43 protein-coding genes (1 of these 43 only partly in view) are annotated in these 50,338 nt (G+C 48.5%); 2 read left to right on the top strand and 41 right to left on the bottom strand.

Going from position 1 to position 50,338, the window contains the following annotated elements; genetic code table 11:
- The first annotated feature begins 167 nt into the window (after positions 1–167).
- Positions 168–608, top strand: coding sequence for a helix-turn-helix domain-containing protein (locus tag LI015_RS13150; RefSeq protein ID WP_007868107.1), 441 nt, complete (start codon positions 168–170; stop codon positions 606–608).
- Between the two features lie 442 nt (positions 609–1,050).
- Here LI015_RS13150 and LI015_RS13145 read toward each other — a convergent pair whose 3' ends face one another.
- Both LI015_RS13145 and LI015_RS13140 read right to left on the bottom strand, forming a co-directional pair.
- On the bottom strand, positions 1,051–1,677 hold the full coding sequence (locus tag LI015_RS13145) for an ABC transporter permease (protein ID WP_227125330.1): 627 nt from the start codon (positions 1,675–1,677) through the stop codon (positions 1,051–1,053).
- Between the two features lie 149 nt (positions 1,678–1,826).
- Positions 1,827–2,879: a sugar ABC transporter substrate-binding protein gene (locus tag LI015_RS13140; RefSeq protein ID WP_227125328.1), complete on the bottom strand. Its 1,053-nt coding sequence runs from the start codon at positions 2,877–2,879 to the stop codon at positions 1,827–1,829.
- 423 nt (positions 2,880–3,302) lie between these two features.
- Here LI015_RS13140 and LI015_RS13135 point away from each other — a divergent pair, with 423 nt between their 5' ends.
- Positions 3,303–3,977 (top strand): GntR family transcriptional regulator, encoded by a 675-nt coding sequence (locus LI015_RS13135; RefSeq protein WP_227125326.1) that lies wholly within the window; start codon positions 3,303–3,305, stop codon positions 3,975–3,977.
- A 286-nt stretch (positions 3,978–4,263) separates the two neighbouring features.
- Here the strand turns inward: LI015_RS13135 and LI015_RS13130 are convergent, their stop codons facing one another.
- The 39 genes from LI015_RS13130 to LI015_RS12940 form a co-directional block, all read right to left on the bottom strand.
- Positions 4,264–5,526 carry a DUF1015 domain-containing protein gene (locus tag LI015_RS13130; protein WP_195632234.1) on the bottom strand — a complete coding sequence of 421 codons (1,263 nt, stop codon included), beginning with the start codon at positions 5,524–5,526 and terminating at the stop codon, positions 4,264–4,266.
- Positions 5,527–5,577: 51 nt separating this feature from the next.
- Entirely contained in the window at positions 5,578–6,741 is a 1,164-nt protein-coding gene (locus LI015_RS13125) for a phosphoglycerate dehydrogenase (protein WP_002568085.1), read from the bottom strand.
- A gap of 36 nt (positions 6,742–6,777) precedes the next feature.
- Positions 6,778–7,863 (bottom strand): 3-phosphoserine/phosphohydroxythreonine transaminase, encoded by a 1,086-nt coding sequence (gene serC / locus LI015_RS13120; protein ID WP_002568086.1) that lies wholly within the window; start codon positions 7,861–7,863, stop codon positions 6,778–6,780.
- 239 nt (positions 7,864–8,102) lie between these two features.
- Entirely contained in the window at positions 8,103–9,785 is a 1,683-nt protein-coding gene (gene ilvB, locus LI015_RS13115; protein ID WP_002568087.1) for a biosynthetic-type acetolactate synthase large subunit, read from the bottom strand.
- Between the two features lie 45 nt (positions 9,786–9,830).
- Positions 9,831–11,495 (bottom strand): dihydroxy-acid dehydratase, encoded by a 1,665-nt coding sequence (gene ilvD, locus LI015_RS13110; RefSeq protein ID WP_227125324.1) that lies wholly within the window; start codon positions 11,493–11,495, stop codon positions 9,831–9,833.
- 56 nt (positions 11,496–11,551) lie between these two features.
- The gene (gene leuB / locus LI015_RS13105; RefSeq protein ID WP_002571663.1) at positions 11,552–12,637 is read right to left on the bottom strand and encodes a 3-isopropylmalate dehydrogenase; all 1,086 of its coding nucleotides are present in this window, start codon (positions 12,635–12,637) and stop codon (positions 11,552–11,554) included.
- 249 nt (positions 12,638–12,886) lie between these two features.
- Entirely contained in the window at positions 12,887–13,519 is a 633-nt protein-coding gene (locus tag LI015_RS13100) for a GNAT family N-acetyltransferase (RefSeq protein WP_002568090.1), read from the bottom strand.
- Positions 13,520–13,526: 7 nt separating this feature from the next.
- Positions 13,527–15,626 (bottom strand): M28 family peptidase, encoded by a 2,100-nt coding sequence (locus LI015_RS13095; RefSeq protein ID WP_227125322.1) that lies wholly within the window; start codon positions 15,624–15,626, stop codon positions 13,527–13,529.
- Between the two features lie 78 nt (positions 15,627–15,704).
- Positions 15,705–16,676: an N-acetylmuramoyl-L-alanine amidase family protein gene (locus LI015_RS13090; protein ID WP_002568092.1), complete on the bottom strand. Its 972-nt coding sequence runs from the start codon at positions 16,674–16,676 to the stop codon at positions 15,705–15,707.
- A 108-nt stretch (positions 16,677–16,784) separates the two neighbouring features.
- Positions 16,785–18,116, bottom strand: coding sequence for an HD domain-containing phosphohydrolase (locus tag LI015_RS13085; RefSeq protein ID WP_118017449.1), 1,332 nt, complete (start codon positions 18,114–18,116; stop codon positions 16,785–16,787).
- A 122-nt stretch (positions 18,117–18,238) separates the two neighbouring features.
- Positions 18,239–18,982 (bottom strand): ABC transporter permease, encoded by a 744-nt coding sequence (locus LI015_RS13080; RefSeq protein WP_227125320.1) that lies wholly within the window; start codon positions 18,980–18,982, stop codon positions 18,239–18,241.
- Complete coding sequence (locus LI015_RS13075) at positions 18,979–19,764, bottom strand: ABC transporter ATP-binding protein (RefSeq protein ID WP_227125319.1); 786 nt, start codon at positions 19,762–19,764, stop codon at positions 18,979–18,981. The genes LI015_RS13080 and LI015_RS13075 overlap by 4 nt, the downstream gene beginning before the upstream one ends.
- A 49-nt stretch (positions 19,765–19,813) precedes the next feature.
- Positions 19,814–20,587 (bottom strand): MerR family transcriptional regulator, encoded by a 774-nt coding sequence (locus LI015_RS13070; protein ID WP_227125317.1) that lies wholly within the window; start codon positions 20,585–20,587, stop codon positions 19,814–19,816.
- Positions 20,588–20,748: 161 nt separating this feature from the next.
- Complete coding sequence (locus LI015_RS13065) at positions 20,749–20,988, bottom strand: hypothetical protein (RefSeq protein ID WP_002568097.1); 240 nt, start codon at positions 20,986–20,988, stop codon at positions 20,749–20,751.
- Between the two features lie 115 nt (positions 20,989–21,103).
- Positions 21,104–22,018, bottom strand: a complete 915-nt coding sequence (locus tag LI015_RS13060) for an AraC family transcriptional regulator (RefSeq protein ID WP_002568098.1) — start codon at positions 22,016–22,018, stop codon at positions 21,104–21,106.
- A 22-nt stretch (positions 22,019–22,040) separates the two neighbouring features.
- Positions 22,041–23,444, bottom strand: coding sequence for a GntR family transcriptional regulator (locus tag LI015_RS13055; protein WP_002568099.1), 1,404 nt, complete (start codon positions 23,442–23,444; stop codon positions 22,041–22,043).
- 4 nt (positions 23,445–23,448) lie between these two features.
- Positions 23,449–26,787 (bottom strand): response regulator, encoded by a 3,339-nt coding sequence (locus tag LI015_RS13050; protein ID WP_227125315.1) that lies wholly within the window; start codon positions 26,785–26,787, stop codon positions 23,449–23,451.
- Positions 26,787–28,061, bottom strand: a complete 1,275-nt coding sequence (locus tag LI015_RS13045; protein WP_227125313.1) for an ABC transporter substrate-binding protein — start codon at positions 28,059–28,061, stop codon at positions 26,787–26,789. Before LI015_RS13045 ends, LI015_RS13050 begins: the two co-directional genes overlap by 1 nt.
- Positions 28,062–28,279: 218 nt before the next feature.
- Entirely contained in the window at positions 28,280–29,002 is a 723-nt protein-coding gene (locus LI015_RS13040) for a DUF5131 family protein (protein WP_227125311.1), read from the bottom strand.
- A gap of 80 nt (positions 29,003–29,082) precedes the next feature.
- Positions 29,083–29,547 carry a VOC family protein gene (locus tag LI015_RS13035; protein ID WP_002568103.1) on the bottom strand — a complete coding sequence of 155 codons (465 nt, stop codon included), beginning with the start codon at positions 29,545–29,547 and terminating at the stop codon, positions 29,083–29,085.
- A gap of 283 nt (positions 29,548–29,830) precedes the next feature.
- A complete protein-coding gene (rny, locus tag LI015_RS13030; RefSeq protein WP_002568104.1) occupies positions 29,831–31,381 on the bottom strand; it encodes a ribonuclease Y in 1,551 nt (516 codons plus the stop codon).
- 134 nt (positions 31,382–31,515) lie between these two features.
- Complete coding sequence (locus tag LI015_RS13025; RefSeq protein WP_227125309.1) at positions 31,516–32,133, bottom strand: regulatory protein RecX; 618 nt, start codon at positions 32,131–32,133, stop codon at positions 31,516–31,518.
- A complete protein-coding gene (recA, locus tag LI015_RS13020) occupies positions 32,130–33,266 on the bottom strand; it encodes a recombinase RecA (protein WP_002568106.1) in 1,137 nt (378 codons plus the stop codon). The genes LI015_RS13025 and recA overlap by 4 nt, the downstream gene beginning before the upstream one ends.
- Before the next feature lie 116 nt (positions 33,267–33,382).
- Positions 33,383–33,520, bottom strand: a complete 138-nt coding sequence (locus LI015_RS13015; RefSeq protein WP_227125307.1) for a hypothetical protein — start codon at positions 33,518–33,520, stop codon at positions 33,383–33,385.
- Between the two features lie 219 nt (positions 33,521–33,739).
- Complete coding sequence (locus tag LI015_RS13010) at positions 33,740–34,789, bottom strand: acyltransferase family protein (RefSeq protein ID WP_227125305.1); 1,050 nt, start codon at positions 34,787–34,789, stop codon at positions 33,740–33,742.
- Between the two features lie 136 nt (positions 34,790–34,925).
- Positions 34,926–36,095 carry a ribose-phosphate pyrophosphokinase gene (locus LI015_RS13005; protein WP_002568108.1) on the bottom strand — a complete coding sequence of 390 codons (1,170 nt, stop codon included), beginning with the start codon at positions 36,093–36,095 and terminating at the stop codon, positions 34,926–34,928.
- A 120-nt stretch (positions 36,096–36,215) separates the two neighbouring features.
- A complete protein-coding gene (locus LI015_RS13000) occupies positions 36,216–37,196 on the bottom strand; it encodes an ATP-binding protein (RefSeq protein ID WP_002570170.1) in 981 nt (326 codons plus the stop codon).
- Positions 37,197–37,217: 21 nt separating this feature from the next.
- The gene (locus tag LI015_RS12995) at positions 37,218–38,444 is read right to left on the bottom strand and encodes a DnaD domain protein (protein WP_227125303.1); all 1,227 of its coding nucleotides are present in this window, start codon (positions 38,442–38,444) and stop codon (positions 37,218–37,220) included.
- Positions 38,445–38,706: 262 nt separating this feature from the next.
- The gene (gene murC, locus LI015_RS12990) at positions 38,707–40,092 is read right to left on the bottom strand and encodes a UDP-N-acetylmuramate--L-alanine ligase (protein ID WP_002568111.1); all 1,386 of its coding nucleotides are present in this window, start codon (positions 40,090–40,092) and stop codon (positions 38,707–38,709) included.
- Between the two features lie 282 nt (positions 40,093–40,374).
- Positions 40,375–40,872, bottom strand: a complete 498-nt coding sequence (locus LI015_RS12985; protein WP_002568112.1) for a QueT transporter family protein — start codon at positions 40,870–40,872, stop codon at positions 40,375–40,377.
- Positions 40,873–41,101: 229 nt separating this feature from the next.
- Positions 41,102–41,983, bottom strand: a complete 882-nt coding sequence (locus tag LI015_RS12980; protein WP_054354100.1) for an ROK family protein — start codon at positions 41,981–41,983, stop codon at positions 41,102–41,104.
- Positions 41,984–42,026: 43 nt separating this feature from the next.
- Positions 42,027–42,704 carry a fructose-6-phosphate aldolase gene (locus LI015_RS12975; protein WP_227125301.1) on the bottom strand — a complete coding sequence of 226 codons (678 nt, stop codon included), beginning with the start codon at positions 42,702–42,704 and terminating at the stop codon, positions 42,027–42,029.
- Between the two features lie 28 nt (positions 42,705–42,732).
- A complete protein-coding gene (locus LI015_RS12970; protein WP_227125299.1) occupies positions 42,733–43,644 on the bottom strand; it encodes a glycyl-radical enzyme activating protein in 912 nt (303 codons plus the stop codon).
- Between the two features lie 55 nt (positions 43,645–43,699).
- Complete coding sequence (locus tag LI015_RS12965) at positions 43,700–46,069, bottom strand: glycyl radical protein (protein WP_227125297.1); 2,370 nt, start codon at positions 46,067–46,069, stop codon at positions 43,700–43,702.
- A 206-nt stretch (positions 46,070–46,275) separates the two neighbouring features.
- Complete coding sequence (locus LI015_RS12960; RefSeq protein ID WP_227125295.1) at positions 46,276–47,037, bottom strand: DeoR/GlpR family DNA-binding transcription regulator; 762 nt, start codon at positions 47,035–47,037, stop codon at positions 46,276–46,278.
- Between the two features lie 152 nt (positions 47,038–47,189).
- Positions 47,190–48,284: a uroporphyrinogen decarboxylase family protein gene (locus LI015_RS12955; RefSeq protein WP_054354098.1), complete on the bottom strand. Its 1,095-nt coding sequence runs from the start codon at positions 48,282–48,284 to the stop codon at positions 47,190–47,192.
- Positions 48,285–48,311: 27 nt separating this feature from the next.
- Complete coding sequence (locus LI015_RS12950) at positions 48,312–49,031, bottom strand: ABC transporter ATP-binding protein (RefSeq protein WP_330628615.1); 720 nt, start codon at positions 49,029–49,031, stop codon at positions 48,312–48,314.
- 5 nt (positions 49,032–49,036) lie between these two features.
- Positions 49,037–49,798: an ABC transporter ATP-binding protein gene (locus tag LI015_RS12945; protein ID WP_002589539.1), complete on the bottom strand. Its 762-nt coding sequence runs from the start codon at positions 49,796–49,798 to the stop codon at positions 49,037–49,039.
- Positions 49,776–50,338, bottom strand: partial view of a branched-chain amino acid ABC transporter permease gene (locus LI015_RS12940; RefSeq protein ID WP_227125293.1) — the 3' portion only. It continues 457 nt past the right edge of the window; 563 of the gene's 1,020 nt are visible here — the last part of the coding sequence; its start codon lies beyond the right edge, outside the window; the stop codon is at positions 49,776–49,778. The genes LI015_RS12945 and LI015_RS12940 overlap by 23 nt, the downstream gene beginning before the upstream one ends.

Below are 50,338 nucleotides of genomic sequence, written 5' to 3'. Positions count from 1 at the left end.
TGATGAATTAAAGTTCTTTTGCTTGAAGTAATCTTCAAAGTATGTTACTTTTGTATTGGCTTATAAATCATCCATACAGATATAATATATCTAATTTTAGATATTGTCAATATTCTTTTTTAGATTTTATCTTAAATTAGATAATCTGTATCAAAATGGGAGGTCAAATGGATAATATTGATAAAATGGTTGGGATAAGAATTAAAACTCGTAGAAAAGAACTTAATCTAACGCAAAAAGATGTTTATGCTGCTACTGGAATATCTAATGGTAACCTTAGCGAAATAGAGCGCGGTAATGTTTTACCATCTTCTAAAGCACTAGTTTCGTTATCTAAATTGCTTCAAACTTCTATAGATTGGATTTTAACTGGGGAAGCATCAATTATAGATAATAGCTCTCCGAAAACATCTAATATTGAATATAGCCTGAAATTAAATGAATCAGAGGAACTCATAATTTTTATGTTGAGGAGCCTTCCCTTAGAAGAACAACTTGATGTAAAAAACTATCTTCGTGCAAAGGTTGCTAAGTGTGAAAAATCGGAGTTGTCATCAACCTCGAATCATGGAAAAAACGTCATGGACGGAAATAGTGAAATAGCCTAATTTTTTTTCTTTGTTTTGGCCAATAAATAAACCAAATAGGGCATTTGCTTTAAGCCCTTTAAATTTCAAAAAAATATCTACAAAGCCTTGAAGATTCAGCAAATGCCCCTATTTTTATTTTTTTTCAATCAGGGCATTTGCTCATCGTTGTCATTCGCTTAATTTTACACGATTAGTTTTATGTCTTTTAACGCGTCAATCCTTGATTCTGCGTACTTTTCACATAATTTTATAACATTGATTAACGTTAATTTTTAACGGCTCAAAAAAAGGACCTCTCCGGCAATTTTCTTGGAAAAGGTCCTTTTTCTATATTATTCTCATTTTATTTGTCAATAGCGATTTTCCTCTAAAAACCGCCGAAACCCTTGATATACCGTCACTTCCCGCCATATCCCACTCACTCCTCCTCTGTCTCGGTTTTGTCAAATATCTTGGTAACCTACACAAAATTAATTCCAGATAATTCAGCTGATTTGCTATTAGCGCCTACCGCATAGGCATATACCCCCAGCTTGGTCCGTTTAAGGATGAGCTGACCCGCTATTGCTATAACAAAGAATGCAATCGTTACGAGATATACTCCGTTAATGCTTCCTCCCAGAAGAAGAAAGGTCCGATTATCAATTACCTTATTTGAAATCATACCTGTAGCGGTTCGGATAGCAAAAATTAAAGCCAGGCCTCTGAACAGGAATTGCGTGGAAAGAGTCGCTATAAAATCAGGTATACGAAACACGGTTACTAACACCCCATTTAAGTAACCTCCCAGAGCCCCAACTGCAAGGGCAATCAGAATAATGACACCAGACGGAAGATTGGTATAATAAAGCAGATTGGCGCAGAGCATTGCCACGAAACCTACCAGCGCACCTGTTGACAAGTCTATGCCGGCAGTTATGATTACCATAGAAACACCGACTGCAATGATTCCTATAGTGGAACACTCACGTAATAAAGTAAAAATATTGTTAGCGGTAAAAAAGTATTCGCTGGTAAGACCAAAAATTAAAATCAATACAAAAAGCAAGCCGACAGATATAAGCCGGCGAATTGACTCTTGTCGCATAGTAGTTCCTCCTTTTATCATAACCGGAATCTGCCTGAAATCCATCGCCTCTCCAAACATGACATAAACCATTTTTTATCTGAGAGGCCTGCCAGGAAGAAACAGGACGCAACAGAACCGCCCTGTTTCCTTGGAAGGATTCCTTTGGATTACCAGCGGATATCAGGACCAATTGATCCCACTGTATCGGAGGTGACTACGACCGGAGCCATCTTTACGATTGGTGTCTCTGTATAGGAGGATGTATCGGCCTCGGAACCAATAAAGTACATAGCAAGCCGTGCTGCGGTTGCTCCCTGGTCATAACAGTTTGTATAAATGGTACCGGCCATCTTTCCTTTTTCGATATATTCCAGGGCTTTAGACTCACCGTCTGCTCCCCAAATCACCATTTCTCCCAAACGACCTGCTGCTTCCGCAGCCTGGGAAGCACCTTCTGCCATTGCATCATTGTGGCAGAACACAGCATCAATTTTGTCATATTTAGTTAAAAAGTCATTCATAACTACATTTGCTTTCTCGGTAAGCCATTCTCCGGTCTGTGCATCTATTATTTCTACATCCGGGTGCTTGGCCATTTCATCCCTAAAACCGGCTTCCAGAATTTCCCCGCGGCTAGCTCCGGGTGTGGCCTGAATAATCACAACTTTTCCAGTCTCTCCAATAGAAGAAGCAATATTCTTAGCTACCAATGCTCCGGCTTCATAATCAACCATAGCAACCAACGCCGCATGTGGAGTAGAAGCATCCATGTTTAATGTTATGACAGGAATACCTGCAGCCTCCGCCTGCTCTACGGAAGCAGCAAGAGCTGCCGCATCTGTTGCCTGTAATATGATTGCATCATAATGCTGGTTAACCAAATCCGACATTATCTGAACCTGTGTTTCAGCAGATGCCTTACCATCAAAGCGTTGGAATGTAACATTCTCAAAAATGGATAATTCTTTTTCCATACCGTCTCCCCAAGCGGCAGCAACTGAATCTCCTATAACGTTAGGTACAAAGGCAATTTTAACATCGTCTGCATATGGATCTTTGACATTCGACTTAACTGCAGCCTCCTGAGTTCCTTCTGAACTGGATGTGCTTGATGTTGTATTCTTTGAATCCGCACCATCAATTTGTACATTGCCACACCCGGACAATGCTAATCCAGTTACCATCAGCGCCGCTAAAAAACCTGCATAAATCTTTTTCATTCTAATAACTCCTCCTGTTTTTAGTTTTTGCGTCTTCATACAACTGCAACAGATTCTAAAATTGATTGAATCCAGAGCCTTTGTTATGAAACATACATTGATGTATACATCAATTGATACAACAAGTATAATAGGTATTATATATAATTGTCAATGGTTTTTTTATCTTTTCTTTCTTGTATTGTATTTTTATCCATATTGCACACTATAATAGACTTTTTTTATGCAAATTATATATTTTTAAAATCTTACATCTTTTTCATTCTTTCTTTTATAAATTTATGGTATAATCAATCATGTTTTAATGTATACATCAATTAATACGTTAGGGTTTGTCAATATTCACATCAATACAATTGATGCATTATCCGAACTATGATAAAATATTCTAATACAAATCAAACGAGGGGGGACAAAGACGCCATGGCTAAAACCAATCTTAAGACCCTGGCCTATAAAACCATAAAACAGAAAATCGTCACTTGTGAATATGCTCCTGGATTGTACCTGAATGAAGAAATATTGACCGAAGAATTGAAGATAAGCCGGACCCCCATACGCGATGCCCTTAGCAGGCTGGAACAGGAAGGCCTCATAGAAATAAAACCCAAAAAAGGGATTACGGTCACAAGTCTTTCCATAAAAGATGTTAATATGATTTTTGAGATTCGTAAGCTGTATGAGCCTTATATTTTAAAAAATTACGGTTCCTTTCTTTCCGAAGACAAACTCCATGAATTTTATTATATCTTTTCCCACAAAGATGCCAGCAGTGAATGTTTTCAGAACAATAATTATTTTTATGATCTAGATTCATCTTTCCACCAAATGATCGTTGACACGTGTTCCAATATATACCTGCGTCAGAACTACGCCCTAATTCAGACCCAAAGCGAACGCTTCCGCTTCATGACAGGCAATATCTCCAATAACCGTCTGGAGGACACCTTCAAAGAACATATCGCTATCATCATCCCCTGCCTTGAAAAAGACTGGGCTACTGCTGCGGAGAAACTGCTGTATCATCTGGATGAATCGAAAAAATCAACCTTTCGGCTGGTGTTTGACAGTATTGACAGTAATAACATTGGGTTCTGATTGGTTTGGAGGTAAAGATTCGGGAAGGCGGCTGCGCCTCCCACACCCCCATTCCGCTCACCCATAACGTATCATCCCGTCCGCATCCTTTATATCCAAATGGGCAAAAAGAAAAATGGTATGCCAAGGATACCGGCATACCAATCAATATACAGGGCCGCATTATCCTGATGTCATCTTGATATGCGGCCCTTTAGCTGAATTTTATCTGTACAGCTGTTAATTTGAGTAAATGCTAAGTGAAGGTTTGCGGCCCCCAAAGCGCGTCCGCGTACCCTTCCCCATCCTACCCCAACCTATGTATAAACAGCCCGCTCCGCAGCTTCGGCTCAAACCAGGTTGACTTAGGAGGCATGAGAAGCCCTGCATCGGCCACTGCTAACAGCTCCTCTATGGAAGTGGGATACATGGAGAACGCAGCTTCCATATCCTCGGATACCCTGCGCTCCAGCTCCTTTAATCCCCTGATGCCGCCGATGAAATCAATGCGTTTATCCGTCCTGGGATCACCTACCCCCAGAACCGGACCCAAAAGCTGGTCCTGAAGAATGGACACATCCAGTCCCTTCACCGGATCGCTGCTCTGAAACTCCGGCTTCACCCTGAGACGGTACCATCTGCCGCCGAGAAACATGCCGAATGTTCCCTTTTCCCTGGGCCAGAAGGCGTCTGCCCCCGGTTCCCCGCAGCCAGGATCCCCCCATGCAGCCACATCAAACCGCTCAGCCACAGCAGCCAGGAAATCCTCCTGTCCCAATCCGTTCAAATCCTTTACCACCCGGTTATAGGGCAGTATCTTAAGCTCCTCGTCCGGGAACAGTACAGCCAGGAAATAATTGAAGGGTTCCTTCCCCGTATAATCCGGGTTCTCTTCCCTTCTCTTAAGCCCCACCTTCACAGCGGAGGCAGCCCTGTGGTGGCCGTCTGCAATATAAGTGCCCGGTATGGCTGCAAAAGCAGCCTCCACGGCTTCCACCATGCTTCTGGCGCCAATCATCCACACCCTGTGGCGGATTGCGTCCTCCGACACAAAATCATACAGAGGCGCCTCCTCCTTTACCCGGGCCACCAGGGCCTTAAGCTCCTGATTCTGTCTGTAGGCCAGGAAAATAGGGCCCGTATGGGCGTTGGTGGCATCCACATGGCGGATACGGTCCAGCTCCTTATCCTCCCTGGTATTCTCATGTTTCTTCACCACGCCGTTCACATAGTCGTCAATGGAACAGCAGGCCACGATACCGGTCTGGCTCCTGCCCTCCATGGTGAGTTCATAGAGGTAATAATTCTCCTCAGGGTCAGTCACATAAACCCCTTCCTCAATCTGACAATCAAGCAGCTCCCTGGCCTTGTCATAGACACGGCTGTCATAGGTATCCACGTCATCCCCAAACTGAGTCTCAGCCCGGTCAATGTTCAGGAAGGATAGGGGATTGCCCTTAACGGCCTGGCAGGCTTCCTTCCTGTTATACACATCATAGGGCAGGGCCGCCACCCGGGCCGCCTTGTCCGCCGCGGGCCTGATACACATAAATGGTTTTACTACTGCCATAGTTTCCCTCCTGTTTATCTAAGGTTACAGTCCGTCCACGGAAACGGGCAGTTACTTAACCACCCGCACCCTCAGCACACCTTTGATGGCCCTGAGCTTCTGAATGGTGGAATCCTCCGCCTTGTGCTCCAAATCCAGCAGCGTGTAGGCATACTTATCCCGGCTCTTATTGGTCATGTCGGAAATGTTCATGCCCTGTTCGGCCAATATAGCTGTAATCTGTCCAATCATGTTGGGAATGTTCATATGAAGCACAGCCACACGGCTCTCTGCCTGGCACATGCCCATGTCGCAGGACGGAAAATTAACGGAGTTTTTAATATTTCCATTCTCCAGGTAATCTGTCAGCTCCTTCACAGCCATCACCGCGCAGTTGTCCTCGGACTCCTTTGTGGAAGCGCCCAAATGGGGAAGCAGGATGACCCTCTCCATGTTTGCAACCTTTGGATTGGGGAAATCACTGACATAGTAGCGCACCTTTCCTGCATCCAGCGCTTCCGCCATATCATCGTCATTGACCAGGGTGTCCCTGGAGAAGTTGAGGATTACCACCCCATCCTTCATGATAGCCAGTTTTTCTTTGTTGATCATTCCCCTGGTGGAATCCATAAGAGGCACATGGATGGTGATATAATCACATTCCTGGAAAATGATGTCCGCGTTGGTGATATGCTTTACATTCCTGGACAGTCTCCAGGCCGCGTTGATGGAAATATACGGGTCGTATCCGTATACCTCCATTCCCAGATGGGTGGCTGCGTTGGCAACCTCCGCCCCGATGGCGCCCAGGCCGATAACTCCCAGCTTCTTGCCCTTAATCTCGCAGCCAGCAAATGCCTTCTTGCTCTTCTCTGTATCCTTGGTGATGTTGTCATCCTCCGCATTGGCCTTGCACCACTCGATACCGCCCACGATATCGCGGGATGCCATGAGCATGCCTGCGATCACCAGCTCCTTTACGCCGTTGGCATTGGCTCCCGGTGTATTGAATACAACGATGCCCTTCTGGGCGCAGGAGTCCAGAGGAATATTGTTGACACCTGCTCCCGCACGGCCCACTGCCAGCAGGTTCTCAGGAAGTTCCATATCATGCATGGAAGCACTGCGCACCAGGACGGCGTCAGCATCAGCTGCCTTGTCTGTCATCTCATATCCGGCCGGAAACAGCTCCGTGCCGCACTTTGCAATGGGGTTCAAGCAATGAATTTTTTTCATAATAATCCAACTCTCCTCTTATATGTCCAAAGACTTTTATTTCCTGTGCTTCTTCTCGAAGTCAGCCATAAATTCCACCAGTTTCCCAACACCCTCCGCAGGCATTGCATTGTAAATGCTGGCGCGCATGCCGCCCACGGTTCTGTGTCCTTTCAGATTCTCAAAGCCCGCTGCCTTTGACTCCTTCACAAACAGGGCGTCCAGTTCCTCGTCCCCTGTCACGAAGGGCACGTTCATCAGTGAGCGGTCCTTCTTAACCACAGTACCCTTAAATAACTGGCTTTCATCCAGGAAATTATAGAGGATCTCAGCCTTCTTTTCGTTGTATTCCTTCATGGCTTCCAGGCCGCCTCTGGCCTTCAGCCACTTAAATACCTTTCCGCACATGTATATGCCGTATGTAGGCGGGGTATTGTACAGTGACTCTGCGTCTGCATGGGTCTTATAACGGAGCATGGTAGGTGTTCCGGGCAGCACATCCTCTGTCACCAGGTCCTCCCTCACAATGACAATGACGGTTCCCGCCGGTCCCACGTTCTTCTGGGCGCCTGCAAAGATCAGGCCGTACTTTGTCACATCCACTGGCTCGGACAGAAAGCATGAGGACTGGTCAGCTACCAGAAGCTTTCCCTTTGTGTTGGGAAGGGTCCAGTACTTGGTGCCGTAAATGGTGTTGTTCTCACAGATATACACATAATCCGCGTCCTCGGAAACAGGCAGGTCGGAGCAATCCGGAATATAGCTGAAGGTCTTGTCAGCGCTGGACGCAATGGCATTGGCCTTTCCGTAAATGGCGCCTTCCTGATATGCCTTCTTAGCCCACTGTCCGGTAAGGATGTAATCTGCCGCCTTGTTCTTCATCAGGTTCATGGGCACCATGGCAAACTGCTGGGATGCGCCCCCCTGAAGAAACAGCACCTTATAATTATCCGGAATATGTAAAAGATCCCGCAGGTCTGATTCAGCTTCCTTGATGATGGTGTCATAAGCCTTAGATCGATGACTCATCTCCATCACTGACATTCCTGTTCCCCTGTAATCCAGCATCTCTGCCGCGGCTTCTTTCAGGACGTCCTCCGGCAAAACGGCCGGTCCGGCTGAAAAATTGTAAACTCTGCTCATCTTGTTCTCCTCCTTTAAATGGTTGTACTTGCTGCACATATCCTCTTTAATATATATACACAGAGGACTCCTCCATATGCGGAACCCGGCACAATACAATGCCATACCGCATACAGAGAAGTCGCCTGACTGTATACTCCATCGTATATCTGTCCCACCTGTCCCGGCTTGCATTCTGTCGCTTTATCGTGCTAATCTGATAACGCAGCCAAGATATTAAAGACTACTATACACTGTTTTTAATTAATTTTCAAGTCTGTATCGTCAAAAGCATCTGCAATAGGCGCTCCCGGTGATACCATGGGGAATACCTTGTCATCGCAGCTGATCTGACAGTCAATGACCACAGGAATGTTTAAGGAAATGGCTTCCCGAAGCACCGGCTCCAGCTCCTCCTTCTGCGTCACACGGTAAGCCCTGGCCCCCATGGCCTCTGCTATCTTCACAAAATCCACGGAATCATTCAGTATGGTCTGGGAATAGCGCTTGCCGTAGAACAGGGTCTGCCACTGGCGTACCATGCCCAGCACATGGTTATTCACGATAACCTCCACCACAGGGATATTATACCGGGTTGCCGTGGCAATCTCGTTCATGTTCATGCGGAAACAGCCGTCGCCTGCAATATTGATAACCGTCTTATCCCTGCATCCCATCTTTGCGCCTATAGCGGCACCCAGGCCGTAACCCATGGTTCCCAGTCCTCCCGAAGTGAGAAGGGTGCGGGGCTGGCGGTACTGGTAGTACTGGGCTGCCCACATCTGGTGCTGTCCCACCTCAGTGACTATGACAGCGTCCCCGCCCGTCACCTCGTTGATGGTCTGGACGATGAAAGGACCTGTCAGCAAGTTCTTGTCATAGCGCAGGGGGTACATATCCTTCATGCGCTCTATGTGGGCTATCCACTCGTCGTGGTTCACCGGGTCCAGCCTGGCATTCAGCTTGCGCAGGATGACCTTCACATCCCCGATGATGCTGGCGTCCACCTTAATATTCTTGTTAATCTCTGCCGGGTCGATGTCCAGCTGGAGAATCTTTGCATTCTTTGCAAACTTGGACGCATTGCCGGTCACGCGGTCGCTGAACCTGGCGCCCACCACAATCAGCAGGTCGGCCTCGGTTATGCCGAAGTTGGAGGTTTTGGTGCCGTGCATGCCCACCATACCCGTGTACAGCTCGTCAGCTCCGTCAAACGCGCCCTTTCCCATAAGACTGTCCGCTACCGGCGCCTGAATCTTATGGGCAAATGCCCTCAGCTCGTCGGACGCATTGGCCAGCACAGCGCCGCCGCCCACAAAGATAAACGGCTTTGACGCTTTGCGGATCATCTCCACGGCCCGGTCCATGTCCTGCTCTGTAATGGTATCGCTCTGGCGCACGATTTCCTCCGGAACCTGCTTCTCATATTCGCAGGGCGCAGCCGTCACGTCCTTGGTGATATCCACCAGCACAGGGCCGGGGCGGCCTGTCTGGGCAATGGTAAATGCCCTTCGGATAACCGTTGCCAGACGGTTTACATCCTTAACAATGAAATTATATTTTGTAATGGGCATGGTCACGCCCGTAATGTCGATTTCCTGGAAACTGTCCTTGCCCAGCAGACTGTTGGTCACGTTGCAGGTAATGGCCACCACCGGCACGGAATCCATATAAGCAGTGGCAATGCCTGTTACCAGATTGGTGGCGCCCGGACCAGATGTGGCCAGGCACACACCCACCCTGCCGGTGGCCCTTGCGTAGCCGTCAGCCGCATGGGAAGCTCCCTGCTCATGGGATGTCAGGATATGGGTAATCTCATCCTGGTGCTGGTACAATGCATCATATATATTCAGGATAGCGCCGCCCGGATAACCAAATACGGTGTCCACGCCCTGTTCCTTCAAACACTCAACTACAATCTCTGCCCCCGTCAATTTGCTCATATACTGCACTCCTTTTCTTCATGTTATTTCATGATGCCCCGATAATCATTTTACCTGCAGCACAGCTCCCCTGTCAGCGGAAGTAACCAGGGACGCGTATCTGGCCAGATATCCTGTGGTGATCTGCGGTGTGCGGGGCTGCCACTTGGCCTTCCTGGCTTCCATCTCCTGGTCGGATACCAGCACGTTCAGCTCATGGTTGTCAATATCAATGGAAATAATATCCCCCTCTTCCACCAGGGCAATGGGGCCTCCCACTGCTGCCTCAGGTGAGGCGTGGCCGATGGAAGCGCCTCTGGAGGCGCCGGAGAAACGTCCGTCTGTAATCAGGGCCACCGTGGAGCCCAGTCCCATACCGGCAATGGCAGAGGTAGGGTTGAGCATCTCCCTCATGCCCGGACCTCCCTTAGGTCCTTCATAGCGGATAACCACCACGTCTCCGGCTACAATCCTGCCGTTCTTGATGGCATCAATGGCATCCTCCTCGCAGTCAAATACCCTGGCCGGTCCCTCATGCTTTAACATCTCAGGCGCAACAGCGGAGCGCTTCACCACTGCGGAATCCGGTGCCAGATTGCCCTTTAATATGGCAATGCCGCCGGTCTGGCTGTAGGGATTCTCCACCGGACGGATAACCTCCGGGTTCCTGTTGACGCAGTCCTTTATATTCTCTCCCACGGTCCTGCCCGTGACAGTCATGCAGTCCAGGTTCAGAAGCCCCTTCTTGCTGATTTCCTTCATAACCGCATAGATTCCCCCTGCCTCGTTCAAATCCTCTATGTAGGTAGGTCCTGCCGGCGCCAGATGGCACAGGTTGGGGGTTCTTGCGCTGATTTCGTTGGCAATATCCACATTCAGCTCCACGCCCGCCTCATGGGCAATGGCAGGAAGGTGAAGCATGCTGTTGGTGGAGCATCCCAGCGCCATATCCATGGTCAGGGCGTTCATAAATGCTTCTTTTGTCATGATATCCCTTGGGCGGATGTTCTTCTCGTACATCTCCATCACCTTCATGCCGGCATGTTTCGCCAGCTTGATGCGCTCGGAATAAACAGCCGGGATGGTGCCGTTTCCCTTAAGTCCCATACCCAGGACCTCGGTCAGGCAGTTCATGCTGTTAGCCGTATACATGCCGGAACAGGAACCGCAGGTAGGACATGCCTTATTCTCAAACTCCTTCACATCCTCCTCAGACATGTTGCCTGCCGCGTAAGCGCCCACCGCCTCAAACATGCTGGAAAGGCTGGTTTTATGCCCCTTCACATGGCCGGCCAGCATAGGACCGCCGCTGACAAACACGGTGGGCACATTGATCCTGGCTGCTGCCATCAGAAGTCCCGGAACATTCTTATCACAGTTAGGCACCATTACCAACGCGTCAAACTGATGGGCCAGCGCCATACACTCCGTGGAATCCGCAATCAAATCCCGGGTCACCAGGGAATACTTCATGCCGATATGCCCCATGGCAATACCATCACAGACAGCAATGGCCGGGAACACCACCGGAGTACCGCCGGCCATGGCAACGCCCAGCTTCACGGCATCCACAATCTTATCCAGGTTCATATGGCCCGGAACTATCTCATTATAGGAACTTACAATACCCACCAGAGGCTTTCTCATCTCTTCCTCTGTCATACCAAGAGCATTAAACAGGGACCTGTGGGGTGCCTGCTGCATACCTGTCTTAACCGCATCACTTTTCATGTTGTATCCCCTTTCATCTAATCCGGATCATCCAGTCATAACCGTCCGTCTGTCAATCATCCAATCCGTTCCGCAATCAAATCACCCATTTTACAGGTGCCCACCCTGGTACATCCCTCGGACATAATATCCCCGGTTCGGTACCCTTCTGTGAGCACAGCCTGTACCGCCTTCTCAACAGCGTCCGCCTCCCGGTCCATATCAAAGGAATAGCGCAGCAGCATGGCTGCCGAGAGGATGGTGGCAATGGGGTTAGCCATATCCTTTCCCGCAATATCAGGCGCAGAGCCGTGGCTGGGCTCATAGAGGCCGAATTTGCTCTCATTCATGCTGGCAGATGACAGCATTCCGATAGAGCCCGTAATCATGCTGGCCTCATCCGAAAGGATGTCCCCAAACATATTCTCTGTGAGAATCACATCAAACTGGCCTGGATTCATGACCAGCTGCATGGCGCAGTTGTCCACCAGCATGTGGGACAGCTCCACCTCCGGGTAATCAGCGGCCACTTCCTCCACCACCTTCCTCCACAATCTGGAGGAATCCAGGACATTGGCCTTGTCCACGCTGGTTACCTTCTTCCTGCGCTTCATGGCAATATCAAAGGCCTTGACGGCAATCCTTCTGATTTCCTTTTCATTATATGTAAGTGTGTCCACGGCTGTCATGACGCCGTCCACTTCCCTTGTGTACCTGTCCCCAAAATAAAGGCCGCCTGTAAGCTCCCTCATGATAACCATGTCAAATCCGTCCCCGATAATCTCCTTTTTCAGAGGGCAGGCCTCAGCCAGTTCCTTATAAAGATAAGCCGGCCTGATATTAGCGAACAGCCCCAGCCCCTTGCGGATAGCCAGAAGCCCTGCCTCGGGCCTGAGGTTAGGAGCCACGTCATACCACCGTGAGTTCCCCACGTCTCCGCCCACAGCCCCCAGAAGCACTGCATCGCTCTTTCTGGCCGTCTCCAGGGCTTCCTCTGTCAGGGGCACACCGTACGCATCAATGGAGCATCCCCCCATCAGAATCTCTGTATAATCAAAGGAATGACCGAACACCTTTCCCACCTGGTCCAGCACCTTCCTGGCTTCCCTCACAATCTCCGGTCCAATCCCATCGCCTGGAATCACAGTCACATTATAATTCATAGTGCATATCTCCCCTGTCTTCTATTCTTTATGGTTATATCTATCCATAATAATATAATTTCTTTCAATCATATATCATTTGAAAAGGTATTTCAACCTTTCCGGCAGAATTTCGCTATAGTGAAATATACAAGTTTGGAATTATTATCATGACTGGAAGTTATGGAAGTTCCCGCAACAGCCTGCCTCTTATTTCCTTTCCCCGCCTCTTATTTCCTTTCCCTGTCTTCTATTTCCTCTCCCCGGCTCCTATGCTTCCCTGACCAGGCAATATTGTCTCAGCGCAAAATGCTTTTCCATCACGCCAAAGACCTTAAATCCAAAATGCTCATAAAGAGGCACATTATCCGGATTATGGGTTTCCAGGGATATCATAAGCTTGTGCTGGTCGGCATAACGGATAACCTCACCTAACAGCAGGGCAGCCAGGCCGTGGTGCTGCATATCCGGTCTTACAGCCAGATAGATAATGTGTATCCGTTCTGTCCGGTGCAGCTGTGCCGTCCATCTGGAGTTGAGGTAATCCTTGCCCAGCATGAACTTCCACAGGGTCTTAAGGCTGGGGTCCTCCTTAATCAAGAACTCATCGGTTCTGAGAGACGCCCATGCCTCCGCCAGATAATAGGTCAGCGGATTATAGGGCTCGGTTTCATCGGAAACAACCAGCAGGGAATTCATCTCAGGGCTGTCTGAATAAATCTCGCAGGTCTCATAGAATTCTGTCAGGTCGCAGGCAAACAGCTCCGGCAGAAGCCGTTTCCTAATCTCCTCATCCGGGATCAGTTTGCAGTATAACGGGTCGTGCTCAAAACATCCGGTCAGAAGTTTCTCCAATCTGGGCAGGTCCTCCTCCTTAACCCGGTATAATTGTCGGCTTTCCATCTCTCATTTACTCCTCCTGTATCTTACTCTCACTTGTATATAAATCCTGTTTTAATTCAGAAGCCCGATGCCCGGCCTGCCGGATTGCCTTCAGGAGCTTACCGGCAGATGTTATCATGTACCGGATGTCATCACCATAGCAGCCAAGCTGGTTCTCCCGGGCCCTGACAAGGATATCATATTCCTCCCGGGTATCCGGATTTTCTTCCCCGGCCCTGGCCTTCAGCCTCTCAACCAGGCGAAACAGGTTCTGATGGTGGACAATTCTCCCCGCCCCCCATTTAAGCCGGCCGGGCGGCTGGTTCAGAACGTATTCCGTAAAGTAGGTATAAACCTCCTCCTCAAACAAAAATGCATAGCGGTTGTTGTCTATTGTATAGACCGCCTCCAGAGCTCCGGGCAGGTTGCGGTTTTCAAGACAGGCAATGGCCCTGTCCATGGCCCTTACATTTTCCTGGACCGCCTGCTGGGGAAAGAGCACATCATCGTGCCAGCTCAGCCGGACAAAATAGTCCTGCTCCTTTTTAAAGATACGCAGGAGTTCCCGGTTCAGGGACCTGCATCCGGCTGCCAGCAGAAAAGCCTTTTCTTCCTCGCCGCGGTCCAGGAGCCGGCCGTATGCCCTGTTTATCTCCCTTATTTTACTGTAAAGGGCTTCTCCCGCCTGGATTCCCTGTTTCAAAACTAAATGCAGCCCGGGCAGATCCGCGTCTGCCCCGCGGCACACACTGCCGTCAATGCTGGCCGCTGCGCCTTCAAACAGCCTCGCAAAATTCATGGGCACTGCCGCTGTCCTGTCAAAAGCCAGCACAAGGCCGGCGTACATCTCATGGTGGAAGTGGTATACCGGTTCCTGGTAAAAATTTTCATTATCATACTGGGAATGGTAATGTGTCTCCATGAATTCCCCTGCGCTGAAATCATTGACCATGGACGGAATCCCTCCCACAGCCAGGGAAAAATCATCCGACCAGGTCTGTATGGGACTCAGCACTTCCACTCCCTCCGGATATGGCTGGTCCGCAAAAAAACCGGCTGGCAGACCGGTTATAAATTCCTCCAGGAAATCCGCATATTCATACACGCACCTCACAGCATCCTTCCTGCCATGGGCGTGGGCAGGCAGCTCGAAGTTCAGATCCGCGATAACCTTTCCCGCCCAGTCAGGCCTGGCCGTAAATACCTGCTCATAGGCGCCTGCAGACCAGTCGTATTTGGAATTCACCACTCCCCACTCCTCCGCAGCCATGGCGCAGAACACAAGGGTCTTTCTGGGCTTATACCCTGACCGCAGCACGGCTCTGGCTATGCCAAGCATCATGGCCACCGCGGCATTGTCATCCTGAAATCCGCTGAAATAGGAATCATAATGAGCTGACAGCAGAATCATTCCTTCCTCTGTCCCTGGTATGCTTCCTATGATATTATAAGTCTCCTGATCCTTAAGCACCGTGGACGAGGCGTCCAGGCGCACCTGCACCTGTTTATCCTCCCCCATGGACGCCTTCAGCACTAAAGCGTCAGCGCGGGACATGGAAAAGGCCGGGGCATAATCCGGGCCCGCTATGTCCTGGGCGTTAAGCGCTTCGTCGTTTATCTCCCCGTACCCCTGCTCCTGGACAGCAATCAGGGCAGCAGCCCCCTTCAGCCAGGCCTGGTATACAGGAAAATTAATCCACCACTCATCCCTCTGGTTGATGTCAATAAGAACCAGCTTTCCGGTCACATCCACCTGTCCGTAATCTGCCGCTGTTCCCTTTCCCAGATATACCAGGCTGAATTCCCGGAATCCGCCAGTATGGAAATCAGTCTGGTAAGCCCCCAATTGAAACCGGTGCTCCCTGCCCCGGCTGTCTGTAAAAACCATGACTGCCTTCTCAAACTCCCAGCTGTCCACGCATATCCTGTCCTTATGCACGTCCGAAAGCCCCAGGGACTCCATTTCCCGGACCAGCATTTCGCCTGTCTCAAACTCTGCCCTTGATCCCGCAGTTCTGTATCCCAGCACCGGATTGGTGCGGTATTTCTCCATCCGTTTAGCCAGACTGTAGGAATATCCGGTGTCTGTTTCCATGCAGATTCTCTTTCTCCACTCTTCCCCATTCATGACACATCACCTCAAAAATAGCTGTAGGAGTAAAATTCCCATACTCCTACAGCATCCTGTATTCCGTGTTCAGTTGTGTTACTGGTTAATCTTTGCCCCGTCATCCCCTACCCAGTAGGAATCCGGCGTCAGACAGTTGGTCAGCATCTCGCCGTTGTCAGCGCAGTAATACTCCCTGCCTTCCCACTGTATCCATCCGGTGGCCATATAGCCCTGTGCGTCAAAGAAATACCACTTATCTCCTATCTGCTGCCAGCTGTTGGCCGGATAGCTGCCGTCCGCGTTGCGGTACCACCATTTTCCGTTTTCCGGAGTCTGCACCCATTCGCCGTTTCCTCCCGTGGGATTCTCCCTGAACTGGGCCGCCTTTTCCTCCGGTATGTACGTGCTGGGAGATTCCGCCCAGTCTCCTTTTTCCTTGCTGTCAAATTTGCTTACAGGCCTTACCCTGACCGTGTATGCCGTATTGCCCTTCTGCATGCGCTCGCGGCAGTTGCATGTATTGGTGCTGACTGTCATGACAGCGCCCACTGCCTTGTCGTCCCTGTACACGCGCACCTCATAGCTGCCCGCTGCCGGTATGGCGTCCCAGGTGGCTATGCCGTCCTCTGTGAGGACCACATTTGTCAGAGCATGAAGGGAGGTGTTCAGGGCCTGGAGCTCCACATCCATCAGCAGGGTGGTGCTGGAATCCTCCCGCTTGGAATTTTTAAACTCAGCTCCGCCTTTTATGGTCACCTTATCCTTGGGAAGGGACTGGAAATAGTAATCGTCGTTGGCTGTCAGGGTAATCTGGATTCTGGGTACGGTGTCCTCCCGCCATTCCACATCGTCATTCAGGATCTCATAGCCGTCCACAGAGTACTTGTTGCTGCTGGTCTCAATCTCTATGAGCTCATCTCCGAAATCCGTATCCGGCTTTATCTCTGCTTTTATGGTCAGACTTATGGACTTAATGGGTTTACGGCTTGCGCCGTATGCAGGAAACACCATCAGGGCAGCCAGTACACCTGCCGCAGCCATCATTAATTTCCGCTTCATGTGCAGCATATCATGATTCCTCCTTTTTACGTTCCTCATATAACCCTACTTTATCCAGTTTTGCCAGCTGTGTCAATATACATTTCCTTACGATTCCATGGCTTAACATTATCCGGCTCAGGATTCCCTGGCAGCCGCCTGTGAATTCCTGTCCTCCATTCTGCGCTCCAGGACCTGGTACTGCCGCTGCATCTCATGGTATTTATCCAGGATAGGCTGGGAGCGCTGCCTCACAGCCCCCATGATGGTATCATAATTCTCCACGAACATGGATACAATCACTGAATCTATAAGCCCCTTTTCCGCCATGTCCTCCAGAATGGACACTGTTTTTTCCTTCGAAAATGCATCCTTATAGCTTCTGGTTCCTGTCAGGGCGCTTATGATATCAGCCACCGCCACAATTCTCTGGGGCATATCCAGAGATTCGGCGTTTAACCCCCTGGGATAACCGGAACCATCCAGCTTCTCATGATGGCGCAGGGCGATATCCCTCACCCTGGCTGACACATTTGTTCCCAGAATGTGCTCGGTCAAATCCACATGGGTCCTCATGACCCGCATGGCCTGAGGGCTTAATTTCCCGGGAAATTCCAGTATCTCCACAGGTATTCCTATCTTTCCCAGATCATGAAGCATGGCTGCGCAGATCACGTCCCTGATATCATTGCCGCTGTCCAGCATACGGACTGCCAGTTCCTCGCTTATAACAGTGGTTGTAATGGTATGGGTTACGGTATGGGAGCTTCTAAAGTCAATGACATAGGTCAGCATGCGCAGAAGCGCCTTTTGCTCATCCTCGGTAAACGGAACCTCTTCCATGGTCCTGTCAAATTGCCCGGACACATCCTCCGGCAGACAGTATTCCTGGCCCTGGACAGCCAGGCGGTCCAGAACTTCCGGTCCCAGGCGCCTGAAAAGTCCTGATACTCTGGGGCTGTAGGCCAGCCCTTCCTGCCTTCTCAAAAACTCCGTGAATCTCTGGTATCCGCCTGTATAACCGGATGATCCGAAATAGATGTCTGCCCGGTCCGCCAGATTCAGGATCTGGGCCGCCTCCCTGACTCTCTCCGGCACATCCTTCTGTTTTCTCAGCCGGTTCCAGGGCATATGGTGATACAGGACAACGGAATCCCAATATTCAAACGGCGTAAAATAGTGAAAGAACAGATATCCGTAAATGGAATGATTCCACACTTCCTTCGTCTCGAATTCCACCATCCTGTCAATTTCCTCGGTCTTATATGCGCCAATGTCATGGAGTGCAGCCAGAATCAGCAGGTTTCTCATCTCCGACGGTGTATAGGTGCCATCCTCCTTTAGCATCTGGAACACCAGATAGGAGACCCGGGCACCGTGTCCAATCAGCCTTGGGTCAACCAGATTAAAAGCTCTTCTTGCGATATTAATTAAATCCTTATTGCCCACAGGCAGGGAATATTCCGGCATAACCGCTCCTTTTCTCTCACTCCGACTTATACTCTGCCTCCTATTTTCACACAAAGCCCACTATAAATCAAGCTCAATCTGATACCCCGAAAAGGCGGCCCCTTCCTGAAAGGGGCCCTTTTTTACTCCCACTTAAAATAACGCAGCGCAATCCCGCCGCAGACCAAAAAGCAGACTGCCATGTACAGACATGATTTCCATATACCCTCAGCCGGCAGCCCCAGGGAAACCGCCTTAAGAAGTTTGATTCCCTGGGTCAGGGGCATCATATCCGCAATCCTCTGCAGGCCGGAGGGCATGGTCTCATACGGAAGGGTGGCACCCGAAAGAACCAGCATGGGAAAATACAGTATGCTGGCCCACATCCCGGCTGTCCTGACATCCGGGGCAATGCCTCCTATCATCATGCCTATGCTGAATATGACCAGCATCACAAACAGGAATACAGCCAGGTACGCTACTGCTGAGCCTGGAAAACGCGCCCCGAAAAACAGGACCGCCGCAGCATAGACCAGAACCAGGGATGCCAGGGAATAGACGGTATATACCGCTGTCTGGACCGCCAGAAGGAGGGCCGGACTGGCCGGCGTTACCTGGTACCGCTTAAGTATCTTCTTCTGCCTGTATTCCGAAATCACCAGAGGAAGCCCCATAACACCGCCAGCGCAGACCGCTATGGCAGAAACTGCCCCGAAGGACTGTTCCAGAAATGTATAGCCTGCCCCCGGATAAGCGGGCCGGCTGCCGAAAATAATTCCCAGCAGGGATATGGCCACCAGGGGCATGCAGATGGCAAAGATAATCATATCCATGCCCCTGATAGATAACTTAAGTTCTGTTTTCAGTATGGTATAAAACCGTTTCATCTGTTTTCTTCCTCCTGTGTCCACCACAAATACGCATCCTCCAGGTTACTGTACGGGCTGATATCCACCGCCTCCTTTACGGTTCCTTCAAAGACAAACATTCCATCCCTCAGGATACCGATTTGATCGCAGAGCATTTCCACCTCATCCATGAAATGGGATACAAGACATATAGAAAGGCCCTTATCCTTCATTTCCAAAAGGCATTTCCAGACCTCCCTGCGGGATTTTGTATCCAGCCCTGTTGTCAGTTCATCTAAAAACACCACCTTGGGACCTGGTATGAGCGCCAGTATAATAAAAAGCCTCTGCTTCTGCCCGCCCGACAGCTGGCTTAACATGGAATCCGCCTTATCCTCCAGCTTAAACTGCCGCAGCAAATCCCTGTAATCCGCTGTTTTCTCATACAGGCAGGCAGTCTCCTCACAGAGCTCCCGCACCTTAATGCGGTCCGGATAACTTGCCTCCTGAAACTGCACCCCCACCTGCTCAAACAGATGTCTGCGCTCTGTCACCGGGTCCATTCCCAGTATCCGCACTTCTCCCGAATCAGCCCTTCTGGTCCCCAGTATACATTCCACGGCCGTGCTCTTTCCCGCGCCGTTGGCTCCCAGCAGTCCATATATCTGGCCCGGCCGGATCGTAAGGTTCAGGTTATCAATCACCTTTTTTCCGGAATAGGACTTGCTCAGCCCTGTGACTGTCACCGCCTTTTCCCGGAGTGCAGCTTGTGCGTTCACTGCTGTTTCCCTGCCTTTCCTCTGTTCTTCCCGATTTGTCATCTTCCTGCCTCCTAGTTCACTGTGTATCGGTATATGCTATAACTGTCTTTCACAGCTGTTCCCGGCGGTTCATCTCCATCAGCTTCCCAATCTGTGACTCCACATACCCAGCATTCTCTTTTGCCTCTGCCAGGGAAGTGAGAAGCTTATCACAGGCAGTGATAATATCGTCGTCCTCTCCGGGTGTATCAATAATTTTCCGGATATCGGCGGACGGATTCCTGGATAAGGCGTTTAGCATCCGCAGAATGGACGAAAGGGAATAGTTGGCGCACCGGAGGGAGCGTATGATGGTCAGCCGCTGTATATCCTCCCCTGTATAGACCCGGTAGCCGTTGGCCATCCGCCTGACGGAAAACAGGCCGTTTAGTTCCCAATTCCTGAGCGTGTCAATGGTGACACCCAGGATACCGGCTGCTTCCTTTCTTGTATACATGGTCTGTTCCCTGTCTTTTCTGGAACACGGTTCCTTAATGCCTGCAAGCATCCTCCTGCATATCCTGACAGCCTCCTCTGCATGTTTTATTTCCTGATCCACCTGGTCACTGTAACGTTTTGTCAGCTTCAATGCCGTCTCAAAATCCCCTGACGCAGAAGTTTTAACGATAGTGACTGCCTGCTTTCTCAGTCCATTTTGCAGAACCTCCACCCGCAAGGCCGCCCTTGCCAGCTTAAACTGCTCCACATGAAGCTCCGTAAAAATCCTGTAGCCGCTCTGCGTCCTCTCTGCTTTCGGAATCAGGCCGTACCTTTCATACAGACGTACGGTGTTCACATGAATGCCGAACATCCTTGCCAGATCCACTGTCCTGTATGTATTCATAAAGATGCACCTCCTATTCTTTTATACCACAGGTTTCATCCCTGATGTTATAGTGTAGGGTTTCCCTCTGATACCCGCTCCTATGCGGTATTCTGAGAACAAATAAAAAACCAGCCTGTTCCGGCTGGTTTTTTATCATTTTCCCTTCCTGGCTCAGCGCTTTAAATCTCGCTGATATAATAATACACAATGCTTATATAATCCTCCGGCTTCTGGAAATCCAGTTTCAGGGCCAGGCTCCCCTGATTCTCCCTGAATTGGTCCCATAACACCTTCTGGGCAGCGTATGACTTGTTGAGATCCCGCCGTTTTCCATCCGGAAAAATGGCATTGACCGCACCGCTGCACTGGTTCACAATCTGCAGAAATCCATTCATGTTCAATATATTTAGTTTTATCACAATCCAACACCTCCCGGAATATGCAGCCCCTTTCATGACCGTGGGAGGAAGGCGCCATCCCTTCTTCCTACTATCATTATAGTGTATCATATTCCCTGAAGATATCGAATTTCTGTCATCTTGTGTCACTATTCTGCCATTTCTGACGATACTCTTTCGGACTGCATCCCATACTGCTTCGGAATACCCTGCCGAAGTAGCTGCTGCTTCCCAGGCCGCATATATGGCATATGCTGGTGATGGGTTCGTTTCCCTCAGACAGCATCCAGCATGCCCGCTGTAAACGGAAGCTGGTCACGTACTCTACCGGAGTCATGTTCAGGCAGTCCCGAAACACCCGGAAGCACTCGCGCTCACTGATGAAGGCAGATGCCGCAATCTCCTTCACCGACAGCTTATCCCCGCAATGTTTGTGGATGAACGCCAGCATTATTTTTATCTTCTGGTTTGACCGGCTGTTGTATTTGGGGCTTTTCTCCATGGTCTCTGTCATGGCAAGAAGGCCGCACCATATCTCAGACAGGACCGACCTCAAACGGATTTCGTAGCCGCAGTCGTCCTCTGATATCCGGAAGGACTGCCGGAGGGTCTCTAAAACAGGTACATGGGACGGCTGGTCCGGGTACAGCCCGATTATCTCTACATGGGATGCCGTCATAAGGGGCGAAACGTATTTCCGGTCAATGATACTGCCGCTCTGTCCGCTGATCAGCAGCGGGTTAAAGATATGAAGGAGTGAGACGACTGACCCCTCCCCGTCCTTTGCCCTGGACATATGAAGCACATTTGAATTCACAAAGCCCCCTGAACCAGCCGTAAAAACAGCCTTTCCATGAGGCGTGTCATATTCCAGGCTGCCCTGCTCCATGTAAAACAGCTCCGCCTCTTTGTGCCAATGCCAGGGAGACTGTTTTCCCGCATACTTGTCCAACTCCACATAAGAGGCAATATAAGGGAATTCCGCCGAGATTCCCGGCAGTTCCTCTTCATAGCTCCCCGGTTTAAGCTCTACCTTACGGATTATCTTCATATTACCCTCCTGTTCCGGGACCTTATTGCCGGGTGTCTGCACTCTCCAGAAATATCCTGACCTCCTGATATTCCCGTCCCATAAACTCCTTTACACTGCCGGAAAATGCCTCCGCATTTCCCTCGTCCAGATACCGGCCGGCCTGAGCCACCATATCATTATATTCCATATGAAACTCCCTTTCCCTCAGGCGCAGCAACGCAATGGGATACCCCCATACAATCAGTTCCCTCAGCTTATTGTAACACTCCTTTACCAGATTCAGCCTGCAGTTCTCCGCAATAAATGTCAGCACCACCTCAAAGATCTTATAACTATTCCTATTCTTCCCGAGCTGCCGGACATCGTACTGCAGCTTTTCCACTGCATCCGCCGGTGCATTCTCCAGCGTATATTGGACCACCGGCTTAATGGTCAGCGTCATCAGCTGCAGGCTGTCAAGATACAGTTTCATGCCTTCCCTGATTTCCGGATTTGCCAGATCCGCCTTTTCCGCTTCAGCCAGGACCAGGGTTCCCTTACCCTGGAGGGACCTGGTTATCCCCATGCTGTCAAGTATGGACAGGCTGCGCCTCACGGTATTAAACGATACCTCGTAACGCTGTGCCATACAGGGAAGTGATGGCAGGTAGGTTCCGCGGGGGTAATCCCCTCTCTCTATCTCCCTGAGAATGCGGGACACAAGTGTATATCTCATCTGGGGACGTTTACGGTAAATGTTCCAGTAAAACGGAACCTGCTCCATATCCCCCAAATCGAACTCATCCTGTGCCTGTGCTATAAAAGACAGCAAATCCGCTGTGATACGGCCGTACAACGTCTCAAAGGTCTGACCCAGCAGTGAAATGACCTCCTCCCTGGACAGTCCCTCCAGCTCCTGATCCGTCAATACCGCCTGGTCTTTTCTGACCATCAGATAAGCAAACCTTATATAACGCACAGTCTCCCAGTAAAGATTCAGGAACAGCCGGTTGTCCGGCGCCTTGAACACCAGTATATATAACGCTGCCGGCATGGATACAGATTCCACGGACAGGTGCTTCATATTATCTAAAAAGCGTTTCCAATCCTCATCGCTCCACCTCATAAGGCATTCCCGCCACAGCGGCTCAAACAGCAGCTTTCCGGACAGAACCCAATCTGCTATCCCGGCTTTCCTGGATACGAAATATCTGGCTGCACTTTCCCGGAACCCGGCGGGTCCGGCCTTATAAACCACCACGGGCGCTGTTCTCGGATCTACCCTTACATATCCTCCTTTTTCCAACAAAGCCAGGCCGGCTCTTACAGTTGCCTGCGCCAAATGAAACATCTGACAAATTTTGTTAATGGACGGAAGGCTCTCTCCATATTTATAATATCCATATAGTATCCTGGCCTCAAAATATTCGTACACCAGCCTGTTTAAACCGCTGTCAGCTCTCATTCTTTTACCTCAAATATTTATATAGCATCTGTTCCAGCACACTGGCGTCAATGGGTTTTGCAAAATGCGCTGTCATCCCGGCGTGAAGGGCATTCTGCACATCCTCCGCAAATGCATTGGCAGTCATGGCTATAATGGGTACGGAGGCCGCATCCTCCCTCTCCAGGGCGCGTATGGCCCTTGTGGACTCATACCCATCCATCTTAGGCATCTGCACATCCATCAGGATCATGTTATAGTAGTGCTCCGGCACCTGCTTAAACCGTTCCAGGGCTTCCTCCCCGTCACAGGCTTCCTCCACCTCCACCCCCATCTCTTCTATCAGGGTTCCCGCAATCTCACGGTTCATCTCATTGTCCTCCACCAGAAGAACCCGTTTGCCTGTAAAGTCTGATTTGCCCGTAAAACCGCTCCATTGCACCGGTTCCTTTTCTCCGCTCAGCCCGCTGAGCAGATAGCAGATTTTGGACCGGTAAAAGGGCTTTGCCAGAAATGCAGATACACCGGCTTCCCTGGCCTCTGCCTCAATCTCCGACCAGTCATATGCGGTCAGCACGATAACGGGAATTTCTCTTCCCACCTCCTGCCGGATACGCCGCGCCACTTCCACTCCGTCCATATCCGGCATCTTCCAGTCCACAATGACCAGGCGGAAGGGATCGTCTGAATCCTTCAGATCCAGTACCCGTCTTACCGCCTCAGCGCCTTTTGTGACAAACTGGGGCCGCAGTCCCATATCCTCTAAAAGCTCCGACGCATTTTCACAAGTCTGCTCATCGTCATCCACAATCAGGCAGTGTATGCCTACCCATTCCTCAGGCACCGCCTCAGGCGCTGCATCCTGGAACTGCAATGGAAGAGCCACCGTAAACACAGAGCCTTCCCGGGGCCTGCTTTCTACTCTGATATCACCGTTCATCAAATCTGTCAAATTCTTTGTGATAGCCATTCCCAGCCCGGTGCCGGTTACCCGGCTGTTTGTGGAGTCCTGGGCCCGCTCAAAGGGCTGGAACAGTTTGCTCATAAATTCACTGCTCATGCCGATCCCGGTATCAGCGCACCGGAACACATAACGCCCATATCCTCTGCCGGCGCCTTGCTCCTGCCTTACCTCCACATGAACGCTCCCCCCTTCCGGGGTGTATTTGGCCGCATTGCTCAGGATATTAATATATATCTGGCGGATACGCAGGGAATCTCCCACCACTTCCTCATTTTTCAGCCCCTTCAGATGTACGTCCATCTCAAGGTGTTTGGCCTCTGCCTGCGGACGCACCAGCTCCGCGGATTCCGTCACCAGTTCTGCCAGGTTAAAGGGTTCCTCCCGTATGGATAGTTTCCCGCTTTCAATCTTCGACATGTCCAGCACATCATTAATCAGGCTTAAGAGATGCTTGCTGGACAGGCTGATTTTCTTCAGGCATTCCATCACCCGTTCCCTGTCATCCAGGCGGGTGCTTGCAATAGCCGTCATGCCCACGATTGCATTCATAGGAGTGCGGATATCATGGCTCATATTGGACAGGAACTGGCTTTTAGCCTCACTGGCCGCCCTGGCGTTGTCCAGGGCGCTCTGAAGAGCGCTGCGTTTCTGTTCCTCCTCATAGCGCTGCTCATCAATACGGCGTGAAATCAGGATTGCCAGTTTATCCCCGGAATAGGGATTGTCCACATGAATGATCTGCATAGAAACCCAGTGATACCTGCCGTCTCCAAGCATCTGTCTCACATCCAGAAACACCTCATTTTTCTCCTGTCCCAGAGTCTTATTCAGATTCTCTGCCGAGAAGCGGCGGCAAAATTCCTCCAGGTGCTCCGGATGAATGGATGCGGCCACATACTCATAGAGCTGGCTGTAGGATTCCTGGTTCCCAAGCTCCAGCATCAGGCCCGGTTTTACATAGATAAAGTTCAGCGAATCCCTGGTCAGATTCAGACTGATAATCACCGGGTAGGCATTGGATATAGCTCCCACCAGGGTAAGGCGTTCCTGAAGCTTCTCCCGCTCCGCTGCCTCCTCTGCCAGCTTTTCGTCCGTGATATCATGAAAAGCGGAAATCAGTACCGGATTTCCGTTTTCATCCAGGGTCCTCTCCACGATTCCGGCTGCCCAGAAAAATCCATTATCCAATGTAATCACACGCACTTCAAAGATGTTCTTTCTGCCGCTGTCCGCTGTGTCCTTAAACAACTGTACCAGATTTTCATAGTCCTCCTGGTGTATCACATCCCGGAGGCTTTTTCCCTTCATTGCTTCATTGGACGCGCCCTCCTGACAGCGGAACAGTCTCAGCCCCTCCTGGTTCATAAGCAGGAAGTCGTATGGGGCTTCCACGGACATCAGGGCGATTCCTTCCGGCACCGCATTGTACAGACGGCTTATGTAAACGGCCTGATTCTTTAATTTCCGGTTGGTCCTGTTGGCATAGCGCAGATAAAATACCAGAAGCAGTGCAATCCCCAGTAAGATACAGCCTATCAGGGTAAAGGAACGCATGAGTATCTCATTGGTCTGGGCATTTACCACGCTCTGGGGAATTATGGAAATCAAATACCAGTCAGATTGGAGCTTTAAAGGCGTATAACAGAATACGGTGGCCTCTCCCTGGTAGTTAAAGGTGGCCCATCCGGTATAGGAACTTTGGAGAGACCTGGCAAACTGGTCCAGGCTCTCACGGCTGTTTTGGGTCTCCGGAAGCATATCAAACAGATTCTGCACTGTTTTATTGCTGTTGGGGTGGGGAGAGCGAATCAGCACATCCCCCTTCTGGTTGACCACATAGGAGAAGCCGGCATTGTTATAAAAGGACAGGGTGAAGCTGTCTACAATACAATCCACCTCATACTCCTTTACCAGGTATCCCCGCACCCCGTCTTTCAGTGTGACTCCCATAAACAGGTCAAATACATTGACACCCGTTACGCTGCTGATATGAGGGTCAATGATGCCGTTGCCCCGGTCCGTATCCAGCAGCACAGCTTCCGCCTTTTCGTCAATTACTGAGCCTGAGGGAATACATACTCCGTCCTGCAGATACAGACTGATCCCGTTTTCTATCTGTGCATAATTATCCATAAGGAGTTCCAGTTCCTCCCGCTGCCCCGAAGCAATTTCCCTCAGGTTCAGCGTGACGGTACCCATGGACTGGTAATCGTCCATCAGCTGGACCTTCAGGGTATTACAGCCCTGCTGGGTGCTCTCTATAATGGTCTGGACAGACTGCTTCCACAGCTCCTCCTTCACCTCATGGATGAATAAGAAAGTCAGAATGCTGAGCACAGCGCCCACCAAAACAGCCGCCATGGCAATCTTCTTCTTTATGCTGGTACTGTTCTTATCCATTACCATCCTCCCCTTCTCCCAGCGGCCTCCTGGTCCATCCATTTCATGGTATCTTCCAGTTCTTCCCCTTTCATCAGACGTTCTGATGCCCTGGCTGTCAGTTCCCATATAGGAAATTCCAGAAGCGCATCCGTCCCTATGACAGTCCTTCCGGACTGGTAACAGGAGACAATGGGCTGTATCTCTTTTACAGACGATGGAATCCCCTCCCTTAAGGGGCTAAAGGAAGACTGCTGGTCCGCAAACTTCTGTATGTTTTCAGACCGCGTAAAAAATTCCACAAAGGCCAGGGCTTCATCTATATGTTCACTGGCCCTATTGACGCTCAGCCTGGTATCCGCATTGATCACTACCAGTCCGCCGTCCTCCAGCACAGGATAAGGCGCCACCACAAAATCAAAATCAGGGTCCATCCCTTCCACCCGGCCTGCTGCCCATGCCCCGGTCAGCATGAAAGGTGATTCCCCCTTTACAAATTCCTCCAAATCATCCGAGGTTTTCCGAGTCTCCAGTGCTTTCCCTGCATCCACATAGCCATTGTCAATAAACTCCTTAACCAGAGAAAAACCGGGGGTCATGCAGAAACTCAGCTCTTCTTTCCCTTCATTCAGGTGTCTGAACATCTCATCTTCCCGGTTTTCCTGATACGCCGAATAAAAACTCCGGCCAATTGCCAGGGTCTTAAGGGATATATCATTATTGGCAATAACAGGGGTAATGCCCTGCTCCTTAAAATAACTGCATACCTGCCTCCACTCCTGAAGGTTCTCCGGCAGCTTCTGCTTATGTTCCTTCAGCAGCTTCTTATTACAGTAAAGTCCAAAACCTGACACAGTGGTTGGAACCCAGTAAATCTTTCCATGCTCATCCATCTGCCGGAGCATACGGTCACTGTAGTCCTGAATGGTTTTAAGGCCGGATAAATCCATAAGCTGTCCTCTGGACTGCATTTCCAGCAGAATATCGTGGTTCACCATGAATACATCGTCACCCTTTCCCGCGTCAAAACGCTTTCCCAGGGCTTCATAGTATTCATTTCCCTTAAGGCTTTCATAGGATACCCGGATGCCAGGATTCTCCTTCATGAAATCCGACAGGATTTCCTCTATAACCGTCACGTTTTCCGGCTCATATTTATTTCCGAAAAAAGTGATTGTGGTAACATTCTCATTGGGAATCTCGAAATTAACAACCTTATTCCCAGTGCCGCAGCCCCCCAGCATAAGGGCGCTTGCCAAAAACACTGCGTACAGCCCCACCATCCTTCTACCCATACCATATCCTCTCTTTGAATCCGTCAAACCGGCAAATGACCTCTGTCCTACTCTGTCCACATATATTTTAGCATGATACACAGTACGGTACAATCTTTTTTTCTCCGTGGCAGAACGCAAAACAGAGGATAACGCACAATATCCTGCGTTACCCCCTGCCCTCCTTATGATACAAATGCAGTTTAACGAACATGCCCTGGTTTATGGGGCTGTTTCTGTCAAAACAGCCTTTTTCCATCTGAAATATCTATTCCAAGCTCTTTCGCCAGGCCGGTCTGCTTAAACGGATTAATTTTCTCCACCGCGCCATTGCATCTGAAAAATGAGCCTGTATTTTTAAACCAAAATGTTTTGTTTGCTTTTACACATTGTTCACGGATGTCCAGTACCCAGTCATAGTCACACACCCGGGCGTCGCGTCCTGTTTCACCGCCAACTGTAACATGGTCCACTCCATGAAGATATGGCGTCAGATCCATGGCCTCCAAAAGCGGGGCGCAGGCAATAAAACGCCGTTTTATGGGATAGGATAAGAATAGAGGAAGTCTGTAATCGGCCATTTTCTGGTTTTCAACAGTACAGCCAATATTCACATTATCATAGCCGGTTCCCCAATCCGGCGGAAGCGATACAAGGAAACGGTCAATACGCTTTGTCAGAATCAAAAAATCAATATCTGTCCTCTCCCTGATCATGGCCCAAACTTCTTTACGCCATTCATCTGCCTCAGGAAGGAAAAAGTCAGTTGCAAAGCAGGTTGCGAGAATTTTGTTTCCTTTAATGTTGTACTGTCCCTTTGCATTCCTCCTGACAGGCCAATCAAATTTGTCTGTCTTCTCTATGATGTTTTGACCGTACCGTTTTGCATAAGGCCCATAAAAATAACAATATGTACATCCGTCACTGGCTTTATAACAGCCTGTCCATGGTTCCCAGTTCATAGAACCTCCTTCCGTGAATGTCTTTTTGGACCAGGGGCCGCATACGCTTAATGGCATGATACACTCCCCCAGGGATTGATTCAGCTCTGCAGCAGTTTTTCCAAATCAGATACAGAGACATCCATTCGTCTGGAAGTCTCCTCCATGGACATCCCGGAATGGATAAACCGCCTCACAACCATTTTCATGTTCTCTCCAACTTCAATGATGTGGCCGTCCAAATCATAAAAACGCACTGTGCGCTGTCCCCATCCGGCTTCTTTTACGCCATCACCTATGTATTGAATGTCATTGCGCTGTCCTAATCTATCTATAAAGCCGTCAAAATCATCCTCCTCAAAATACAGCTCCATATTGTGTGCCTTTTCCAATATACTTTCTTTAGGGACACCTGTCAGCCAGTCAAATTCCTGCTGTAAAGACAGTCCGCCAAATGAGACGTTTATACCATAATCTTGAAATACCTCCAGATCAAATAGATCCTGATAAAATTTTTTTGAAAGATTCACATCCTTCACAGCAATACATACACCTTCATATTTCATTCAAAGTTACCTCCGTTTTAGGATAAGGGCTGAAAATGCTCACGGTTGTCATGGCTGCCGCCATCAAGAACATTCCGCCTAATGATAACACAGTTAATATGACAACTGTGTGTCATATTCATGGCTGCCCGCCAGTCTATTGCTGTCTTTTACCAGTTTCATTCCCGTTTCACCAGAAGCGTATCCCGGGCCTGAACGCCCGAATAAAAAAATGCCCTAAAACCGCATGAATGAATACTGCATTCTTACGGTTTTTAGGGCATTTATCTACACTTCTTAATGATTACTTCGCGTAATCCGTAACTCTTGACTCACGAATTACATTTACCTTAATCTGTCCCGGATATTCCAGTTCGTCCTCAATCCGTTTGGAAACATCTCTTGCCAGCAATATCATATCGTCATCGCTGATCTGTTCCGGAACTACCATGATACGAACCTCGCGGCCTGCCTGAATGGCAAAAGACTTGTCCACTCCCTTAAAGGAATTGGTTATATCTTCTAATTGTTTCAATCTGTTTGTATATGTCTCCAGAGTCTCACGCCTTGCACCAGGTCTTGCAGCAGATATGGTATCGGCTGCCTGTACAATGCAGGAAATGAGGCTGGTAGGTTCAACATCGCCATGATGGGATTCCACCGCATTCAGCACAGTGGCAGATTCCTTATACTTCTTACACAGGTCTGCACCTAGCTGGACATGGGTACCTTCCATGTCATGGTCAACGGATTTACCAATGTCATGTAATAAACCGGCACGTTTGGCTAAACGTACATCCACTCCAAGTTCTGACGCCAAAAGTCCTGACAGCTGGGCCACCTCGATAGAATGCTTTAATGCATTCTGGCCATAGCTGGTCCTGAACTTCATTTTACCAAGTAACTTAACTAATTCCGGATGAATTCCGTGGATGCCAACTTCAAGACAGGCTGCCTCGCCCTCTTCCCTCATGTTGTTCTCCACTTCCTTCTGTGCCTTCTCTACCATCTCCTCGATTCTGGCCGGATGAATACGTCCGTCCACAATCAAACGCTCCAATGCTATTCTAGCAACTTCTCTACGTATTGGATCAAATCCAGACAATACTACTGCTTCCGGGGTATCGTCGATAATCAGTTCCACACCGGTAAGAGTCTCAAGGGTACGGATATTACGTCCCTCTCGTCCGATGATGCGGCCTTTCATCTCGTCGTTAGGAAGCTGTACAACAGAAACCGTTGTCTCAGCCACATGGTCTGCAGCGCACCGCTGAATAGCAGTCACCACTAAATCCCTGGCCTTTTTGTCAGCTTCTTCCTTTGCCTTGTTTTCAAGTTCCTTAATTAATTTAGCTGTGTCATGTTTTACATCTTCTTCAACAGATTTTAAAAGATATTCTTTTGCCTGTTCGGAGGTTAGACCGGATATCCGCTCCAGTTCCTGTATCCCCTGCTCATACTGGGCTTCCACTTCTGCAGTACGTTTACTGAGAATGTTTTCCCTTCTGACCAGGTCCGCCTCCTTCTTTTCAAGGGCATCTGCCTTTTTTTCAACGTTTTCTTCCTTGCTTAATACACGTTTTTCATAACGTTGAAGTTCCGCTCTTCTTTCCTTGGTTTCCTTCTCTAACTCATTTTTCGTCTTTAAAGATTCTTCCTTGGCTTCCAGGAGAGCTTCTCGCTTCTTTGTCTCTGCGGTTTTTAATGCTTCATCTATTATTTCCCTTGATTTTTCTTCTGCACTTCCTACCTTGCTGTCATACTGCTTCCTCTCGTAATTGCGTGCAGCAAACCAAGTAATAATAGCCACAACTATCATAACGATAATCATTATGGGGACCATTATCTGTGACACAGGAGCACCTCCTTATTTAATTTTCATTGTACGAACTACAACATATTAATTTTATACTTTTTTCAGAATTATGTCAAGTATCTTCCCCTTATTTTCCCGCAGAGACAGACAATATAGACAAATTACAACAGGGCCTAATCCTGGTTTTCAGCGGTTTTAATCTCTCTCAATACCCTGTTTATCACTTCAAAAGAGTATCCTTTCCTCCCTAAAAAGGCCGCCAGACGGCCTTTTTCCTGGTAGGAGGCTTCCTGTTTTCCCTTAAGCCGCCTGGTCAGAGCCTGCCTGGCTGATTCCTCCTCGTCCACAGGCGACTGGTCCAGCGCTTCCTCTATATAAGACGAATCCACGCCCTTTTGCTGCATCTCATATACCATCTGGCGTCGGCTCTTTTTCCCTGCATAGGAGCGCACATAGCTCTGGGCATAAGCGTTATCATCCAGAAAACGGTATTCCTTCAGAAAATTTACAGCATACTCCACTGCCTCTCTGGGATATCCTGCCTTCCCAAGTTTTTCCTTCATCCACTTCTCTGTTTTTCCTGAATCCTTTAATAAATGAAGGGCATACTCCTTGGACCTTGGCCGCAGTACATCCCTGAGGATTTCCTCATACACCTCATCTTCCAGCTTCCTGCCTTCCTCTATCCTGTACCGTTCCACCTCACCCCTGTATAAAACAAAGGCAAAGCCTTCCTCCAGGAAGACTTTGCTCTTTCTCTTATCTACAGGGATGACAGCTGTGACCATCATACCAGTTCAGGGGCATCCGCATCAGTTTCCCCTGTTTTAGTTTCCGCCTGTTTAGCGGCTGTCTTAAAGGCCTCGGCTGCCTCCATGGCTTCCTCTGCTCCGGGCAGTTCATACTTTGCCCTTACCTTGGCCTCCACCTCGGCGCAGACAGCGGGGTTATCAGACAGGTACTGCTTGGAATTCTCACGTCCCTGGCCAATCTTGGAACCGTTATAGGCAAACCAGGCGCCGCTCTTCTCAATGATGTTCTCCTTAACAGCCAGGTCCAGGATATCGCCTTCCTTGGAAATGCCCCTGCCAAACATGATATCGAATTCAGCTTCCTTAAAAGGAGGCGCAATCTTATTCTTCACTACCTTTACCCTGACACGGTTTCCTGTGACCTCTCCGCCCTGCTTTAAGGTCTCTATCCTGCGGACATCCAGGCGCACGGATGCATAGAACTTCAGAGCACGTCCGCCTGTGGTAGTCTCCGGATTGCCAAACATGACACCCACCTTCTCACGCAGCTGGTTGATGAAGATGACAATACAGTTGGACTTGCTGATAACAGCGGTCAGCTTCCTCAGAGCCTGTGACATAAGCCTGGCCTGAAGACCCACATGGGAATCTCCCATCTCGCCGTCAATCTCAGCCTTGGGAACCAGAGCGGCCACGGAGTCCACAATCACGATGTCCACGGCACCGGAACGCACCATGGTCTCGGTAATCTCCAGAGCCTGCTCGCCGTTATCCGGCTGGGAGATATACAGGTTATCAATATCCACTCCTATGTTCCTGGCATATACAGGATCCAGGGCATGCTCTGCGTCAATGAAGCCTGCAATGCCCCCGCGCTTCTGCACCTCTGCCACCATGTGCAGGGCGACCGTGGTCTTACCGGAAGACTCAGGTCCATATACCTCTACAATCCTGCCCTTGGGAACTCCGCCCAATCCCAGGGCTATATCCAGGCTGATGGAGCCGGTGGGCACTGTCTCAATATTCATATTTGCTCTGGAATCCCCCAGCTTCATGACGGATCCTTTTCCGTATGCCTTCTCAATCTGGGTCAGGGCAGCGTCTAATGCCTTTAACTTCTCGTCTTTATTCATATCGCGGTTGATTACATTACTCTTCTCTTCTCTGGCCATAGTATCCTCCAATGCCTTCCATGCGAACAAATGTTCTCTAATAGTTACAATAATAGTATAGTTCCCCTAAAATGTCAACCTCTATTTTCCCGCCACGCCCCTTTTTTACGCTGGTTTCATATGACGGCCATAACGCTATCCTGCGCCGCTGCCGGATGGTTTCCACAGTACCTCCCTGCTTCTTTCATACTGCTTTCATACATCTGCCATACTGCTGCCATACTGCTTCCATACCGCTGCCATACTGCTTCCATACCGTTTTCCTGTCTGTCATACAATGTGAATTCCGGGCGAAACGCCCCTTACAGGTGCCTGTGCACGCACCCCAACGCCTGCGCACAAAAACGCAGTGCCAAAGCCATCACGGCAAGAAATGCCGTGGAAGTAGTATCAGAATATCATAGAATCATGGTGATTGCAAGGATTTCCTCCGGACACGCTGCCCGGCCGGGACTTCCCCGCCGGGCGCCGGCTTACCTTCCTCCTGACAGCATATAATAAACATTGGGTACGAACCGTCTCATAGCGCCGCCAATCAGGGCGCTGACCGCCGTCATGAGGACGGGCATCAGGATGAATGCAGACAGGGCAATGACCGCGCTTCCCGGAAAAGCAGCCGCGGCTGCCTTGTTGATAAACCTTACCCAGGCAAAATGAATGGCATACAGGAAGAAATTATGCTTCATCCACTCCCTGGCATCAGGAAGGTCCGCTGCCTTTACAGCCAGGACAGCTCCGCAGACTCCCCACAGCCTCCAACATACGGTGTAAAGCGGACGCTCCCACAACAGTCCTCCGAAACGGCCCAGGTACAGAAGAAGTCCCATGGCAGTCAAAAGAATGGCTCCTGCCGTCATATTCTTCCGGACCCCAGTTCTTTCCTCTATTCCCCTTCCCCAGGTATCCCTGTGAAGGCTCGCCCAGGCAGCTGCGCAGAAATAAAACAGGGCATCCAGATTAAGAAGGGGCATGGCCCAGTTCTTCCAAAGGCCAAAGGCCATGATTCCCAGGGCGGCGGCGCCCGTTAAATTTCCCCGCATCACAGTGTAAACCAGGGGTGCCAGCGCCACCAGAAGAATCAGCTGGAACAGATACCAGAACACCGGGTTATAGGAATAGCACACAAGGGCGTCAAAAAGCTGGGTCCCGTTAAAGGGTATGGGCGTCTTTCCCACCACTCCGGACAGGCCCGGCAGGCGGGTGGCCGCCACATACCCAATATAGTAAAGAAAATTCCACAAAAGATAGGGTAGTACCAGGCTTCTTATCCTGGAACGCCACTTTGGAATGAGCTTTTCCCAGCAAAAACCGCGAAAAAACAGATAGGAGGACACCATGAAAAATCCCGGCACCGCTATCTGTCCCAGTCTCTCTCCCAGTATGCGCTCTATCCCTGCAACCTTAAGGGCAGCCTCCGGGGTCCCCATAAACAGCTCCCCATTAAAAGAGTGCACCCACACCACAAGCAGGCTGAACAGGAATGTAAGCCAGTAAATCTTGTCGCGGAACTGTTTTTCTTCCATATAGCATCTTCCCCCTGTCCCATCACAAATGTCGGAAATCCAAAAAGGCCGCCCCATGACCTGCCTTAAGCGCCGCAGCATGCCCCGGCAGGCAGATCTAGGAAAACGGCCTTTTATTCTTTACATTGCGTTCCTGTTAACTGCGGTACTGAGCCAGCAGCCGGTTGATCCGCTTGGTAGGCGTCAGCAAATCGCTCAGGGATGCGTCATGATTAAGGTTGTCGATAATGAGGGCAATATATTTGCTCATATCCACATTAATATAGTAAGGTCTCTCAAGAAGATCCGGAGTCTGATATACCAGGTTCGTGGTCAGTATCCGGTCAATGATTCCCTTATCATAATACTCGTCAAACTTTGTAAGTCCCCCTGTAAACAGACCAAACGTAGCGCACACAAAAACCTTCCTGGCTTTCCTGCGCTTCAGCTCCTTGGCCACATCCATGACACTCTCACCAGAGGAAATCATGTCGTCGATGATGAGCACATCCTTCCCCTCCACGCTGGCTCCCAGGAACTCATGGGCCACGATGGGGTTGCGGCCGCCCACGATTTTCGTGTAATCGCGGCGCTTATAGAACATACCCATGTCCAGCCCCAGCATGTTGGCAAAATACACGGCTCTTCCCGTGCCGCCCTCATCCGGACTGATGACCATCATATGGCTGCTGTCAATCTGCAAATCTGTCTCATTCTTTAAAAGATATTTTAAGAACTGGTAGATGGGCTGAACTGTCTCAAAGCCCCGTAAAGGAATGGCGTTCTGGACCCTGGGGTCGTGGGCATCAAAGGTAATGATATTCTCCACTCCCATATTCACCAGTTCCTTGAGCGCCAGGGCGCAGTCCAGGGATTCCCTCCCGGAACGCCTGTGCTGGCGGCTCTCATATAAAAACGGCATAATCACATTAATCCTGTGGGCCTTGCCTGCTGCCGCTGCAATCACACGCTTCAAATCCTGAAAATGGTCGTCCGGTGACATATGGTTGGTCATACCGAACAGGGAATAGGTCAGACTGTAGTTGCATATATCTACCATGATATATAAGTCGTCGCCCCTTATGGACTCTGTCACAAGTCCCTTGCCCTCTCCCGTGCCAAACCTGGGGGTTACGGCATTGATGATGTAGGAATCTCTCTGATATCCGGAAAATGCGATGGTAGACTTGTGCTCGCTTTCCCTCTCCCGTCTCCAGTCCACCAGATAGGCATTCACCTTATCGCCCAACTCCGTACAGCTCTTTAACGGAATCAGTCCCAACGGACCCACGGGAATGGTTTCAATGATTTTCTCCTCATATAACATGGTTAACATCCTCCTGTTTTTTGCCGGAGGCCTTCTTACCCGGACCGGCATATACTTTTATACCATCATTCTCCATGGTTCGTCAAGGCCCTTGTACCCCAGAAATGCCCTAATTATACGTTACTTTTTTAACAGTCTGATATCTCCTCCATATAATGGGATAATCCTGTATCCGCTCATAATCCTGGATGTAACACGGTCTGTATAGGAATCCCTGAGCCGGGCCAGGGTCAGGTTGGTGGATATGATGGTGGAACGGCTCATGTTCATCCGCTCATTGATGCAGTAAAACAGCTGGGAGGAAGTAAAGCTGTTGTTTAACTCCGTTCCCAGATCATCAATGATGAGAAGATCACAGTCCAGGATAAACCGGTACATGTCCTTCATGTCCTCCGCATTATCATAATCAAATTTATTCCTGGAAAATACATCAAAGAGATCGCTGGCTGTCAGATAGATGACAGAATGGAAATCATCCATCAGCTCCCTTGCAATACAGTTGGTGAGAAATGTCTTTCCCACACCAGTGCTTCCTGTAAACAGGAGATTATCATGTTTCTTATCAAAGTCACGGACAAACTCCCTGCATCCCGCCACTACCCGGCGCATGTAGGCCGCATTGGTAATACCCAGCTGGGGAAGTATCTCCGTATCATCGTAGTACTCATAACTCAGGGCATTAAAATTCTCCCGCTCCAGAACATCCTCCAGATTGGACTGGGCATGGAGCAGCTTCATCTGGGCCTGAAGGAAACAATGGCACTTACGGCCGTCTATCAGTCCCGTATCCCTACAGTCCGGACAGCGGTAATGAAGCTCCAGGTAATCGTCAGGATAGCCCGCAGCCCTGATAATAAGCGACTTCTGCTCCCGCAGATCCTTAAGGTCTTCCTTCAGCCTGTCCAGGACACTCTTATCCCCTTCCAGCAGCTTTTTGGCGCACGCCACGGAACGCTCTGCGATTTCCGCTTCCAGCTGCCTTACTACCGGCAGCCTGGCATAAATCTCTTGGCGCCGCTCCTCCAGTTTGTGGTGGTTTTCGATCTGCTGCCTTCCATACTCCCTCATGATTGCGTCATACTGGGAATTGCTCAGTGCCATGGTTCACTCTCCTTATGTGTATTAGGGCTGCTGCCCCACCCACTCCTTTACCTGCTTTAAGACCAGAGCATCATAGTCAGTATCCCTCTGCTTGAAATTATGAAACTGGTTGGATGAATTCTTCCTGGCTCCTGAGCCCTGCCTGGCTGACGAGACGCCGGAGTCATACTTCTGCAGCCTCTTCTCCCTGGATTCACCGCTCTCCTCCCTGGCAGCCGTGCGCTTTGCGTCCAGGTCCTTTATATCAGCCAGGCCCCGGACGCCGGCCTTCTGCCAGTCTGACAAAATCTTGTCCGCATACTGGAAGCTGGGGTTGTGGATGGCCGTAATAGTCCTGCTGCACGCTTCCAATACCACTTCCCTGGAAAATCCATAGTCCCTGAACCATTTGTCCATCAGCTTCTGCTCCGGTGCAGCCGGCTTCCTGTTATTGATGCCAAATGCCTTCATAACCGCAAAGGAATCACGGTTGTAGGAAGCGCTGTAATCCTTGGCCTCCAGCGCTGTCCTTATTCCCTTCTCATGCCAGCTCATGGCCACGGTCTCCATGTAACGCACCGATATGTGGCCGTTCTGCACACAGTATTCCACCAGATACTCCAAGAGCTCGCTGCTCATGGATAAGCCCTCATACAGATAGGCAAACACCTGGCAGTCTCTGGGAGTAAATACTTTATTCATGTACTTCTGGGCAATATAGAGAAGCTGGGAAAACTCCTCGTCCTGAGCCAGACGGTTTACCTGCTCCGTGGAATACACCGGAATACAGCCGTCCTCCTGGCCCGTGGTTTCTGTGCGCTCCCGGACAACGGCCGGCTCCTGAACAACGGCCGGTTCCCGCATGCCTGTCATGCCCCGTACCTCTGCACGCCCTGCGGTCCCGGTTTCCCGCTGAAACGGCTCAACCCGCAAATCAGGGACCGCTGCCTGTCCCCCATCCTGCCCACGGGTAAAGGTATGGCCTCCTGACTCCGGGCGGACCGGTTCACCCTGAACCGGCTGTCCCTGTTCAGAGGCAGCCAGCACTCCCGCCTTCTTCCAATAGGAGAGGGCTCTGCGAACATCTGACTCCGTATGGTTTAAGGCATCCGCAATCAACTCTATGGTGATATCCTCCCCCTGATGACGGAGCACATAGAGGTACACCTTCACATATTCGCCGTTGGCAGCAGCCATATATGTATCAATGAATTCATTGGCCACAGCCGTGACCGGAACACTCCATCTATCCTTCATATTTCCACCCATCCCTACCACTCCTTGCTTCATTCTATCATAACACATCCACTGCCAAAAGAAAATAGGCGCGGTTTTGCACACTCTTTGTTGTGGATAATGTGGATAATGTGGAAAAATGGTGGACATAACTGTCCCCGTTCTTCATAAAACTCCATTTTTACCGTATAAATCCAAGATTTTTTAAATCGTGCGACATTTTTTTATGTTAATCAAAAAATCCACATAGTTTCTTTACATAAAATGTTGAAAACTATGTGGATAATGTGGATAACTATTGTCCTAACAGCTTTTCTCCTACTTTTACAATGTCTCCGGCCCCCATAGTTATCAACAAATCGCCGTTCATACAATTTTCCAAAATAAATGTTTCAATCTCGTCAAAGGACGGAATATAATGGGCCTTCGTGCCCAGCTTCTCAATCCGGTCCGCCACATCCCGGGAGCTGACCCCCAGGGTATCTGTCTCCCGGGCTGCATAAATATCAGCCAGAACCACTTCATCCGCAGCGGACAGAGCTTCCGCAAACTGGTCCAGAAACGCCCTGGTTCTGGTATAAGTATGGGGCTGGAACACACACCACAGCTTCCTGTGGGGATAATTCCTGGCCGCCGCCAGGGTTGCCTTTATCTCCTGTGGGTGATGGGCATAGTCGTCAATGACCGTAACACCTGCCACCTCTCCCTTTTTCTCAAACCGTCTGTCCGTGCCAGTAAATCTCCCCAGCCCCGACATAATGGCGTCAAATCCGACCCCCAGCTCCAGTGCGATGGCAATGGCTGCCAGGGAATTATATACATTGTGCTCTCCCGTGACGCCAAGGGTGATGCGGGTCACTGTCTCTCCCTGGACTACCAGGTCATAGGATGGCCTGGCAAACCCGTCATATGTTATGTTACGGGCCGTGTAGGTACTGGAAAGATCCTTTCCGAAGGTAACCACCCTGCACCTAAGTCCCCTGGTGATTTCCTCCACCTTCTCGATTCCGCTGTTCACCACCAAAAGTCCTTTTGCGGGAAGCTTCTCGGCAAACAAACGGAAGGAATGGCGTATGTCCTCAATATCCTTAAAGAAGTCCAGATGGTCCTCCTCAACATTCAGTATAACCTCCATGGTGGGATAAAAGGACAGGAAACTGTTGGTATATTCACAGGCTTCTGTCACAAACAAATCAGGACCGCCCACACGGATGTTGCCTCCTATGTCCTTTAAAATACCTCCCACGGAGATGGTGGGATCCAGATCGCCTGCCAGGAGAATATCCGTGAGCATGGACGTGGTTGTGGTCTTGCCATGGGTTCCTGAAATAGCTATGGCTTCTTTGTAATTGCGCATCAGCTCCCCTAAAAGCTCTGCCCTGGAAAGCATGGGAAGCCCTTGATCCCTGGCCGCTCTGAACTCCGGGTTATCTTCATGGATGGCTGCCGTGTACACCACTACGCTGATTCCCGGCTCCCTCTCAATATTGGCCGCCCTCTGTCCGTAATATACCCTTGCTCCCTTCGTTTCAAGATGCTCTGTAAGAGCTGTCTCATGGGAATCGGAGCCGGATATGGAAAATCCCTCATCCAAAAGGATTTCCGCCAGGCCGCTCATGCTGATGCCTCCGATCCCGATAAAGTGTACATGTTCTGGTTTATTAAAATCTATCTGATACATAATCAATAATCCTTCCCTGTGCCTGTCATACATTTTCCTGCACAAAAATATCTCTTCCTTATTATATCAAAAAAAACCTGAAAAGCTATATGAAAAATGGAGAAATACCGGCTCCCCGGCACTCCTCCTTGACAGACCTGATATAGGATATGCGCTTTGACCGCGGCTTGAGCCTGCTCACCCTCTATCCAAAGCGTTTTTGCACATTAAAAAGGAGAGGCGCCATGTTCCGCTCCTCTCCTGATTGATTCCTATGTTTATCTCCTTATCTCCTGACAGCGATTATGCTGCCTGCTGCCTGAAAACCAGGTTCTTATACCGCTCAAGTGTAATCAGCAGCGCATTGCCCAGCACGCCGATTGCCAGAATCTCTCCGATACCCACTGTCACCATTGCCAAAAGAATCATATCCTCAGAACCATAGGCATATCTTAACACCCATGGAATGATAATGGTGTTAGCCATAATTGGAGGAATGCACACGCACCATTTATGCTTTCTCAGATACCATGAACCGGCTGCGCCAATTAACGTGGCCAGGCTTCCGAATACCACGTCCAGCGGCATGGCCCCGCAGAGCAGGTTGGAAAGCAGGCATCCTGCGAATAGTCCGGGCACAGCTGCCGGCGTAAAGAACGGCAGTATACAAAGGGCCTCCGCGATTCTGAACTGGACCGGGCCGAAGCTGATTGGAGCAAATACCATGGTAAGCGCCACATAGATGGCTGCAATCATGGCCCCCTGGGCCAGTCCGTACAGTTTCCTGTTGTTTTGTCTCATATTCTGTTGTCTCCTTTAGTTTTGTTTTAGGTGTGGAAGGTCTCGAACACACCGGTCGTTTGTTGTGAAATCCCTGGAAGTGCCGGGTTTTCACGGCCTTATTGCTGTTAATGGGATTGCAGGTGACAGGTGTCTGCGCTGTTTTTACAATCCCGCCAACTGATAAAGTATAACATCAGGCGCCATGATTTTCAAGACTTATTTAAGAGTAACCTGGCTATTAATCTGGCTATCCTTCCTCTGCCAGTAAAGCTGCCCCAATTAACCCGGCATCATCACCAAAGGCTGCAAATTTTACTTTTAAGTTTTCCGGACAGAGTACATAACGTTTTGCCTTTTCAAATATTTTCTCTACAAAATCCGGATTGTGCAGTGCTACCGACCCTCCAATAATTATGATATCCGGATCAATCGTACATGTAATATTGCCAATACCTTTTGCCAGTTTTTCCGCAGCATCCTCTATAATCTTTAAGGCCCTCACATCCAGTCTTCGGTATCTCTCAAACAATTCTGATGTTGACATTTGTCTCCCATACGTTTCCGATGCAATCCTCTGAAGACCGCTTCCGCTGCTTTGCTCATTCAATGAACCCGCATTGGCATTTTTATGGCAATAACTGTCGTCATTCACTACCATATTCCAAAATTCAGCCGCATTGGAGTTCGCTCCAATCACCAGTTTATCCTGATACACATATGCCCCTCCAATTCCCGTGGATATTCCCATAAACACCACAGATTCATAGCCAGCTCCTGCCCCCGCCCTTGCTTCTGCTAATCCAGCCAAATTAGCATCATTATTTAATGTAGTGCATATCCCCGTCCGTTCCTCCACATACTTTACAATCTCAAATCCATCCCAGCCAATCAGATTTGGCGGGCATAAAAGTTTACCTAACCTTATATCCATAGTTCCGGGGCACCCTATTACAATCCGCTTATACTGGTATGGTTTACTAAGAATAAAATCAATAAGCTTATCCATATTAAAGGCAGCTGTTATCCCCTTATCATTTTCAGTCCGATAGCTGTCAGTCATATTTCTTGCCTCGTCAAATATAGCTGCCCGAAGCTGCGTACCCCCGATATCAAATCCAACTGTTTTCATACCTTCCTCCTGAAATGATGCGCCAGCGTGTGCATAAAACTTCCTAGCAATCTGACATTGTCTTTCCCGTTCCGCACAATTGCTCAAAATCAGAAACAAACCGTTCTACGGCGGCCGTTACACATTCATTTTTTATCATCCCCTCCATAATGTCCGGTGCAATAGTAGAAGCACCAACTCCATACTCGCACAATTCCAATATCTGCTGTGAATTCTTAAAACTGGCTGCAAGTACTTCTGTCCTCATACCATTTCTTTTGAAAATATCATGAATATCTTTAGCTGTTTTCAATCCATCTGCACCCAGATTATCTATACGGTTCACATAGGGTGCCGTATAATCGGCTCCAGCTTTGCCTGCCAGGAAAGCCTGCATACGGGTATAGACAGCAGTGGCTGTCACATTCACCCCTTCCATCTTCAGTGCCTTTATTGCCTTAAGCCCTTCTCTTGTAACAGGAACTTTAATATATGTATTCTCGCCCAATTCCTTTAAAATTCTGCGGGCATCCTCAAGCATTCCTTCTGCATAGCCCGCAACAACCTGCACATGAAGTTCTGCTTCCTGACCTATGTATTCCCGAATTCCTTTTAAGATTTCAAAGGGCGGTTTTCTGGTTTTTGCAAGTATTGTGGGATTGGTGGTAACGCCGTCTACAGAATAAACACCGTATATTTCCCGTATCTTTTCCAAATCTGCATCATCAATTAAAATTTTCATATTTCTTGTCCTTTCATCCTTTTTATGGTTATATCACATTTATCACTCCGTTAGCCCTGGCAATCTCCTTCTTTTTCTCCAGTTCCTGGCGAGAATATGCCTGAGGATTATTCTTGAAACAATAGGCTTTATCCACAAGCTGATACTTTGCTTCCGCCAATGGATTATAGTTCAACAGTTCATAAAAAACCCCTTTGTAGATCCCCGATATGAAACTGCTGATACCTGCAATATTTTCCCGGCTTGTGGTAAGTCCCGGGATCATGGGTGTGCGAATAATCACACTATCCCTCTTCTCACCTTCCAACAGCAGACGGATATGGCCTTTGATACGTTCATTACACACACCTGTGTATTTTTTATGTGTTTTTGAATCAAATATCTTAAAATCAGCATAAATCAAATCCACCAATGGAATTACAGATTCAAGAATCTCTGTATCTACATATAAAGCACTCTCTATTGCTGTATGTACCTTTCTTTTTCTCATTTCTTTGAGAAACGGAATCAGAAAATCCGGTTGGCTCAACGGTTCTCCTCCTGAAAGGGTTACCCCTCCCCCATACCGGTAAAATGGGGCATCCTTCATAACGGCTTCCGCCGCCTGACTGACAGTCATGACTATACTATCCCACCGGATTGCACCTGACGGGCACTCTTCTATGATGTACTCCCAGTCCTCCTTCCTAGTGGCATCAAGCCTTATCTGATTCCCTTCCTTTACGATGCCCCCATGCTCCGCAAACCGGCAGCAGGTTCCGCATCCAATACACCTGTTTGAGAAATAGATAGGCCTAACCCTTGTGCTGATTCCTTCAGGATTATGGCACCATACACATGATAGAGGGCATCCTTTTAAAAATACAGTGGTACGAATACCTTCCCCATCGTGAGTGGAAAAACGGCGGATATCAAATATAGTTCCTGTATTTTCATTCATGATTCTCCTCCTGCCAATTCCCTCCCCTGTTTTCTTTCACTGATTAACATGCCCATCATATACCTGCATAACTGGTTCTTGCAATTATTTCATCCTGTAATTCCTCTGCCAGTTCTGTAAAATACGCAGTATAACCAGCCACCCTCACTGTGAGGCTGTGATACTGTTCCGGTTTTTCCTTTGCCGATATCAAATCTTCTCTGCGTACAACATTAAACTGTATATGTGGTATCTCTAAATCAACAAAGGTTCTAAGAAACCGGGCAAACTGATCCACGCCCTGCTCTGTTTCAAAAAATTCCGGCAAAAATTTCATGTTCAGCAATCCGCCGTTGCTGGTCAGACTTTTATCCAGCCTGGAAACAGATTTAAGTACTGCCGTTGGGCCCTGGGTATCCCGTCCATACACAGGCGACATGCCTCCATCAGCCAACGGTGTACCTGCATGCCTTCCATCTGGCGAAGCCCCCACATTCTCTCCCATAGGAACATGGGCTGATACAGTGTACATACCAGTATGGTATGTTCCTCCTCTGTAATTTCTATACCTGGATAAACGGTCTCTGAATCGCTCAGCCCATTTAGCTCCCATCCGGTCCACCCACTCCACATCATTTCCATATTTAGGCGCTTTATATAATAAAATGGCACGCATGGTTTCCCATCCCTTAAAATCTGAATAAAGGGCTTCTAAAAGCTCCGCCGCCGTTATCCTGCGCTCATCATATACAAGCTTCTTAAGTGCTGCCAGGCTGTCTGCCAGATTAGCAACCTGAATCATCTGAATACCCGAGAAATTATAGCAAGCCCCCCCTGCGGTTACATCCATACCCTTTTCAATGCATCCATTGATAACAGCGGAAAGGAAGGGTGTGGGAAGAAGTTCCATATGAGCCTTCTCCACATCTTCACAGACCTTTACCATTAAATCTATATATTCTTCAAGATATTTTAAAAATACATCTTCAAGTTCCTGGAATGTTCTATAATGCCGTAAATCTCCATAATACGGAGCCATCTGCTTTCCAGTCAGCAGACACCTGCCTCCTGTCAATGCCAGTTCCAGAACCTTGTTCAGATTAAACATAGCTGCATCGCTCCACCCCAAATTATTACCCTGAGTGGTCAGCTCCACACATCCTACAATAGCATAATCCATAGCATCCTTTTCTTCTATACCAATTCCTTTAAGGGCAGGGATCACTGCTTCATCATTAAAAAACTGCGGCATTCCGCTTCCCTTAGCAACTACCCTTACAGCCTGTTTTAATAATTCATCTCCTGTTTTCCGATGAAGTCTTACGGACAAATTGGGCTGCGGCATTCCCAAATGCTCCTGGGCTTTCAGCATCAGAAAAGACAGCTCATTGACAAAATCCCTCCCCTCTTTATCCTGACCCCCCACCGCAACATTAAAGCCAATTGGAAATCCTGCAAAGTATTTTGCACTGTTTCTGTTCCTCATATAAACAATCTCATTAAACTTAATCCACAGGCATTCTATGATTTCCAATGCTCTTTGCCTGTCAAGGCGACCTTCTCTCCTGTCCTTATCATAATATTCCCATAACAGTTCATCCAATCTTCCCGGCGAAAATGAAGAGGCATTGGATTCCATATGCAGAATTACAAACAGGAACCATAGTGATTGAACAGCCTCATGAAACGTTTCCGGAGGCTGTTCAGAAATTCTGCCACAAATACGGGCCAGTTCCAGAAGTTCTGTTTTTCTGTGAGACGGGATACTATAAGACACATTCAAGCCCTGTGCCATCTGCTCCAAAAGCATCTGATACCGCCCCATGAAATGAATGGCTCCTGTCATCACAATGGAAACACTTTCATAAAAAATCTTTTGTTCTCCTACGGCCGTTTTAAGACATTGGTCTGCCTCCTGCCTGATTCCAGCAGGCCCTTTATGAAGCCATTTGCTGCAATCCGGACAGATATGCCCCTGGGCATGATCCTTCTGATTGATTTTCACGACTTTTGCTATGCGGTCAATCTCACTGCCGCAGCGCTGCCTTAGCACATTTTCCAGTGACTTCCCCTTCCAATATGGCTTAATCACTTCCCGAAAATATGCAATATCCTCCTGCCGGACTTGAAAGGGATCCTGGGCCCTGCCCGGGAGGCTTTCAAATTCCTGGTCAATCCAAGAAATGCCGCTCTCAGGAAAGACAACACCTTGTCTGACTCCCTCTGTCCGATTCCCCACAACCAGTTCTTCCGGTTCTGCATGAATCTCCATCTGCTCCAATGCTGCCTTTAATGCCAGGGCACGCGTAAGTATTCTTGGCTTACCCTCATTTGCTTTGTATGTATCTGTAATAATCTTAGCCTGTTCAATGGACACATACCTTGGCTCCGTTAATACTTTTTCTTTTAAAATACATATGCGAGTACTCATAATCAGATTTTTCATATTCGCCGCCCCTGCCAATTCTCCGCATTATTATTATTTATTATTTTTTTATCCTGTTTATTCTGTTTTCAGTATATTCTTTATTACCTGTTCTGTCAATATTTTTATTATTTAATATATATTTATTATTATTATTTATTGTTTGTTATCATTATTTAAAAAACATGCTTCTGCCATCAAGACAAAAGCATGTTTCCTTCTATAATTTACAGCCATTCAAAATTATATTCTATTAACTTCTCCTCTATATCGGAGGGCGGCGCACTCTCCAAGATGGCCCCTGAAAAATTATCAAGTCCTGCATATTTATATGTTCCATCTGCATTAAATTTCCTGGTTTCCAACATCATGTATGCAGCTTTGCTCCTGTTCAGGGCCGCTCTTTTGGTAATCCCATCCTCCACCATATAGGTGGAGACACTGTTATCAAAGACATCAACACCAACTGCTCCCATAAATGCAAGATCAAACCGAAAATCTTCAAGCTGTCTGTCTGTAAGACTCCCCGTAAAACCATCTCTTCCACTGCTAAAGGAACCTCCCAGCATTATAAGCCTTGATACAGTAGGTACCATAAATTCCAGCATGATATCCACCATATTGGTGACCACGATAATATTTAACGTTGATTTCACGATAAGTCTGGCTAATTCCAGATTTGCGGTCGAAATATCCAGAAACACCATATCATCATCTTTAATCAGCTTCATTGCCTTAGAGGCAATCATCTGCTTTGCTTGCGTGTTTCTGTCCTTTCTCTGTGACACATTCAGATCATGGAGATTAACTCTTTTCCTCATGGCTCCTCCATATGTCTTTTTAAGCAAACCTTTTCTTTCAAGGATAGTCAAATCCTTGCGTATGCTGTCCTCTGTAATCTGAAATAACTCACTGAGTTCCTTTACACGCACAGAGCCATTCCGATTAACAAGTGCCACAATCTGTTCATGCCGTTCTTCTGCAAACATATATCATTGCCCCCGTTTATTACTTTTTCACAATTATATCATATTTCTTATTGTTGTGCACAGAAATATTCCTGTAAATGGTTTATACACAATAAAAGTAATATTCGAATTTACAATGACGTTTCATTTAAACGTTTAACTAACCCTTATAATTAAACAGACCCAGCGCCGCCCATTTCCTGTCCAACTTCCTCCATTACTTCTCTCCATAGACTGAATCTTGGCAGGGAACCTTCCCCCCATCCGCATCCGCCGGATATAACAGTTTTTGGTCCTCCCTGTCTCAGGGCATCACAAACCTTCTCTTTAATATGGGCCTTTACAATTTCCCTGTCATCTCCTTTGAAATCATCTGACGGAAGATAACGGGCAGCCGGATCCCTGTACCCAAACTCGTTAGCATGCTTTAATCCGCCTACCAGCACTTTATCCGTCAGATTTCTCATCTCACCAATGGAATGCATGGCCGGATCTTGATCTGACCAATTAAAGGCGTCTACCGGATAATCCAGGAACCACTCTGAAGTGGCTGCATCCCCATGACACACATGAGCCATGTTAAACCATGTCCTGTTCTTAACCGCCTCAATATTTCGTATATCATATTTCTTGCCAAATTCCTCAAACATTTCTTTCCCCATCAGCTTAGCCATTCCACACTGATATCCAAAAAAGAATCCTGATGCTCCCGCATCCAGAAAAGCTTCCATAAGCTTTTCATTCGTCTCCGCGATCATCTCAAGAGCTGGCCTGCAGTATTTCTCCGAATGTATAAAGTGGGACACAATCGTTTCCTGTCGGAAATAACCGCCTGTCATTTCCCCCATCCATATAAATGGGCTGAATATAGTAGGCAGAACCGGCACCTCTCCCTGAAAATGGTCACATATCCGTTTACATGCCTCGACCTCTCTGCCAAGAGCACCTTTTTTTACATCCGGAGCCTTCAGCCTTGCCCATTCATGAGGATCGTTTACCGCATTCACCGTTACATTAAGCCAGGTATCATCCATAATATGTGCTGCAGGCTTTATCTTCTGCCCAAAATCTTCTGTAAAATACATTCCATTTGACATAAGTTTGATAAAATCAAATTGGTAGCTGTTCTGGTATGCAATTGTAGCCTCCGTAAAATCCTTTACATTTCTGTCAACCAAGCTCATGTGCGGCCCCCATGCTGTATACGCAGGACGGTCCAGAATCCGTCCTTCCTTTACTGCTTTCAGCCTCTGAGTATGTGTAATCATAACTTACCTCCTGTTAATATAATATATTTATTCCTCAACAAGGCCTCCGAAATAAGCCTGTTGAACTTTATCTGATTCAAGCAGCGCCTGAGCCGTATCAGACAATACAACCTTACCTGTCTCCAATACATAGGCTCTGTGTGAATGTTTTAATGCTACTTTGGCATTCTGTTCCACCAACAAAATGGTGGTACCCAGCTCGTTAATCCGCTTTATTTCCCTGAAAATCTCGTTAATTATAAGAGGTGCAAGCCCCAGGGAAGGCTCATCCAAAAGCAGCAGTTCAGGCTGTCCCATCATCGCCCTTCCGAGGGCCAGCATCTGCTGTTCACCGCCCGAAAGCGTTCCGGCCACCTGACTCTCACGATCCTTTAGTTTTGGAAACAGGTCATAGACAAGTCCCATACTTGTCTTAACTGTGGAATCGGATCTGGAATACGCTCCCATCAACAGATTATCCTTAACCGTAAATTCAGGAAATATCTGGCGTCCTTCAGGTGACAGGATAATCCGTTTATGTACAATAACCCGGGTATCTTTGTTGGTGATATTATCTCCATTAAACGTAATCGTCCCCTGGTCGCATCGTTTTAGGCCCATGATAGTTTTCATGATTGTACTTTTTCCTGCTCCGTTGGCTCCTATCAGAGTGATGATTTCACCTTTATCAACCGTCAGATTTATCCCCTTTAATGCCCGAATGCTGCCATAATTAACACTTACATTCTTCAACTCCAACAAAGGCATCACAATCACTCCTTTCCCAGATAAGCTTCCACAACTGCGGGATTTGCCTTTACCTCTGAGGGCGTTCCGCTTCCAATCAGTCTTCCGTTATCTAATACATAAATACGTTCACAGATATTCATGACAAACTTCATATCATGCTCAATTAGAAGTACGGTGTATCCCTGACGTTTCAGTTCTCCAATAGTCAACCTCAAGGTTTCCGTCTCAGACTCGTTCATACCGGCTGCGGGTTCATCCAGCAAAAGGAGTCTGGGGTTACTGGCCAAAGCCCTGGCTATCTCCAGGTCCCGCTGTGACCCATAAGGCAGGCTGGTTGCCATTTCATATCTTAAGTCCTGCAGTTCGAACAGCCGCAGCAGATCAACTGCCTTCTTTTCACATTCCTCCATCTCCTTTCTCTTTGCCCTGGTATTGAATATGGCAGTAAGGAGATTTGTCTTTGTTCTGGTATGCATCCCGATGAGTACATTGTCAAGGACCGTCATTCTGCGGAAAAGTCTTATATTTTGAAAAGTTCTGGCAAATCCCAGCTCTGTAACTTTATATGGTTTCCATCCCGTTATATCCTTTCCCAGCATCTCCACTCGTCCCTCAGTGGGATTATAGATACCGGTGATACAGTTAAACAGCGTAGATTTGCCTGCTCCATTAGGTCCAATGATTCCAACAATCTCTCCCTCATTGACACACATATCCACATGTTCCAGAGCTACCAGCCCTCCAAAGCGCTGAGTTAGATTCTTAACATTTAACACCTGACTCATGGCCATCCCCTCCTGTATCTGAATCAGCCTTCCATGCCATTCTCTGACTGATATACTTAAAGTTCACGGCGCCGAATAACCCCTGGGGCCTTACCAGCATGAGCACTACCAAAAGCACACCATAAATCAGCTGCCGGTACAGCGAAAAACTTCTCAGCAGTTCCGGTATAACCGACAGGACAATGGCACCTAAAAAGCTTCCGAAGGTGCTTCCCAAACCGCCGAATATGACCATGACCAACATTTCATTGGATTTTGTGGAGGCAAAATTCGTAGGGTCAATATATCCTGTATACTGTGCGTAAAACGCTCCTGCCAGCCCTGCCATCATGGAAGAAATCACAAAGATCATCACCTTGTATTTGAATACATGGATTCCCATGGATTCAGCAGCCAGCTCATCATCCCTTATTGCCAATACTGCATTTCCGATCCTGGAGTTCATGATATTATGGACAATCACACCGCATACAATCACACAAGCCAGAATGAACAGGTATAATTGTGTTTGAGACTTAATCTCAAATCCAAAGAATTCCG

The sequence above is a fragment of the Enterocloster sp. 210928-DFI.2.20 genome, from assembly GCF_020554465.1.
GTDB classification, from domain to species: domain Bacteria; phylum Bacillota; class Clostridia; order Lachnospirales; family Lachnospiraceae; genus Enterocloster; species Enterocloster bolteae.
The sequence above is the reverse complement of the archived record's forward strand: the minus strand, read 5'-3'. Positions and strand labels throughout refer to the sequence as shown.

Bases quoted from the DNA above. Each gene is read 5' to 3' on its own strand.
- LI015_RS13015 (WP_227125307.1), bottom strand. From the start codon at position 33,520: ATGGAAGCAGTATGGCAGCGGTATGGAAGCAGTATGGCAGCAGTATGG.
- LI015_RS13050 (WP_227125315.1), bottom strand. From the start codon at position 26,787: ATGGATAAGAACAGTACCAGCATAAAGAAGAAGATTGCCATGGCGGCT.
- ilvB (WP_002568087.1), bottom strand. From the start codon at position 9,785: ATGAGCAAATTGACGGGGGCAGAGATTGTAGTTGAGTGTTTGAAGGAA.
- LI015_RS13035 (WP_002568103.1), bottom strand. From the start codon at position 29,547: ATGAAATATGAAGGTGTATGTATTGCTGTGAAGGATGTGAATCTTTCA.
- LI015_RS13040 (WP_227125311.1), bottom strand. From the start codon at position 29,002: ATGAACTGGGAACCATGGACAGGCTGTTATAAAGCCAGTGACGGATGT.
- LI015_RS12945 (WP_002589539.1), bottom strand. From the start codon at position 49,798: ATGAGTCAGGTGTTAAATGTTAAGAATCTAACTCAGCGCTTTGGAGGG.
- LI015_RS13100 (WP_002568090.1), bottom strand. From the start codon at position 13,519: ATGGAAAGCCGACAATTATACCGGGTTAAGGAGGAGGACCTGCCCAGA.
- LI015_RS13005 (WP_002568108.1), bottom strand. From the start codon at position 36,095: ATGTTATATGAGGAGAAAATCATTGAAACCATTCCCGTGGGTCCGTTG.
- LI015_RS13075 (WP_227125319.1), bottom strand. From the start codon at position 19,764: ATGACAAATCGGGAAGAACAGAGGAAAGGCAGGGAAACAGCAGTGAAC.
- LI015_RS13010 (WP_227125305.1), bottom strand. From the start codon at position 34,789: ATGGAAGAAAAACAGTTCCGCGACAAGATTTACTGGCTTACATTCCTG.
- LI015_RS12980 (WP_054354100.1), bottom strand. From the start codon at position 41,983: ATGAAAACAGTTGGATTTGATATCGGGGGTACGCAGCTTCGGGCAGCT.
- LI015_RS13150 (WP_007868107.1), top strand. From the start codon at position 168: ATGGATAATATTGATAAAATGGTTGGGATAAGAATTAAAACTCGTAGA.
- LI015_RS13085 (WP_118017449.1), bottom strand. From the start codon at position 18,116: ATGCCGGAATATTCCCTGCCTGTGGGCAATAAGGATTTAATTAATATC.
- LI015_RS13140 (WP_227125328.1), bottom strand. From the start codon at position 2,879: ATGAAAAAGATTTATGCAGGTTTTTTAGCGGCGCTGATGGTAACTGGA.
- LI015_RS13095 (WP_227125322.1), bottom strand. From the start codon at position 15,626: ATGAATGGGGAAGAGTGGAGAAAGAGAATCTGCATGGAAACAGACACC.
- LI015_RS12975 (WP_227125301.1), bottom strand. From the start codon at position 42,704: ATGAAAATTTTAATTGATGATGCAGATTTGGAAAAGATACGGGAAATA.
- LI015_RS12995 (WP_227125303.1), bottom strand. From the start codon at position 38,444: ATGGGTGGAAATATGAAGGATAGATGGAGTGTTCCGGTCACGGCTGTG.
- leuB (WP_002571663.1), bottom strand. From the start codon at position 12,637: ATGAATTATAATGTGACTGTGATTCCAGGCGATGGGATTGGACCGGAG.
- LI015_RS12970 (WP_227125299.1), bottom strand. From the start codon at position 43,644: ATGAATGAAAATACAGGAACTATATTTGATATCCGCCGTTTTTCCACT.
- LI015_RS13135 (WP_227125326.1), top strand. From the start codon at position 3,303: ATGGCTAAAACCAATCTTAAGACCCTGGCCTATAAAACCATAAAACAG.
- LI015_RS13070 (WP_227125317.1), bottom strand. From the start codon at position 20,587: ATGAATACATACAGGACAGTGGATCTGGCAAGGATGTTCGGCATTCAT.
- LI015_RS13045 (WP_227125313.1), bottom strand. From the start codon at position 28,061: ATGGGTAGAAGGATGGTGGGGCTGTACGCAGTGTTTTTGGCAAGCGCC.
- LI015_RS13125 (WP_002568085.1), bottom strand. From the start codon at position 6,741: ATGAAAAAAATTCATTGCTTGAACCCCATTGCAAAGTGCGGCACGGAG.
- murC (WP_002568111.1), bottom strand. From the start codon at position 40,092: ATGTATCAGATAGATTTTAATAAACCAGAACATGTACACTTTATCGGG.
- LI015_RS13080 (WP_227125320.1), bottom strand. From the start codon at position 18,982: ATGAAACGGTTTTATACCATACTGAAAACAGAACTTAAGTTATCTATC.
- LI015_RS12950 (WP_330628615.1), bottom strand. From the start codon at position 49,031: ATGCCTTTGTTGGAGTTGAAGAATGTAAGTGTTAATTATGGCAGCATT.
- LI015_RS13000 (WP_002570170.1), bottom strand. From the start codon at position 37,196: ATGGCACTGAGCAATTCCCAGTATGACGCAATCATGAGGGAGTATGGA.
- LI015_RS12960 (WP_227125295.1), bottom strand. From the start codon at position 47,037: ATGTTTGCAGAAGAACGGCATGAACAGATTGTGGCACTTGTTAATCGG.
- ilvD (WP_227125324.1), bottom strand. From the start codon at position 11,495: ATGAAAAGTGATGCGGTTAAGACAGGTATGCAGCAGGCACCCCACAGG.
- LI015_RS13130 (WP_195632234.1), bottom strand. From the start codon at position 5,526: ATGGCAGTAGTAAAACCATTTATGTGTATCAGGCCCGCGGCGGACAAG.
- recA (WP_002568106.1), bottom strand. From the start codon at position 33,266: ATGGCCAGAGAAGAGAAGAGTAATGTAATCAACCGCGATATGAATAAA.
- LI015_RS12985 (WP_002568112.1), bottom strand. From the start codon at position 40,872: ATGAGACAAAACAACAGGAAACTGTACGGACTGGCCCAGGGGGCCATG.
- LI015_RS13055 (WP_002568099.1), bottom strand. From the start codon at position 23,444: ATGAGAGCTGACAGCGGTTTAAACAGGCTGGTGTACGAATATTTTGAG.
- LI015_RS13060 (WP_002568098.1), bottom strand. From the start codon at position 22,018: ATGAAGATAATCCGTAAGGTAGAGCTTAAACCGGGGAGCTATGAAGAG.
- LI015_RS12955 (WP_054354098.1), bottom strand. From the start codon at position 48,284: ATGATTACACATACTCAGAGGCTGAAAGCAGTAAAGGAAGGACGGATT.
- LI015_RS13145 (WP_227125330.1), bottom strand. From the start codon at position 1,677: ATGCGACAAGAGTCAATTCGCCGGCTTATATCTGTCGGCTTGCTTTTT.
- LI015_RS13090 (WP_002568092.1), bottom strand. From the start codon at position 16,676: ATGCTGCACATGAAGCGGAAATTAATGATGGCTGCGGCAGGTGTACTG.
- LI015_RS12965 (WP_227125297.1), bottom strand. From the start codon at position 46,069: ATGAAAAATCTGATTATGAGTACTCGCATATGTATTTTAAAAGAAAAA.
- serC (WP_002568086.1), bottom strand. From the start codon at position 7,863: ATGAGCAGAGTTTACAATTTTTCAGCCGGACCGGCCGTTTTGCCGGAG.
- LI015_RS13025 (WP_227125309.1), bottom strand. From the start codon at position 32,133: ATGATGGTCACAGCTGTCATCCCTGTAGATAAGAGAAAGAGCAAAGTC.